Below are 55,779 nucleotides of genomic sequence, written 5' to 3' on the forward strand. Positions count from 1 at the left end.
CGGCGCTGCACCTTGGGGAATACCAGCTGTACGCCGGTGGTTTCGATGCCGTAGCTCTCACTCTCGCCGATCTCCGCATAGACCTCGGCACTGCGCAGAAGCGCTTTGCTGGGAATGCAGCCGCGGTGCAGGCATGTCCCGCCCAGTTTGTCCATTTCGATGACGACAACGGACTTCCCGAGCTGTGCGGCACGGATCGCAGTCACATACCCTCCGGTTCCTCCGCCAAGCACTGCCACGTCACATGTAATTGTCATGATATGTATCCTCCAGTCCTTACAGACGATTCTGATTATTAATTCACAATTCACCTAATCCATTGTACTCCCTTTTACGCGTTTAACAAAACTTACAAACGTCATATGCAAATAGACTTTTTGGCATTGAAGCGTTATCATAAAAGGAACACGAAAGTAACGCGAAGGGTAGGAAGCACGCATGAGACTGATGATTTCACGCTTTATCGCCATCCTGATTCTAGTGATCCCCGGCCTCATCGCCATGAAGGGCTTCCTGATGATGAAAGATGATATTTTTAATTATATCTCCATGCATGGCGATGATACCGTGACCCCGGTCTTTGCCTGGCTGCATTTTGGCGGCGGACTGCTGCTGTTTCTGGCCGGCATGACCTTCCTGGGCGGCTGGATTCTGGCCCGTGACCGCAAGAAGAACTACGTCGGCCCCCGGTTCAGGGAGAAGAAACCAGGCCACACGGCGCCTACGGAAGCCGGAACGAATCGTTGAGATTTCCGGCAGTGCCGTTAACCGCCCCTCCATACAAGCGAGAACGTTACTTGCCGTGCAGCAGCGCAGCCGGGAACGTTCTCGCTTTTTTTGCCTTTACCTGTTCTATACTCTGCCGGCTTCCTCCTGCTTCCGGCCCTGCACCAGCTCGCTGTACAGTCCGCCTTGCCCCAGCAGCTCTTCATGGGAGCCCTGCTGCATTAAACGCCCGGCCTGCAGCACGAGAATACGGTCTGCGGCGCGTATGGTATTCAGCCGGTGGGCAATGACAAAGCTGGTCCGGCCCTTCATCAGGGCCTGCAGGCCTTGCTGGATTTTGATCTCGGTCACGGTGTCGATACTGCTTGTTGCTTCATCCAGCACCAGCATCGACGGGTCCGCCAGAATCGCCCGCGCAATGGCCAGCAGCTGCTTCTGGCCTTGGCTGATGCCGCTGCCGTCTGCGGAGAGCATCCGGTCGTACCCGCCCGGGATCCGCATAATAAACGAATGGGCATTCGCCAGCCTGGCCGCCCGCTCCACCTCTTCATTGCTGGCGTCCAGCCGGCCGTAACGGATATTGTCACGGATGCTGCCCTTGAACAGGAACGACTCCTGAAGCACAAATGCCATCTGGCTGCGCAAACTCTCCCGCCGAATCGAAGTGATGTCCCTGCCATCGAGCGTGATGCTGCCCTGCGCGGGATCATAGAAGCGGGATAACAAGCCGATCAGTGTTGTTTTGCCTGCACCGGTAGGTCCAACCAGTGCTATCATCTCCCCCGGCTTCGCTTCAAACGTGATGTCCCGCAGCGTATCCGCACCCCCGTCATAGGAAAAAGAAACTCCATTGAACCGGACTGCCCCCTCCACGGAAGCGAGGGACTTGGCCGCTCCTTCATCCCTCGCTTCCGTCTCCTCATCCATCACCTCGAAGACGCGTTCGGCACCGGCAATCGCCGAGAGCAGCGTATTCCACTGGTTGGCCAGATCATTCAGCGGGCGGGTGAACTGGCGGGTATACTCCACAAAGACCAGAATAACGCCAACGGTGACCGTCCCCTGAATCGCCAGCAGGCCCCCGACTCCCGCCACAATGGCAAAACTCAGGTTGTTCAGCCCGTTCATGAGCTTGGGAATGAAGCCGGAAATAGCCTGGGCCCAGTACCCGGTGAGCATAATACGTGTGTTGCGCTCCCGGAACCCCGAGATCACCCGTTCCTCCTGCGAGAAAGCTTTGATGATCCGCTGGCCGGACAATGTTTCCTCAACATACCCGTTCAGATCCCCGAGGTTGCGCTGCCGCTCTTTGAATAGCGGTCCGGTCCGCCGGGTAATCCAGCGCATCCCCAGCGCCATCAGGGGAACAACAATGAAGGTGAGCAGGGTCAGCAGCGGGCTGAGCCACAGCATCACGCCCACAGTTCCCAGCAAGGTCAGCACACTGGAAAAAATCTGGATGGCCGAGCTGTTCAGCGTCGAGCTGACATTCTCAATATCGTTGGTCAGGCGGCTCATGATCTCCCCCTGCTGTCTGCGGTTAAAAAAGGAGATTGGCAGCCGGTGCAGATGAGCGAACAGATCGGTACGCATCCGGTAGATGGTCTCCTGGGCAATTTCGATCATCCAGATATTCTGCAGCCATGAGGTCAAGGAGAAGAACAGATACACCAGGGCCAGACTTAGCAAAAACAGCCCCCATGACCGCCCTCCCGCACCTTCCAGGTAATCATCCACTGCCATTCCGATCAAATACGGGCCCAGCAGCGCAAGTCCCGAACTGAAGACCACCATCAGCAAGACAAGGTACAGCTTCGCTTTGCGTTTGGCCAAATAACTCCAGATCCGCTTAAGCGTTCCGGCAAAATCCCGGGCCTTGGCTTTGGGCTTGCGGCCCGAGCCTGTGCCCAATATTTTGCCGGCGCCCAGCTCAATTACCGGACGCGGATGGCGAAAGGGCTCAAGTAATGCTTTGAACATACGGCGACGCCTCCCCTGTCTGCGATTCATAGATGGTCCGGTACAGCTTGGAGCCAGCCATCAGCTCTTCATGTGTACCCTGGCCGATTAACCTTCCTTCATCCAGCAGCAAGATCAAGTCCGCCGATGCCGTTGAGCTGATCTTCTGGGTAATCAGGAACGTAGTGCAGGACATTTTTTTCAGAGCTTCAAGCAGTTGCCCTTCGGTCACGGCATCCAGCGCGCTGGTGCTGTCGTCGAGAATTAGAATGGACGGTCTGCGCACCAGTGCCCGGGCGATGGTCAGCCGCTGCTTCTGTCCGCCGGACAGATTCACGCCACGCTGCCCGAGCTTCGTATCATAACCGTTCGGCAAGCCCAGTACGGTAGCATGAATCTGCGCCGCCTGTGCCGCCTGTTCAATCTGCTCTTGGGTGGCATGTTCGTTGCCCCAGGTTATGTTATCGCTTACCGAACCTGTAAAAAGAAGTACCTCCTGCGGCACATAACCTATGCCTCTGCGCAGCGCCGCCATATCCAGCTCCGTATTCCGGATGCCGTCCATGCGGATCACTCCGCCGGTCTCTTCATACAATCGCGGGATCAGGGCGACAAGCGAGGATTTCCCCGACCCCGTAGCTCCCATAATCGCCACCCGCTGCCCCGGCTGAACTGTGAAGGAAATATCCTCCAGGACGGGAATATCGCTTCCCGGATACCGGAAGCTGACCCGGTCAAATTCGACCTTCCCCTGTAGGGTCCGGTTTACTGCTGTATTCGTTGCACCGGTTGCCTTTAGGACAGCGGCCGCTTGATCCTCTGCTTGCTCTGCCATCACTTCACTGATCCGCTGGGAAGACGCCCGGGCGCGTGAGAAGGTGACTACGATCCAGGACAAGGCCGACAGGGCCCCGATCGTCCGCAGCGCATAGTTAATGACGGCAACCATCTGCCCGAGCGTAGCCTCCCCGGCTGCAATCTCAACCCGCCCAAACCACAGCACCAGCAGAATTCCCGCGTTGACAATCAGCATGATGAAAGGCATGGTCGTTTCGGTAAGGCGCAGCGCCGAGATCGTCGTTCTCATCAGATCGCCGCTGAACGCAGCAAAACGGCCAATCTCATGCCCCATACGTACAAAGACACGGATCAGCCTGATGCCCGTCAGATTCTCCTGAATGACGCTGTTGACTCCGTCCAGCCGGTTCTGGACCGTACGGAACATGGCCGAGGCTTTTTTCATGACCCAGCTCAGGAACACAATAAGAACAGGCAGCGTCAGCGCCAGAATCAGCCCCAGCTTCACATGCACGATCAGCGCCATCAGGACACTGCCCAGCACGACCAGCGGCACCCGCGTCATAAAACGAAGGCTCATAAAGATGGTATCCTGAAGCTGCGAAACATCTCCCGTGAGCCGCGTAATTAAAGAGGATGCAGCAAAACGGTTGAACACCTCATACGAAAAAGACTGTACCTTGTCATACAGCTTATCCCTGAGATCAAAAGCAAATCCCTGACTGGCATGGGAAGCAAAAAAAGAGCTGAGCACCCCGGCGATAAACGCGACCACTGCGCTTCCCACCAGAATACCACCCCACAGCCATACTACCGAAGCATTTTGTTCCCTGATGCCCTGATCGATGATTTTGGCGATCAACACAGGCTGGGACAACTCCACCGCCAGTTCAATCAGCATCATCAGCAGAGCAGCACCCGCAGCCACTCTGTATTTTTTGAGAAAAGTGAAGATTAAGGCCATAATCATTCCTCCGGACGGACCGCCGCTATGCAGTGAATGTGCATCTGTTCGTGCAGCCATTTTCTATTCATACAGCGCTTCCCTCAAACGTGTGGACATCGCAGACCCTTGTCCCGATTTCAAAATCACCCTCCGGAGTGCCTTGTTGCTGCGGTTCAATTCCGTCAACTCCGCCAGCATCTCCTCCATAAGGCCCAAAGCTTCCGCAGATAAGTCTCCGCTTGCCTTAAGAACGGCCAGCCGTTCCTTGTAGGTATCCATTTTGTCAGTCACGTGCAAAACTTCCTTTCCCGGATGTGTTCTCTGATCCTGAAACATTATTTTAGTATACCATATCTTCATGTTTTCACTGGCTACAGAAGCTTCGAATATGATACTCTAATAAAGTCGCTTTTTTCGGAAAATATAAATACGGCTTATAACGAAGGGACAGATGGACGTGGCACAATTGTTTTTCAAATACGGGGCAATGAACAGCGGCAAATCAATTGAGATCCTCAAGGTGGCACATAATTACGAGGAACAGGGCAAGTCGGTGCTGATCTTCACCCCCTCCATTGATGACCGGGACGAGGTGGGTTACATCTCTTCGCGGATCGGGCTGCGCAAACAGGCCATTCCCATTGATGAGAAAACCGATATCTATAGTATCGTTAGTACGAACCTGCCCAAACCCCACTGTGTGCTGATCGACGAATGCCAATTCATGAACAAAGACGGCATTTTGCAGCTGGTGCGGATTGTGGATGAGCTGAATATTCCCGTTATGGCCTTTGGGCTCAAAAACGATTTTCAGAACAACCTGTTCGAAGGCAGCAAATATATGCTGATCTATGCGGACAAAATCGAAGAAATGAAGACCATCTGCTGGTTCTGCGAGCGCAAAGCCACCATGGCCCTGCGTGTAGAGAACGGCAAGCCCGTATACAGCGGCAAGCAAATTCAGATTGGGGGCAATGAAGCCTACTACCCGGTCTGCCGCAAATGCCACAAGAATCCTCCACTGTCTGCACTATAAAAAAGAAAAAGCATTCCGCAGCCGGACGAAACCGGGCGGAGTGCTTTTTTAATCTATGACGGTAATGGAACGAGAACGAGCTGCGATAGGGAATTATACCCGTTAATTATCGAATATTGGCCAAGGGCTGAATGTTATAGGGAAATACACCCGTTAATCTTCCTTGAAACCTTTGATTGGAGTGTATTTGATGATATTAGCGGGCGCGATTCCCTCTAAAGTAGCGAAAATAGCTTAGTTAGCAGTTGTAGTGGGCAAATTTCCCTATAGTCGAGCTGTAGAGTCAGCTACAGAATGAAGTCGCGGTCAGAATGGGCCGGACCTATTGCAAATACCGCTCCCGAATAATGTTCAAATGATGCAGCTCATGTCCGATCAGAATGGCGGCTTGCGCTCTGGCGGAGATGGGATTCCCGTTAGCCGTTCCGGCTAGGGTGGACACTTCTTCGGGAAGGCTGGCTACAAGAGCAAGCGTCGATTCACGCACCGCTTTATATTGCCCCAGGAGCTCCTGAAGGGTGAAGCGCCCGAACCCGGCGGCAGCCACATAGTCACCCTCTTCAAACCCGGCAAGCGGCGTCTTGTCCCCTCTGGCAATACGGAGCAAACGGTAGGACATGATCCGCTCAGTATCTATTAAATGCCCCAGTACCTCTTTAATACTCCATTTCCCGGGAGCGTAGCGGTAATCCCCCTTCTCTTCGCTTAACCCGCCGAACATGGCCAGAACCTGCTGTGACTGTTGCTCCAAAAGCAAGTGGTATTCTCCTTCTGAAGGCACTAAGGCAATATAACCCGCGGAATATTCCGCATACTCCTGGCGTTCTGGACGACTATTCATGTAACACCACGCTCCATTCAATTTTTTTTGTAAAATTAATGCGGGAAGTGTCATTTCCCGTTGTTGTATTTTAGAATATTATGTATTATATTTGCAACACAAAGGTTTTTCACGCTGGACATCGGGAGTGTAGGGATGGTTGATTTTATGCTGTATATGGGACTTTCGATATTGGAAACAACTGCGATGTTATTCTTAACTTTCAAGATATTTAAGATTGACATCTATATGAAGGAAATTTTATTTGCCGGAATCATTATGGCATTTATCTCTTACGTGTTACGTCATGACTATGGCTTAGCCCAAGTTGATATTTTAACCCAATATATTTTGGCATTCTGCTTTATATGGCTTTTGTTTCGAACACATATTTTCTATGCGGCGATAATGAATGGTCTATCCTACTTATGTTATACCTTGATACAGTCTACATATTTATTAACAATGAACCTTACTGGCTTTTTTCATTTAAAGTTCCCCTCCGTTACTGGAAGCACTTATTTACTTCAAATCCTCCCGGCAGTTACGACAATAATAATCGGTTTGTATATTGGCAAGAAGCGGAAGGGCTTTGATTTTGTACCGGACAAACCATACGGAAGAATCATTATTAACAAGCGCGATATCATACTTTTTGCTGTTAGTGTTCCCTCAGTTATACTGGTTCTTGCAATGATATATTTAGCCGAACATTATTCTCAATTTTTCTTCCTCATCCCTTTGATGTATGGAATTATATTGAATGTATATCTAAGAATATCTTATAAGAAGGACCGGGGAGACTATGAATTTAATCGCTAATAGAATTGCAGCCACTATCAAAAAAGCTAATCCCGAAGAAACTCACTCTTTAGAAATTATGCAATATGCGTTAGTCATTATTCTAAATACATTATCTATCGTTCTTTTGACTTTTGGCATTGGACTGATCACTGGTAATCTTGTGGATTCTCTAAGTTTTTTGTTTTGTTTTTCAACGTTACGTTTCTTGTCTGGAGGTTTTCACCTTGCCAAATCCAGAGACTGCATTATTGTATCCGTGTTAATAAGTACTGTCATACCTCATTTTTTTATCCTAACCGAGCATTGGCTGTTAATTACCAATGCCTTGTCTGTACTTATTATGCTAATGTTTGCACCTAATCCGGACAGGAATGCACAAATCCCCAAAAAGTTTTTCCCTTATTTAAAGGTGATTTCGCTGGTTTTGGTATGCACCAACTTTTTTCTGGATTCCTCAGTGGTAGGTTTAGCATTCTTTGCACAATCAGTAACCATTATACCCTGGAAGAGGAGGTGAACTCATGAAAAAACAAATCGCTAAACATACTTCAGCGCTTCTTGCCTCTTCTGCTCGCTTTTTCGCTGCTGTGGTAAAACCAACGATTCATAGTCCAGAAATTCCAAAAGAACTGCGGAAGTAGTCTAACAAGGATGGGGAAAACATGCGTGTCTTACGAAATGACGGCACCTCCATGGATGTCCTGGAGGAAGAGATATTGTATTTCTCTAATTACAAGAATACAATATTCGTCCATACACAAGAAGGCGAGTTTGTTCTCCCCACCACGCTGTCTGATCTTCTCGCTGCTTATGGAAGCATAGGATTTGAACGGCTTGACCGCAGTAATGTCGTCAACATCAACAACATTGAGAGTTATGATTCCGAACGGAAGATCGTTTATTTTAAGGATGGGGAGAATTTCACTACCGTCTCGGAATCGAATGAACGCCGTCTCAACAAATACTTAGCGGCTCGCCCCAAGCAGCCTCCGGAATAACAGTATTGTTCATTTTTGTCCAATACTCTGTATTCCGCCGGTTTGACCACAGTACCAGCCTGATACCTTAGGGTACCAGGCTGGTTTTCTTTTTAAGATGACATAGGAATCGGGTATTATCCCATAAATCCCACCATATGTAAAGAACAATTCGCAGGGTGAATGTAAGGAGACGGGCACTCTTCCAAATGGTACCATTTAAAGAAGTGATCTTTTACATTCTTAACCACCTATGGAGGAATCCTATGAATTATCAATTTCATCCTTCTCCGCGCCCCTCGTCCCTTGAATTGTTATCCAATGAGCAGTTGCTGAACATCTATGAGATGGCGGTCGAGGCCAAGGCTTCACCCGATTTTATCGAAATCATCAAAAATGTGATGAGCGGCAGGAACCTTATAGAAACTGACAAGCCTGATTGATCCGGGCAGTTCCAGCTTCACTTATTTGTCCTATATAGACCACCCTATCTCCGATTTCCGAGATGGGGTGGTTTTAGTTTGGCTTTGCAATCAGTAGAATCACACCCACCAGAAGCATCCATACAGTCATCTTAATCAGCAAACCCCCTGTAGGCGGCTTATAATGCCCTCTCTCACCGTACAGGCTGACCACCAGCAGACCTGCCAGCAGCCAGTTATTGATCATTCCAACCTGCAACTGATCCAGGGTTATCGGCGGATCACGGAGCAGGCCCAGGAGCTGCATCAAGACATTAAGCACCAACCCGCCTCCGCTTACCCTAATGGCTATGGACCAATGTTTGCCGGTACGGGACCATTTCTTAGTCCCCAGTATCATCCAGCGAATAAGCAGCATAAGCGGGGAACACAGCAGCAGCGGAATAGTCAAAATAATCAGAATTAGTACAGGCCAGCCTGCCCTGACACAACGTTTTATCCGTAAAGAAAACCTGTTCAGCACTCGTCTTAATGGGGGACTCACCCTTATTTTGTGTGGAGTGTTCATTACGATTACTCCGTGATTAAAGCATACGCTGTAATCCGCTTGATTCGGCGTGACACGAATAGCGACACAAGGTAGGCTAATCCTGTCATGGCGAAACACAAGGTAAGGACAAGCGTAGCAGGTATAATAAAATGCACATGGGTAATACCGGCATCCGCGAACAGCAGCTCCAGTATGGAATTGGTGTAGAGACTGGCCAGCACTCCACCGGCAATTATACCGGCAATGACTATGGGCGCAAAACTCAGAGCCACTTGGGTCATCAGCTGAAATGAGGTGTAGCCTGTCGCTTTTAGAATCCCCAGTTCCTTTTTACGTTTAAGAATCGTGGTTCTAATCACCAGGTAAAGAATCAGGATGACCACCAGCACCGTGATGGCCAGGATCACAACCATCACCGAAGATACCGCTGAAGTATACGCTTCGGTGCCGCTCTTTACCGATTCATCCACATCCGTTAAAGACTGAATGACGTCTCCATACTCCGCTTTTGCAGTACGGATGAAGTTCGGGGTAGAGGCACCGTCCTTGAGATATACGTTGAGAGTCATAGCTTTGTGTCCTGGAATCAGGTGTCTTACACCTGCCAGGGTCAGAGACGCCCCATTTGTCCCCGCCTGGAACGATTGCTTCAGACCGGTGATCAGATAGGCATGGGCTGTGTTCCCGATTTCTACTTTGAGCATATCACCTATGCTTTTACCTAGCCTTACGGCCAGTCTTTCGGTGATGACGACTTCATTGTCATACTGCGGATAACGTCCTTCATAAACCGTATGGGTCTCCAGTTTGCCATAATCATCCGAGAACTCCGTAGTCACCCGCTGCCCTTCGGCTGTCGTTGTTAGATAATCCAGAAGGTTAACCTTCTCTACACCCTCCATCTGAGCGATCTGCTGCAGAAGTTGTTCGCTGTCTTTACCGGGCTCGACCTGTATACCGACATTGGGTTTCTCGGCACCGACCATTTGGTAGAAGGCCTTTTGCTCTACTGCAATATTGTAGTACAACACTACTGAAAAGACCGAAGCAAAGGTAATCGCGGTTATAATGCTGCCGAGCATCAGATTCTGCCGACTGTTGGCCAGCATTGTTTTGCAGGCAAGCACAAGTTGAAGGCTGCCCTTGGCCTTATCCAGCGGGAGATGATTCCGCCTGAAATTATGAGTCATCAGCCCTCCCCGCAATGCCTCTGCAGGGTGAAGCTTGCGGATGCGTCTGGAGGAGAGCAGTCCCACCGCAAGCACGAGCAAGACTACTATGCCCACACTCCCGAGATCCGTTCCAAAGTGGGCCCCATGGGTCCAGAGCAGTCCGGCCAGCGAAGAGATCACCCCGCTGAAGGCTGGCATGGCGGCATAAGAACAAGCCACACCTGCCGTACTTCCAGCGATGGCGATCAGCAAAAATTGCAGCACAATCGAAGCCAGAATTTGTGCGCTCGTGTAGCCCATGGCCTTGAGCACACCGATGTTGACCATCTCGTCATTAATGTGATCGGTAATACGGAACTTGATAACCGTGAGTGATACCAGCACGAGGATTGCGGCAAAAGCAACCATAATCATCGCTATAATAGTGATGATTAAAGCACTGCTGCTTTTCGCCGTCTCCAGGTCCGCTCCCCAAAAACCGGGATCAACCGACTCATTCGATAACGGGAACTGTTTGTTGTAATCTCTTAACAAGGTGCCGGAATCGGCACTATTCTCAAAAACGGCCGACAGCAGGATACCCTCAGCCTCAGGCCCCAGTGCTGTGGACAACTGACGGTAAGCATTGTCCGGCAAATAAAACTTCAGCATGGCCATTTTGGTTGTCCCCATCAAGGTGGACTCAAAAAATCCGGCTACCGGGTATGTATATGTTTTATTTCGATAAGTAAGGGTGAAGGGGTCTCCCTGCCGATATCCGCTTGCTTTCAGGTTATGGGGGATATAAATACCACCGCTTGTCCCCGAAGCAGTCTCTCCGCCGGATATAAGCGGAGCTATTCCTCTCACACTATCGGCATTCAGCACCGCGGTACGGATGCTGAAATCGCTTTGGTTGAGCCGGAGCATGGCTGTGGGCAGCAGTATCACCCGCTCCATTTCCGCTTCCTCCACGCCTGGATAGAAACGAATATAATCTCCGTAGGACTTCTTATAATTTGCGCTGTTCATTACAAGGCTGACATGGGCATCGTGCAGCTCCTCAGCTTTGTCTTCATAAAAACTGCTCATTCGGGTGGCAATCGCCGTCCCTATATTCAGCAGCAGAGAAGCGACACAGATCAGGACTAGCAGGGAGAAGGTGGCACTTTTCCCTTTTCTAAGGTTAGCGAGGGAGAGATGGAAAATTCTCATCTTACCACCCCATCTCAGCCAAAAATGCAGTAAGCCGTGTCTGCCGCATATCATAGTGCCGGAGATCAAACGCCTCCAGCGCCAGATCTCCGCGAATCATTCCGTCGCGCAGGTACAGGATACGGTTGCCCCTCAAGGCGGTCTTGATATCATGCGTGACCATGACAATGCTTTGACCGTTCCGGTTCATCCCGCTCATTACATCCAGCACACTGCTGCTTGATGCCGAATTCAGTGCGCCGGTGGGCTCGTCGGCAAACACAATCCTGGGACTGTTGATCAATGCCCGTACAATTCCGGCCCGCTGTGCTTCACCGCCTGACAGCTGGGAAGGGAACTTGCCCCATGACGCCTCATCCAGTCCTACCTGAATAAGCAGTTGCTTGGCTTTGGCGGCAACAGCCTGCTTATTCTTGTTCACCAGCAGACCGCTGGCCAGTAGATTATCCAGCACGCTCATATTGTCCAGCAAGTAAATTTGCTGGAACACAAAACCGCAGTTGTTTCTGCGGAACACGGCAAGCTGATCATTGCTCAGCCTGGAGAGATTTGTATCCTCAAAGTGGATGTCGCCGAGCGAAGGTTTGTCCATGCCGGAAAGTGCATAGAGCAAGGTTGATTTGCCTGATCCGGAGCTGCCCATGATAACGGTGAAATCGCCCTCCATCAGGCTGATGTCCAGGTTCTTCAGCACATGCTGCTGGATTCCGCCGGAAGAGAAGCTTTTGCATAATTTTTCTGTTCTAAGCAACGTCTTGCGCATGAAAAGATCATTCCTTTATGGATAGTTTGTAAGATGGATTACCGTCCTATCATACAAAATCAATCCTTACTGAATCTTTGTCCAATCCTTAACCGTTTCTTAAATCGTCAAACAAGCCGGATGCGGAGCGTGACTGAAAAGCCGTCATCCCGGTTGTGGCATTCAATTTCGCCCTGCATACTTTGCATGAGATATTTGGAAATAAACAGTCCGAGACCTGCCCCGCTGCGGCCTGCGATGTTATTGCCCCGGTAAAATTTATTGAACAACAGCGGCAGCTCGTCCGGGCTCACCCCATTTCCATAGTCCTTAATCTCGATCTGCAGATGGGAGGGTGTTATAGAAGGGGAAATATGGATAGCCGTTCCTGCATATTTGTAGGAGTTGCTCACTACATTATCGAAGACCTGCTGCAAGCGGACCACATCGGTTAAGATGAGACAGTCCGGAATGCGTTCACAGACAATTTGCCCGTCATAATTCACATTTGCGATGATTTCCTGCAGAACCCTGCTGTATTCCTCAGCAACATTTACCTTCAGCTCTTTTAATTCTTCCAGTGTCGCATGGAACATATCGGTAACCAGCAGATCAATTTGCTCTGCTTTGGAGTAGATCATGTTCAGTTGTCTGATCACTTTCTCATCGTCAGCCCGCAGCAGCAGCAATTCGCTAACGGCCTTAATGGAGGCGACCGGCGTCTTGACATCATGGCTCAGGCTGGCAACGAGTTCTTTCTTGCTGCGGTTGGCCTCATATTCACTTTGGCGCGCTGCCGCCAGCTCCTCCCGCATAATATCGAAGCTTTCGGTGAATGCGCCAAATGGATTATGGGTATCCATGCTTAACGGAATATCCAGGTTCCCCCGGGCTACGTTCAAGGCAAAGCGCTGCAGCTTTCTAAATGGCGTCAACACGACACGATTCAAAAAGACCCCATAAAGTACGCCGAGCACGATTAACACAGTAAAAGTAACCCATACTACTGCCATCAGCTGCTCCTTGCCCCTCTGCAATTGTGTGCTGAAATCATCGCGAAGGATCAGTTTGCCCGCAAGCTTCCCGTCCACCTGCACATCCAGAACCGGATCCCTGTGACGAATGGCCTCGTTAATGCTGACAGGCAAACCTGCTGCCGATTGATAACGAACACTCCCACTTTGATCCAGGACGACAAACTTCTGTGTGATTCCGCTGTAATCCGCTTGCTGGGGTTGTTCCCAATGGCTCTCAACTGTCTTGAGGAGCTGGTTGGCCATCACCATATCCACATCCGTATTCACCGGGGTTTGAATCGTCCGCACCGACAGCAAGATGCCTGTAATCAATACAACCAGCATCGTCAAAAGCATCGCTTTGGCTTTCATCGCCTGCCATCCTCCAGCACGTATCCGGTCCCCCACACCGTTTTGATAAGTTGTGGATTATTGGGATCGGCTTCGATTTTCTCGCGCAAATGACGGATATGGACGTTCAGGGTCCCATCTCCGGTAAACGAGTCGCCCCACACTTTGGAGAACAGCTCTTCTTTGGGAACTACCCTGTTTTTTTGCTGTGCCAAATACACAAGCAGCTTATATTCCAGTGTCTTGAACTTTGTTTCTACGCCATTCACCCGAACACGGGACAACCTGCAATCGATCTCTACCCCGCCGAACTCCAGCATGTCCTCTTGACTATGGTTGCCATATCTTTTGAGAACAGCTTTAACCTTGGCCAGCAATATGCGGAGTGTATATGGTTTCTGGATATAATCGTCACCGCCGATATTGAGGGCAATCAGCACATCGTCTTCGCTGGAACGGGCACTGATGAACAGGATCGGGATCTGCGTGGTTTTCCGCAATTTTTTACACAGTTCGAAACCCGAGGTCTGGCCCAGATTAATATCCAAGAGGATTAAGGACACTTCATGCTCCTGTAAAAAAAGCTCACAAGCCTCCGCACTCGTCACATATGCCGATTTGACTTCAAACAGATTAAAATACTCACAGGTGGATTCCGCCAGAACCACCTCATCATCCACAATCAAACATTCATAATTCATTAGCATGACTCTCCGTTATCCTCAGAATTGATGTACTGCCTTCCATTCCCTAAGATACCATGAAAAAGAAGCTCCGGGGTAAACAAAAAGACAGGCCGCAGGCGGCTCTGTCTCATGGTATGATCTCCTGATATGGAGGTTATTCAATAATTTCTGTTTTAAATACATTCTCCAGCTTGCCGCCGAGTCTTTTTTTGAGCGGGACTTTGATGTCTCGGCCCAATTCCTTAAAGAAAGTGTCCGCATCGCATTTTACGTTCTGAGCGGTAGCTGTGATGACCCCGTCTCCGACAATATTCTGGTTCACGTCCAGCGGAACATCCACTTCGATATCGTATTTTTTGGTCAAAGTCTTAATGTAACGGGCGAAAATCTCCAGCAGTTCCTCGTTGTTAAAGTTCTCAATCGCGGCTTTCCCTTTGCTGGTAAATTTCATGTTAATCTTCATCGTTAGGTTCCCCTTTTCTGTCTAACCATTTTATTGTTTTATGGATCAAGATGAATAGATGGCTGCAAGAAGGGCAACATTATTCATTTTGGAGATAACCGCTGTGATAAAGCATTATTTGTAGACCCCTTTTACTTGCTGCACTTTGAATTGGGCAAATTCCTTCAAACCCTGGATCACAAACTCCTGATCCTCTTCCTTCAGCTCATAAATGGATTCCCGAAGCCATTCGCCAAACATAAAAGCCTGCCGGCCCCGGCGGGGCTGTTTTCTTAACGAGTCCAGACTTCCCTCGAACTTATCGTTCAGACAATCGTTAAGATTATATTTCTCAATCTTCTCAATTACCATTCCTGCCCCATATTCCGTTTCATATACGATCACCTCGTTGGAATCAAAAGAAACATAGGAGGTTTCTTTGCCTTCCTTGGCCCGGAACTCCTTGAGCTTGTTAAAGGCTTTCTCATAAATGTAATCCTGGGACTGGTTATGCTGCGGCAGTTGATACCCTTGCTTTAAGGTCTTGATGTATTCAATATCCGGCATATAATCCGCCAGGTGATACATCCGGTTCTTGAGGTCTGTGCCTAAGGCATCAATAATTTTATCCAGATTATCTTTAAGCGGGATACTTTCTCCCCGTTCGATTTTGCTAAGCTGCGAATAACTGATGCCGCTTTTCTCTTCCAGGCCTCTCAAGGTTAATCCTCTGGCTTTTCTGATGTGCCGTATGAAGTTCCCCAGCTCATCCGGATCGTTCTCAAAATCATTCATAGGAGTCACCTCTCTACTATCATAACACAACACAACAATTTGTGTTTCATAATAACAATTAATACCTGCAATTTTTATCTTTGTACATTAAAGACCAGACTAAAAATGTGGGCAGTTCGAATCATCCCGCAACATTGAGCCTTTTTTCACTTGCTTCCGGCATATCTAAGTAATTACAATAAGAACAGATAATACCCCATAAAATGGAAGAAGGATTACGTATGATGAGCAACATCAAAAAGATATCCCGCATTCTGACACCCCTCATGGCTTTGTCCATGCTGGCGGGATGCGGAAATAGCGAACCCACCGGCACTGCAGAAGCCACACAGCAACCGGCCGCCGCAGTAAGCGCCCAGCATGCACATTGGTCCTATGAAGGGGAGACCTCTCCCGAGCACTGGGCGGAACTGGATCAGCTGTTCACTACCTGCAAAGTCGGTACGGCACAGTCTCCGATTAACATCACTCACGAGAAGGTAAAAGAAGATCCCGGCCTCTCCCCTATCCAAACGAAATATTTCCCTTCCCGGGTGTCCATGGTGAACAATGGCCATACGATTCAGGTCAATCTGAAGAATCCGGACAATCAAATCACCATTGAAGGAACAAGCTACACTCTGCAGCAGTTTCATTTCCACTTGCCCAGCGAACATCAGATCGATGGCAACAATGCCGAGATGGAGCTTCATTTTGTACATAAAAGTGAAGACGGAAAAATTGCCGTTCTGGGGGCTCTCATCACTGCAGGTGCGGAAAATACCGAGTTGAACAAGCTGTGGTCGGTGCTTCCGGCAGAGGAGAGTGAACAAGAGGTAGAACTGGATGGGATGTTTGATCTGAACCAGCTGCTTCCCGCCGATATGGATTCCTTCCGCTACCAGGGTTCACTGACAACCCCACCGTGTACAGAAGGCGTGCAGTGGGTCGTTCTGGAACATCCGGTTCAGTGGTCCGAGGCGCAGGTCGGCAAGTTTGAGGCCATTTTCCCGCATGACAACCGTCCTGTACAGTCGCTTGGAGCCCGGGAAGTCGAATCCGATCATTAGTCTATCATAAGCCTTCATAAATTAAAGCTAAAAAGGCAGGCCTCAGTAATTCCGAGGACCTGCCTTTTAAAGTGCGGACATCTGTATGCAGGGGCAGGGCCGAAAGCCGGCTTAACTATACAACTGCCCGGGCTGATGTTCGGGAACCGGCTGATAGATCTGTTGCATGGCTTGCAACGCTTCGGGAGAAGCGTAAGTAACCGGATACTCGCCTTTGCGCGCCATATAACTCCAGACCTCATAGGCTTGATGGGAACACATTTGAAACGCACTTTCCAAAAAAGAGCGCAGCTGGGGTGTACTGCATTCAAACGCAGACCAGGCATATTCACGGCCGGCTCTTTTCAGCGTCAATAAGTAGGAAGTGGCAATCGCCCGGTCATTCAGCTGCTGCAGCTTAACCTGAGGCTCAATCGGCGGATAATGGGCGGCTGGTGCAGCCACTGCCGTGTTCATCTGCATGGCGGGAACATTCAAAGTGTCGGGAGAGTAGGAGCGGTTCGCAAATTCCACCTTCATGTTATAATCCTGAACGTGCACAGCATAGTGGCGCTCAATCATATTTTTCAGCTCTACATCGCTTGCTTGATTCAGGAACAAAGCCATGCTTTGTATAGAGTTGGTACAGCTAAGCAGCAGCTCATTAAGCTCATGGGCTTCATGCGATCCAAGAGGCATCTTCATTCTCCTTTTAACGTTTAATGTGATCACTATTTAACTTGCCCCCGGCTCATTTTTATATGCAGAGTATCCCGGCAGGCTGATCCGCCGGCGAAACCTCCAGCTATAACCTAGACCTTCAGGGATTATTTAGGAGATCATCCTTAGGATTCACTTCCAAATGACCGATATAATCGGTATGCACGACAATTCCCATTGCACTTGAAAGGAGAGTTTAGATGTCATCCATATCCCCTGTAAGCAGAGGATTATCAAATGCCCAGGCAGCGGTGCCCTCAAGAGAAAAGGAGATCCAGTCCTTAATTCAGCAAAAATCCCGGATCAGTGAAGAAATCCAGTCGGTTCGTACCAACGACAAGCTGGATTCCAAGCTGAAGATGGAGCGGGTCCAGTCCTTAACGGCTTCCATGCAGGAAATTGATGCTCAAATTGCCCAGATCCGCGCTGAAGAAATGCAGGAAAAAGCAAATCGTATAGGCTCAGGAAAACCCGACAACAAAGCTCCCTCCCCAGACCGCGAATCTGCTCCTCTGCAAGCTGTACTTAAAAACAGCATTACTTATGATCATTTAGGTAAAATGGTTGGTCTCAAGGACCGTATGGAAGGCTCCATAAAGACAGTGGAAGGTGAAGCCCGCTTCGACCGCCTGCTTCTAACCAGCGGTTCGAGCAACGATCCGGGGAAATCAATGATGCTGGAAAACGCAGAGCATACCACTTTACAAAAAAAACGTGAGCTGGTTCAGGATATTAAATCCGATCTGCGCAACGTGGATAAACAAATTGGAGAATTAGTCGAGGATATTCAGGATACTCCAAAAGAAGAAGCCAAACCCCAAGCTGTTGAATCCAGCAGCGCTGCCGAAGAAACCGGCAAAAAAGACAATAACCACAAATCAGCGAAAACTGCCGGTTCAGCAGGTGATGAAAACCCATCGCTTTCACCATCCGCAGCAAATAAACCCGGAGCTTCCCTGGATATTCGAGTGTAAACCAGCGAGATATAATACATACTAAAAGGCCTGTGACCCACTGCCGCTAAGCGGAGGTAGGTGCACAGGCCTAGATTTTTGCGCAGCTCCGTAACTTGGACGTTGTTGGACCGCTGACTTGCGGCAGCCCTACTATAGGGAAATTCGCCCCTTAAATCTGCAGTCTTGCCCCTTTTAACCCTGTTAGAGGAAAACACCCGTTATTCTTTTCTAAAACACACCCATCTGGCAATTCCATAAAATTAACGGGTGTGATTCCCGCTATTCTTCCTGACAGAGCCAATATTCCTCGATTAGCGGGTAGAATTCCCTATCGCAGCTCTTTGTCAGTAAGCCTGTATAATACAAACAAAAAAGCCACTCTCTTGAGAGCGATCTAGTGAGTTCAACCTAAGGTTTAAACAGCCGAGCCACTTGTACTAGCATTATGTATCATTGGTACCGTGAAATCCGATTTCTTATCTCTGATCTGTTCGAGAACCGCAATAATTTTAGAAAGAGCTAAGAAAAATATTCCCACAACAATACCTGAGAACAAAGTTACCATTGAAATGGTTAGCTGAGAAACATAATTTTGCCTAGCATTATCTGCTTCGGCACCAATAAGATTATTATCTTAATTCTCACTTGCAGACTGCTCCCAAAACTCAGAGTCCTTTTTCAGATCTGAAACATCATGATAAGAAACAAAAAAACCAATAATACCAAGCAAGACAAATAAAGCAGCCACAACATTTAGAATCTTAACCACTAAACTTACTCCATTCAAACAAGATATTCTTATTTTACATGAATATGGATTTTAGGTATATATGATCATTTATAGGTCCTGTTCTAAAAACAAAACCCAATAAACCAAAAAGGTTTATCGGGTGAGATGGGAAATGTAATTAGAGCAAAACAAGTTTATCGAATCCTTACCACTCACTAATCCTTACCCTTTCAAGAAACCTTATGCTCAATCCGCAGCTTGTCGGCTACCATGGCAATAAATTCCGAGTTAGTTGGCTTGGATTTGGAGATATTAATGGTATAGCCCTTATGGGATAAGGGATTTCACTTCTTGGTTATGTAATTATTCAGACACTTTATTGGCATACGGCTTGAATATTGATACGCATAATTGATTTCCATCTCTATTATATCGTAAGCATTTATAGTTCACAATGTTTCAACAGTTCAGGCGCATTTCAAAAATAGAAAATGATAACCATACTGTGTGAGTAGATGTGCTATAGGATTTATTTTGAATACGACTACTTTTTTTGATGTAAATGTCCCCCCCCTAATAACTGATGAAGCTTTTATACTATTGGTCACTGGATTATATTAAGCGGTGATGCCCCTCAGGCTATTTCCTAGCATCTAAATAGGGCAATACACATGGCAATCACTAAGAGAACAACTAAACCATAAAATAGACATTAACAGTAGGAATCCCTTTCAGTTAGGGATTCTTTCTTTGTGTATAGAGTTATGTAGATAGGTATAGCTAAAGCCCATACATAAGTGTACAGGCTGTGTTAGTGGCTATGTGGTTATAGTCTATCCATCTTAGCTAACATCTTATCTCTGGTCGGATTGGTATATAGCAACGTGGTATGTATATTGCTATGCCCTGCTTGGTTAGCTACCTCATGGACACTCATGTCATTCTCTAGAGCATGGGAACAGAAGAAGTGGCGCAAATCGTGTGGTGTTAACTCTTTCCCAATAACAGCTGAATACTGCTTGAACAGCTTATTGATTACTGTTCTGTCTATTCTGCTTCCTCTATTGCTCACAAACAGGTATTCACTATCTATTCCCTTGTCACTTCTCTCCTTGATCCAGCTTTGCATTGCTGTCTTCACTTTGTTGCTTATGATTACGGTGCGTTGCTTCTTCCCTTTACCCTCAGACACAATTAATTCTCGCGATGTTAGATTGTAGTCATTCACACCAATATTTAAGCACTCGCTAATACGTAGGCCACAATAAGCCAGTAATGACACAATAGCATAGTTACGTTTAGAATCTGACTCTAATACTAATTGTCGGAACTTCTCAACATCTGCCAGTCCAACGGTAGCCAGTGAAGCATATTGCGTCTGAAGCTTGAGCATATCCTTCTTGCTGATTGCTTGTTCAGTCTGGACATTAGACTCAATGAGGAAATCATTAAACTTAATCAATGCTGAAATCTTAGCGTTAATGGATGAAGCACTGTTCTTCTTAATCGTCTTCAAATATGAAATGTAGTCTTTGACATTCTCTCTGTGCAACTTTTTAAAATCTGTCCCTTTACTTTCCTCAAACCATTTCATATATCCACTTACATTAAGTACGTAGCTTTTAACTGTGTTGATACTCATTTCATTGTTATGTAGATGCTGTTCAAATAATTGAATCATGGCTTCCACTCCTATCAATTATGTTGCATTATGTCTAGGTTGATTCCCGATAAATTATGTTGCATTTGATATACTTATTGTACCTATTATCAGCTGGTTTTGCAACATAATTGTTGTTATGTGGCATTATAATTTTAGAGTGATTTTGCTGTGAAATAGATATATAGAAGAGATTCATAAGCAAAGATACCTATTTCATATTACAAGTCATCTTGTAATTTAGATTTATTAGGTGCCATCATTTCAAATGAGACCATAACCAGTAATATCTATATTGACGGTACGTACCGTTACATTAACAAATAGTGGAATTTTAAGAGTACGTACTCTCGCTTAGTTGCAACACTCAATAACTATACACGGGGAATTCACGGTAAAAACGGACGACATCGTCCGATTTGCTTTATACATAAGGATATTCTATACATTGAGTGTTACAAACTACATCGAACACGGTAGAACGTAGATGGGATAAGGGATTATTGCTTGTTAGGAGCGGCTACAGGACTATTAGGCGTTGTCTAAAGGTGGATCAAGAGGGGAAAAAGGGTTGATGTATATAGGCTTTACCGTGTCGAGATACGTGTAGAGTATGCATAAGGAAATGAATTATAATCGAAATATTCACATCGTAAACATGGGGAAAGTCAATGTTTAAAAGGGTTTCAATGTGAAAATATGTCTAAAATAGTGTAATCGTAATTATCATCGTGAATAATGATGTATTATTATGTAATATACACAGTGTTTATGCATGTTTTATGTATAATTATGAGTGAGAAATGCATGAATTCACACAAAGGAAAAAGCCTTATGTGTAAAGGCTTTTACATTGACAGGACACGTTATCGCATTATAACGTTAATCGCGGAGTAGAAGAGATATATTTGCTATTTTTACTTTCATTCCAAGTTAATAGGATCTTGACCTATTCTTGACCTATTCTTGATCTTCCTGCTTTACTTCAATTTTTTCATACTGGATTGGAGGTAGTGATTTTACTTTCTCCATTTGATATTTTGCTAAAAATTTAAGTCCTTCTTTTGATGTTTGAATCTTTTCGTATTTCACCCCAGTTACTTTAATTTTTTCCAATAAACCATAAGAAATTAATTTTGGAGCTATAGTATGAAACAAATCAGATTCTTCATTGAGGGCAACATTACTATTAGTAATTCCGATATTAAATATATCTTCAAAAGTTACGAACCAGACTAACAAGCTGCTATTTTTTTCTTTATCCTCTCTTTTAAATCCGTTAGGAGTTTCAATAATGATTTTAGCAAGCGTGTCTTTTAATTCTTCATAGTCCCATCCATTAATCATTACCTTCTCTTTCTGTTGTTCCTTCTCCTTTGCTTTTTCTAATTCAGCTTTCAACTTTGCAATTTCCTTTAACAATGCCACATTCTCTTTTAGTGTCTCCACTGCACCACCAGCTTGATCAGCCTTAACCCAACCAATCAAGCTATCGTCAGATTCAAACTCCTTCAGAGATTCCATTGTTGCTAATCTTATATCCTTTAAGTCTTCATAGAATTTTGAAATATTTCCCAATACCTCAGTTTTAAAGGCTTGATACTCTTTGTAGTGTTCACGTTCCAAATAGTCCTTATTTTCTCTAGCTTTCTCGTCTAACTTCTTATCATCAATCACAATCGCAAATCTACGCTTACCCAATTCGCCAGCATAGTCATATTCCCAATGCGTATAACTCTTACCTGACTCAGCATCAATACTCCCATATCTTCCACCCAGGATCAGCATATAAACGTCTGATTCTTGTATCCAGCGCATTATAGTTGTTTTCTGTGATTGGTCACCAGACTTAAACAACTCCATACCAGCAGGAATATGTCCAGAGTTCAGAACGGCAGAGACAGCCGCTTGTCGTTCCTCTATCATATCTGTATAGGTAGATGAAATAAAAACCTGCAGCTTCTTCTTCATATGTATTCTCCTTATGAATTCTTCTTTATATAATTATACAATATGTTACAGGGTTCAACATACAATTATAATAAATGCATCCATAAAAAAAGACCATCACCATAATCAGTGACAGCCTTGTTCTTCTCTAATCAATTCAGCTATTCCCTTCAATGCTAACCAGTTCCCTCCCTGGGTTTTAACGTATAATTTCCCGTTCAACAACTTCCCTGTCCTATATCGCTTCACTCTATCTATCCCCTTCCCTCTCTTGTCGTTTATCTGCTACAACCGATTCAAAAGTCCAAACAAGTGCATTTCTGGATATTCAGTATGCAATTCATATATCTGTTCAGGTGTTGCTATGTATTCATTGATTCGTTTCACGTGAATAGGTTTAATTTTCTCAACCAGCAAATGACTAAGCGCTCCCACTGGATCAACTTCAAACCTTTTAACAAACTCAGTCAACGATAATTTATTTTCCTTCAACTTTTCGTTTCTCAACTTCATCAGAATGTCACCCAACTCTCTTCTGTCACTGGCTTCTTTGCAGTCATATCCAATTGTATTAACCAAAAAATCATTCATTTCACACCTGAGTGGATAATACTACTTCTAGCTGTTCAGTAAGCATGAAAGCCTTCGGGTCAACATTTATAGTAAAAGCAACTTGTTGAATAGTAATCTGTTCATTCATCGTTGTTATCTCCCTTTTCAGATTGATTTTAGGCGTAGGACTTCTTCAACTCCACATTTATAACTGTGTTCAATCATCATCATACATCCCTCAACAAATATGTCTTCAATCTGATTTATTATTTTATTAGGAATTGCTTCTTGATCGAGTAAATCAAACAGCTTATTATAACTATTCTGTCTGTCGTTACTGAAAAACTCATCGTATAATGACTCAATGCGTGCTTCAAATGACGGTTTCAACCAATTCATAATTTCAGTTATTGGTTGAGCATGTTCACAAATTGATAAAGTTGACATTGTTGATCGCTCCTTTTGGTTACTGTTCAAATTGTTGGTGCATTAGATTCTTGTACACCATCAACCTGTCAAAGCGATTAGAAGGTGCTTCCTTATCACTACGGCGTAACAGGTAATCGTACCGTTGTCTACTGTAGAGATTGAGCTTAGAGGTGAAGATGCTGATTCGATGTGTAATTGGTTTGGACATTTATGTTGCTCCTTTCAGTTGGTAAGTGGAATGTGGATGTGGGCATAGTTAAATAAAGGAAATGGTGTACATTCCTTTTTGGAAATGGTACTATAAAGTAGTTATCATCTTGTCGTGATATTAATTTATCACGATATCGTAATATTGTCAACTCACTAAAGGAGGATTTTTTTGTGCGACTTATAATAAAACTGAAAGAAGTTTTAAAACAAAAAGGGATTACACAAAAAGAGCTAGAAGCTATGTCTACTGTTCCTCAATCAAAAATTTCAAACCTATGCAACAACAAATTTTCAGAACTGAACATTGCAAACATTGAAAAGATTGCGGCTGCATTGGAAATCACCGACATTTCAATACTCATGCAGTTTGAAGAGGAATCATCTAACAAATAGTACATACTGTAATACCATTCACAGCTTACATAACTCGTTGTAATGAATGACCAATGGTCGGACGCTCTAATATGCAGACACAATAAAAATGCCCTAGAGAACGTGTCTCAGGGCTTGGGCATTAACATTAAAAATCTAGAACTATACCAAATTTATTTTCTATATCCAATAGAAGTAGAATTATATCTCCGAATTTCATATAACCTTTCTGATCTATGGTATCTATTAAGTGCGTTTTATTTAATGATGCTTCTAACCTCATGTTCTTCCATTCTGAAGGTTTATCTGGTTGGTTTTTGTTAAAATTAAACTTTCCTCCATGAGCTGCAGCATTTCTAACATGTCTATAAAATTGCCAAAGTGGATCATCTGAATAATGCTTATCAACAGTCAATGCATAGGAATTAATTATTAAAAAGTATAAAGCACCATGAAAAAGGTAATCAAATCCGTCTTTATTGTACTCCAACACCTGATTAGCCAGATCATCAATATCTATAACAACGTTAGGTTGTGTCCCTGAGAAAGTTAATATTTGATTCCCCATTAAGGGAGTAAGATTAAAGTTGTTTTTAAACTCTTCTTTCGTTTTATCGTTTATAACTAATCCACTAATCATATGATCAATTTTTTCTTTATCACTATCTTTAAAGAGATTTATTAAAAACCTTGATGAGAGTTCAAATATTCCATGCACTGAACACAAGTAATTCATTATTAGAGGATAAAAGGTACTTTGCTTAATATCTTGATATGCTATTTCAGGCATCATATCCCCCCCTAAATTCCTTCTTACATTTTGCTACTGAAGGAAACTCTTTACCATGTGTAAAAAGATAGTATTTTCTCAAAGCATTCTGAATTGCGCCATTTTTATCACCAAACTCGGTTTGTATTCCTAAAAGTGTTTGGTAGGTATTGTAGTCATCTTTAACTACTGTGTCCAGGTCAACCATAAGAACTTTTTCAATTCTATTAGCTCTACTGATTCTTGAACTAACAGCATCATATTTACTTTTAATACTATCCAGTGATTCTAAAAATACTCTGAATTGTGTCTCCTTCATAGTATCTCCTTTGCTCAAATATCATCCCGCAGATTCTTATTCCCCTCATACCTTGGCTTGTACAAGGCGTGTAGAATTGCTTCTATAAGGTTTAGAGCAAAAAGCCCTAATGAAGCATCAATAATCAAATCTACACGCTTAGTATTCATTCTGATCCAGTCTCCAACGGTATCATCATCAAGGTTATGGATACTCATTGTTGGATCAGCAAGTATAGATTTTGATAAATTACTTTGATTTCTACTTGGATGGTAATGGTGGCTGTAGAATCTTGATTTATTCTTCTCGCTCACCTTACCAATTTTCAAGAAACACCTTGATATTGAAATGTATAAATAGCTATATGGTTCTTTGGATATTTAGATTTATGTCGATTTCCACTATCTACAAAACGAATCTGTTCATCTTCAACATTTATACCTGTTTGCTTTAGAATGCTGATTATCGTTTTCTTATCGGCCTCTATTTCTTCTGGAGTATCCCACACTTATAGCTTCACTCCCTTTATCTCTTCCCAAACATCCTTTTCAACGTTTCTAATGACTCTTCTCTATAAAATGTAGATAATACAGCGCAATTCAATGCTGTAGATGCACCAAGTATTGTAGTAGCTATACTACTACCAAAGAATATCAGATTCAGGATTAACATAACGATAGAACCTACTGCAACTGAGAATGAGAGAATAAAAGCATTATTCATTGATGTCTGCTCCTTGTTTTGCCTAAGAAAATACACTATTCATCTTATCTCCCAGCGAATAATAAGCATCTACTGCCGTCTCATATCTCTTCACAAGCTCTGTATGTTCACTAAGCTTGTACGTGTTATCACCTTGGCTCTTTAAGAATAGGTTCCTTGTTATTCCTTGTAGAAGCTGTACTGCATATATGAGCTTATCAACATACTCAATAAAAATATTGCACTTATTTATGTCTTCGCTTCCTGACTGTCTTATATCATTAACTTGTGTTTTATATCTTGATAGATCATTATGAACAGTTTGAAGTTTCTGCTCTAATTCTTGAAAATTAATAGCTTTAAAAAGGAATGGAATGGGAACTGTCTTCCTTAGCGTCTTCTTAAATATCCCATCATGTATGGTCGTGTAATCGGTAAGTGAATCATTTAAATTCCTAGCTATGACAATTAGACTGCTCATTTACTATCACCTCTGCTTTATTTCTAGTATTTCAATAAAAGTAAAGATATAGGGGGATTACAAAAGCAAAATCAATACCTAATTCCAGCGTCATAATGAAGGTAGTTTTCCAATTCAGGGATCTTGACACTCTATTTTCTCCACCAAGAAAAAGTAACACAATACCAGATATCAGCGTAATTGCATATCTAATGGTTTGGAAACCAACTAACACTATGATAAGCCACAGCCCATATACTCCAACAAAGGTGTACCTAGATAATAGAAAAAGAAATAACATAAGTAGGGAATTCGGAATTAGGCCATTCTTATTCTTTTCATATGCCAGATTTGCCATTTGTAAATCTTGTCTTTGTTTCTCAGGGACATATTCAATTCCTGCAAGCGTATAAACCCTTTGATGGTATAAAGAATCCTCTTCATCCAGTTCACTTACATCTGAAATAAACTGTTCTATCTCTTCCATTAAGTTTACATCTACTATGTTACTCATAAAGTTACGATACTCTTCTGAAGTAACATATTCTTTATTCATTCCAGTCTTGTATTGTTTAATCGATCGATTAAAATTATCCGCATTCTCATCTTCAATAAATGAACCAATTCCACTTAGAGAAACTATAAATCCATCCTTTGTTTTCTCGTCAAAACTTCTGTACTCAATTAGGTGTGCAATAAACAATTTGTATGCTTTAATAATTGTTTCTTTATCACATGGAAGAATAGACATCTTTCTAGCCATTTCTCCATCTTTTCCAGATGCTAAAGCTGCTCCATATGCATTAACAATTTTCTCTGCTTGTTCTAAGTTCATATGCTTCTCCTAACTATATACAGTTAAAATTAAAAACAGATTTCTATGTCGATATATGTAATATAGGATTATTTTACCACAAGAAATAGTGCATGAGTATCAATATTATGGTTTTACACTACGTTAAACATTTCAAGAAGGAGTGACAAGTTACCATCACTTTGACGGCTACTCAATTCTCATCCTCCATACTTGGCGGTTGAGTTATTCTCTTAAGCATCAATTCTAACTCTGATTTGCTTATAGTATTCTTATGGATTTGTAGCTGTATGGTTGTTGGAGGGTAGTTGTTAGGGTATGAATAGCGTGAGGGAATTGTTAATTTGTTATTGTAAATGAAGGGATAAAAAAGGTACATGTATCTGTTGAGGGCAGATGTACATGTACCTTTAAAATGCTTCCAAGTCGCTCTCAGGTTCTTTCTAATATAATTTATTACTATTCCGTTTGTGTTACCCAACACCAAACAAATACCCTATGTAGATCAGCAAACAGTTAAATCATATGTAATAACAAATAACTTGATGCTGAAAATCGATACATTGACTCATAAGTAACAAGAGAGATACTAATAAAAATTAAGTATAATAATTAACCTTGTTTCAGCGATTTTGATCTTATTCTTTAGACCTTATCTTTAATCCTTTCACTTTTCCTTTGAAGCGTAGCGATTCCATTTCAAACAAGAGGCGTTAGCCAATTGTAAATACTGAATCTAAACATCTAAACATCTAAACATCTACTTACTACTAACTACGGTCAGGTTTGAGCATCCCAAATTTGACTAGGTAGTATCCCATTCTTTACTAGTTTACATCCCAAATTTGACTAGGATACGTCCCATTCTTTACCTCGATGATTTTTCATAATTTATCGATGTTTTCAAACTCAATGAAATAGTGATTATTGAACCGTTTATGTATCAATTTATCGTTATCATCGTATTCATAGTTTGTTCCCCATTTGTGTTGTGTCACAGAAATCAACTTCTTCTTTTTAAGTTCACTATGTAACTCAATAATTGTTGGCTTACTCATATGTAATTCATTTTTCATTCTGGTATCAATTCCAGCGTAGCAAAAGAGTTTTGATGTATTTTTTACGTTTATGTAGGACTTGAGATAATACAAGAACCTGACTTCTTTTGGGTTTAACTTTCCATCTTTCAACGCATACAATAATTTTATAGGCATAGATGAAAAGTACTCCCCCTCCCTTCTATTCTCACTATCAAAACTTTCCTTATTGATTGTCAATAGGATTGGCTTATTAGGTGTTCTTTTCCCAACTTCATTCAAGAGATAATTCTGTGCGAATAAATTAGAGAGAGACTTTTTTAACATTTTATCAGATAATCCAGTCCATCGTTTCATATCATCTGAGCTGACTTCGAGTATATATTTGTTGTTAAGCTTCCATATCATATATTTCAAATAGAGGATGAGTACAAAATCATTTGCTGTAATATTGGGATTTCTGACAGTTGTGTGGGTAAGAATATTTAGAGTTTGCTCGTTTTTCGTTACTGACATTTAACTCCTCCTTTTATTTGTAACTCGGTTAAGCCTAGTTTTATTATTTCAGGGACACAAATGCCCCTGCAGTTGTTTAAATATGTAAAGTGCGTTTTTCTAAAACAACTCGCCTATTTCATCTGCTGTTGATTTTTTACCATACTCAACTTTATGTACAAGATCATTAAGCATTTCCTTGAGTTGTTCAACTTTTGTTTGAAGTGACCCATAAGCTTTCACATGCTTATGAAGATCGTAGATCCTCCCATTCTCTAGATCACTAAGTAAATTTTTTATTTTTGAAATCTCCAAATTATAGACACCAGAAACATCAACAACCTTTTCTTCCACTAAATAACCCCTCCTATTTTTATTCATTCATTTGCATATCCATTCTTCTAGAAGATACGGAATTTAAAATTATATGATATCTAGCTTATAACCCTTGCATAAACCGTTACGACATGATAAGATACGTACGTAAGTAAAGTAGATACTTTACATGAAGCACCCAATAGTATCTAATCAGCATTTACAATCAATAGCACCACCTCCATAAAAGAATATAAGTGTGTCATATTCTAATGTAACCTGTCGACTATCATATGTCAATGGGTTTTTCGAATTTAATTCAAGGAGAATATATGATAAATATTTGTGTTAGTTGTAACAATACAAATTTAAAACCATTTATTGATACGGTTCATTGAACGAAATGGCATACAGTTTGTAATCGATAACGTCCAGGCAATTAAGTGTGAGCAATGTGGTGAGATTTATTACACTCCAGATGCCAGCAGATATATAGATGAACAAATAAAATTTCAAGGGTAACTCCGTTGACTCATCCAGCATTGACTATAAGCAATGACATAATGTAAACCGTAGGGGAAAAGAGGAACAGTGTTAGTTTCCGTTCCATTCAATATCATCGGGTTTAGTGACCTTGGATGCTTTAGCGCTTGTAACCTTTGCGAGAGGTTAAAGCGCTTTTCTTTTTACTCTTCTTCTGATAACTTAGAAATGATCTTATAAGCGACAGTACCTTACCTATAACTCTTTGCACAAAGGATTCCTTATAACACTGTCGAATTTACATTATAGACCAAATTAAAGGGGATTCGACAGATGAATGACAAGGTAAAAGGTTTAGTTGTAGGTTTAACTATTGGATCATTGCTTACTGGAGCTACGGCTTTTGCTGCAAGTGGAATGAATATTAATGTAGTCGTTAAAAAACTCAGTATTTTTGTTGATGAGACTAAAAAGACTTCAGCAGATGGTTTTATCTATAAAGGTACTACATACGTTCCTGTAAAAAGTGTAGGTGCAACTTTTGGTAAGCAAGTTGGATTATATGGTGACAGCTTATACATAGGTAAGCAGCCCGCAGTAAAAATAACAGAAGTTCAGGCCATCCAGTTAGTACGGAATAAGTATGGCATAAAAGCATCTTCTGATTATTTTGTTGAGGTCGATCACAGTGAAGGAAATAATTACGTAGTCCACGTATATGAAGTTATTATGGATGATGAAACTACGGGTCATACCGCAACTTATGGATGGTATTATGTCGATAAGTCTACAGGTAAAATTGAATCAATGTTTTAAGGTGGCAGATGCCATCTTTTTTTGTTCAGTTATTCATTACGTATGAACGCCGAAACCCTGTTTTATTTCAACCTCTTTTCTTTTTGGGTTCCATTAGGCATTTAGATACTATGCAAATTCAATAATCATCCACGCACCTAATCTAAGTTATGTCCTTACTCTTGTTCAAGGGTTTCTTTATTGTTCATAGACTATGAATCCTTATGTTAGTGATCGATTGAATGCTAAAAAAAGCTAATCCAAAATATCAGGATTAGCAATTCGATTTATTGTTTTATATATCCATTTGACTAAGAGGACTATGCAATTGATATTTCTTCCCGACTTCCTCATCAGAGAAATCAAGATAAGCCTTTTGAGTGACTTCGACAGACGAATGTCCCAAGATTCTAGAGAGAGTAAACCAGTCCCCACCATTCAATATATAATATTTTGCAAAGTTATTTCTGAGTTGGTGTGGATGGATATCAACATTAACTTTCTTACCAGCTTCCCGTAAAGCTTTTTCATAATTTCGAATGTCTAATTGAGTTCCTCTTGTGGTAGGAAACACATAATTACTTTCAGAGTATCGATCACGATACTTCAACCAATTCTTTAATTCTAAGCTAAGTTTTGGTGAGAAATACACATATCTCTGCTGCTTATTTTTAGGATTCGTAATTAGAATACTTTTATGCTTAAAGTCAATATTTTCAGGTTCAATCGATAAACACTCGCCTATGCGCATTCCAGTGTCTAATAAAGTTTTCGTTACAACTGAGTTACGATAATCGTGGAAACGTGAGATTTCGAATCGTCCTAAAACACGTTTTATATCGTCTGTTGATAATTTTTTTTTAGCTTTGCGGATTATCTTTGGATTTTCAATCTTCTCACATGGGTTCTTGACAATTTCATGTTCTATGCTGTGAAGCCAGTTAAAAAACACTTTAATATTACGTACATAGTTAGCTACTGTAACCGTAGAAACCTGCTTTTTGTAGTCTGTACGATTCTGAGGAAAATTACTCATAGTTGATTCCATATTACTAACCACCGAATATTTACCACGTTCTTGGATGTATTTAATGTAATTCCTAATGTGTCCGGATTGTACTTTTTGAACATCAGTAATTTGAAATTGTTTATCTAGATATACACCAAGCAATTTTAAAGTCTGTTCATAGCTCCTCATAGTCTTTTTAGCTAAGTTACGTGAAGTGCAATAGAGCATAAAATTATCAATTTGGAATTCAAAATCAGTCATAAAAAATCATTCCTCCACTGGATTATTTCCGCACCCAATAAAGGAATGAAGTTTATACGTTACCCAAGAAAGTATTTATTGGTCTAAAACAGCCCAAAAAGATATTTATAGGCAAAATTGTTTTAGAGAGATTATCCTCCAATCCCCTTTAAACCTTTCACGTATCCTAATCCTTACCCTTTCAAGAAACCTTATGCTCAATCCGCAGCTTGTCGGCTACCATGGCAATAAATTCCGAGTTAGTTGGCTTGGATTTGGAGATATTAATGGTATAGCCGAAAAGGTGGCTGATGCTGTCAATGTTGCCGCGGGTCCAGGCGACTTCAATCGCATGGCGGATGGCACGCTCTACGCGTGACGGTGTTGTTTTGAATTTCTCGGCGATAGCTGGATACAAGGTCTTGGTAATGGCACCGAGGATTTCGATGTTGTTGTATACCATGGTAATGGCCTCACGAAGGTACTGATAGCCCTTGATGTGTGCGGGAACGCCGATTTCGTGAATAATGGAGGTAATGTTCGCATCCAGGTTCTTGCCCTTGGAGAGCGGCACCACATTGTTGGACCGGCTGGACGAATAGTTCGACATACCGGAGGAAGAACTAAGACTTCCCTGGGTGCCCACCAGTTGACGCACCCGGTTCGCCAGAACCTCCATATCGAATGGCTTCAGAATATAATAGGATGCACCAAGCTGCACAGCTCGCTGAGTGATGTTCTCCTGGCCGAAAGCTGTCAGCATAATTATCTTGGGCTGAGGACTCAGATCCATCTCGCGAAGGCGTTCAAGGACGCCGAGTCCATCCAGATGGGGCATAATGATATCAAGGATAAGGACATCAGGAATTTTACGTGCTCCGCTAAGCATTTGAAGCACTTCTTCTCCATTGTAGGCGATGCCCGTTACGGTCATATCTTCCTGTTCGGTGATGTATTCGGCAAGCAAGTTCGTGAACTCTCTGTTATCATCGGCCAACAACACTTCAATATTCTGCACTGGCTGCTTCCTCCTTAATTATCTTGTCTCCCTTACAGTTTCGACATGCGGATTCATTTTCCTTCTGTCGAAAATTATTTTTCTTTATTTTTTTTCAGCATTGGATTATAATTAAATATTTTGTTTCATAATTCGATGATGTTCGCTGGACTTCGACAAAAAAATCTTAAGGCTAAACAGCCTTAAGATGTGGGGGATAAGCATAAGGTTGATGAACTACACCGGAGTCTCTAAGCATCCATTCGATGAAACAGCCATAACCGGATTTGGGGTCATTGACGAAAACATGGGTGACGGCACCGATCAGACGGCCGTTCTGGACAATGGGACTGCCGCTCATGCCCTGCACAATGCCGCCCGTCTTATTCAGCAGTCGCGGGTCTGTAATCCGCAGCACCATCCCTTTGGTTGCCGGAGTGTCCTGTTGAGCGACATGGATGATCTCCACATCGAACCGCTCGACCTGCTGCCCGTCTACAACGGTCAGGATCTGTGCCGGCCCTTCCTTAACCTCACTGCTCATGGCCACTGGAATGGGTTCTTGATACAGGCTGTGATCGGGATTGCTGTTCATTTTGCCGAAAATGCCAAAGTCCGTATTGCTTTCAACATTGCCGAGGACTTGGCTCTCCTTCAGAAAATGTGCGCGTTTCTCGCCAGGATCGCCATCCTGGCTTTTGGAGATGGAGGTTACACTGGACTGTACAATATGCCCGCTCCCGACAACAATCGGGGTACCGGTATTCATATCGGTGATCACATGGCCCAGGGCGCCGTAAACGCCTTGCTGTGGAGCATAGAACGTTAAGGTACCCACACCAGCGGCGGAATCCCGGATATACAGGCCCAGCCGCCATACCTTATCATTGCGGTCATATGCCGGCGTCAGCTTTGCCGTATGTTCCTTGCCGCCACGTTTGTAGACAATCGAAAGGGGTTTGCCCGCTTGTCCGGCATGTTCGACCAGCTTGGCTACTTTGGAGACCTCGTTCAGCTTGACTCCGTCGATGGAAACCATCAGATCACCGGGAACCAAACCGCTTTTCTCACCGGGCGAAAGCTTGGACTGCTGTGATACCTGAATCAGATGATGGCCTACGACCAGCACACCGGCGGACTTCACTTTCACGCCGATCGTCTGGCCTCCGGGAATTACCTTTAGCTCCGCATTTCCTTGGGGGCCCATGGCTTGTCTCTGCGGAGATGCCTGTGATGCGGCAACCCCTTGGGCCGGTCCCGTTATGCCTGTTAAGCTAAGAATGAAGGCAAGTAAAAGGCCGGGCATTAACTTCCTGAGGTTCGGCTTCAATGGCTGTCACGCTCCCTTTTGCTTCTTTCGCTTGACGAAAAAGGTGGTCGCCAATTGCGTACCTATAAGATAACCTTGCCCCCAGGCTTTTATTACTGTCAATCATTGTCCCGCTTACCCTTGAGCCGCCTTGCTGGCCTCGGCCAGACCGAGCATTTCCTGTGCGTGATGCAGTGTTTTTTCGGTAATTTCCACACCGCCCAGCATGCGGGCCATCTCCTTGACCCGGCCATCCTGCGACAGGGATTCGACCTCCGTCATGGTGCGCCCGTCCTCGACTTTTTTACGAATCAAATACTGGTGGTCGGCCATACAAGCCACCTGCGGCAGATGGGTAATGGAGAACACCTGGCAGATCCCGGACAGCTTATACAGCTTGTCCGCGATCGACTGGGCCGCCCGGCCGCTGACACCGGTATCCACTTCATCGAAGATCAGGACCGGAATCGCATCGTGGCGGGCAAAAATACTCTTCATCGCCAGCATGATCCGCGACAATTCTCCTCCGGAGGCGATTTTGCCCAGCGGTCTCAAGGGTTCACCCGGGTTCGGAGAGATCATAAATTCGGCACTGTCGATGCCTTGTCTGGTCAGACGGATACGTCTGCCCTCGAACTCAATCCCGCGCGGGTCTTCCAGGGTGTCCATTTTGACCTGTAGCGACGTTCTTTCCATCTGCAGGTCCTTCAGTTCCCCCTCCACCTGCCGGGCCAGATCAGCCGCACAATGCCGTCTGGCATCACTGAGCTCACGGGCTGCTTCCATAAGTACGGACAGCAAACCATCGCGTTTGACGGTCAGCTTCTCCAGATATTCGTCTTTATTCTCAAGCAGATCGGTTTCACGGTGAATTTGGTCATAATAAGCCAGGATCTGCTCCACACTGTCCCCATACTTGCGCCGCAAGCCGGTGATGAGGTCCAGGCGGTTCTCGATTTCTTCCAGGCGCTGCGGGTTGAATTCAATCTCTTCACGGTAATCCCGCAGCTGGAACGCCGCATCCTCCAGTTGATAATACGAGGACTGCAGCTGCTCAAGAACAGCCTTAAGGCCTTTTTCATCATACCGGACCGCATCCTCCAGCCTCGAAATCACATTCCCTATCGATTCCAGCCCTTGCCGGTCATACAGAAGCTCATAAGCCCCCGACACGGAATCCATCATCTTCTCGCTGTGGGATAGTTTTACCCTTTCTTCGGAAAGTAATTCATCCTCACCCGGTTTTAATGCAGCGGATGAAATTTCCTCCAGCTGAAAACGGTACAGGTCCAGCATCTGGTAAGCCTTCTGGCTGGAATCCTGTAGCTCGCGCAGCTCTTTCTCAACTTTGGCAAAAGCGGAATACCGCTCCTGATACACTGCCTTAAGCGGCCCAATCACGGCTTCGCCATAGGTATCCAGCAGTCCCAGGTGCCGCTCCGCTTTCAGCAGATTCTGGTGCTCATGCTGGCCATGAATATTAACGAGCTGTTCGCCGATTTCCCGCAGCATGCTGAGGTTGACCATTTGACCGTTGACGCGGGAAGTGCTTTTGCCCTGTGAAGTAATTTCCCGGCGGATAATCAAATGCTCCTCCTGGAGCGCCCGGATACCGAGACGTTCCAGTGTTTCCCATACCGGATGTCCGGCCTCAAGACTAAAGAGCGCTTCCATCTCTGCTTTTTCACAACCATAACGAATGGAGTCTGCAGAACCCCGGCCACCGGCAATAAGCCCCAGGGCATCGATGATGATCGATTTCCCAGCACCGGTCTCCCCCGTAAGCACATGAAATCCCGGATAAAAATGCACATCCACCGCCTCAACAACGGCAAGATTGCGGATAGACAATGTTTCTAACACGAATAGAGCACCTCCGAAAAGATGAAGACATGTGAATTACTCAATAAGACTAGGAAATATATCCCATAATTTGTGAAATGACCGTCTGACTGTCCTCCGGCTGGCGGCAAATGATGAGAATCGTGTCATCTCCCGAGATCGTTCCCATGATTTGCGGCCAGTCGATATTGTCAATTAGCGCGGCCACGGAATTTGCCGTACCTGGCAGGCATTTCATCACAACCAGATTACCCGAGAAATCGATTTGTACAAAATTGTCCACCAGCACACGCTTCAGCTTTTGAATCGGATTATAGCGCTGATCCGTGGGCAATGAGTATTTGTATCTTCCGTCGTCCATCGGAACTTTAATGAGCAGAAGTTCTTTGATATCGCGGGACACGGTGGCCTGGGTGACCTGAAAACCGGAGTTTCGCAGGTTCTCGACCAGCTCATCCTGTGTCTCAATTTCTTTTTGCGTAATAATCTCGCGAATCTTGATATGTCGTTGTCCTTTCATTGTTGCCTCCCGTATTTCTAAATTCAGCTTAGTTTGATTCCCCGTCATCCCGGCCAAACGTAATCCTGTGAATCGCTGAGGTTGCCGGGTTCACATACAATATTCCGCTGCACTGCGGATAGATAAGCAGATAAGGCAGCACCGCGTCGCGCAGTCCGCTTCCGGTGAATTCCAGCTGTTTGCGCGGCCTCGCCAGAATGACAAGATAATAGGGATCCTTGTCCTTATGCCTGTCCTTATACTTGTCCTGATCCTCTTCCTCATCCTCGTCCAGAACCGCGATATAATCGATGAACAGCTGGCTGTACAGACGCGACCCGTTCAGGGTAAAGGACAGCGGAATTTTGAGCTTGCCGCCAACGACCTCATACCCGGCTTCCTCCAGCAGATCGACAGCGGGATGGGGATGAATGACCTTATTGATCGGAATTTTGTCCTTGATAAATGAACGGGGTGAAGTCTGAAGCCATAGATACAGCCTGTAAATCAGGAATACCACAATCGCTGCTCCTATCAATAACATGACGATCTTGTCAGAGCTTCCAGCCACACTTATCACCTCGGTGATTTATTCGCGTATAGCTGCCTATAATCCTGCTTGTGAACTTTACCCTCCAAGCAAAAGAAACTCACCGCCGGGGAGAGTTTCCATGAGTTGTATTCACACTGAAGGTGGACGCCGCTTCCTTGATCACGGCATCCGCCAGCCCGGCAAAATGACCAGCATCTGCCACCGGTGAAACGGAAGCGTCCCCCCCGGCGGCAGAATCCTTGACCTCAGCCGTCCCGGGCAGCAGTATCCAGTGAGCCAGAAATTCAATATTGCCTTCCCCGCCGGTAATGGGCGAGAAAGTCAGGCCCTGGAGGCTGTAGCCCAGCTCCGCGGCCATCGTGAGCACATTAACCAACACTTCCCGATGGACCGCAGAATCACGGACTACGCCGGATTTGCCGACCTTGTCCCGCCCGGCTTCGAACTGGGGTTTGATCAGTGCCACAACATCCGCCGGACGCTGCACAAGCGCCATCAGCGGTGGAAGGATAATCTTCAATGAAATAAAGGATACGTCAATACTGGCGAAATCCGGTACCGGTCCCTCCAGATCAGGCGGCGTCATATAGCGGAAGTTGGTCCGCTCCATCACACTCACCCGCTCATCATTGCGCAGGGACCAGTCCAGCTGATTATAGCCAACATCAATGGCATAAACATGGCTTACACCATTCTGCAGGGCACAGTCGGTGAAACCGCCTGTAGAGGCGCCAATATCAAGCATATTGCGCCCTGTAAGGGTAATCTGGAATTGACGGAGCGCTTTTTCAAGCTTAAGCCCTCCCCGGCTCACATAAGGATGCACAGCGCCTTTGACCTTAAGGACGGCGCCCCGCGAGACCTTCATGCCGGCCTTTTCAATCCGTTCTTCGTCCGCAAGCACCAGACCGGCCATTATGGCGGCTTTGGCTTTTTCGCGGCTTTCGTAAAATCCCTGCTCGACGAGCAGGACATCTATCCGTTCTTTAGGGTGTTCCATGGTCATCTCCCGATCCTTCTGGGTTCCCGATTCCAGCTTCCCGCTTCAGGAAGACGAAGTCGTCTTGTATGAAAATGCACTCAAAGCCTTCATCGACTTGATACGCTCGCAAAGGGCCTGGGCGGTCAATCCGGTTTCCAGACGCTGCTCTTTAATAGAGCCATGCTCCACGAAAATATCCGGCACGCCCATTAGATGGACACGCGTATCATAAAGCTCATGTTCGGCGAAAAATTCCAGCACAGCGCTGCCGAGGCTTCCCGCTTGACTGGCTTCTTCAAGCACCACCATACCTGTTCCGGCACGGGCCAGATCCAGCAGCATGGAATGGTCCAGCGGCTTCAGGAAACGTGCATTCACTACACTGAGCTGAATTCCTTCGCGCTTCAAGCTGTCCGCTGCTTCTTCGGCGACCTGGAGCATAGGCCCGCAGGCCAGAACGGCAAATTCATCGCCGGGGCGCAGCCGCTCCCAGCTGCCGATAGGTAAAACGGACAGCTCGGTATCAAGCTTCACGCCGGTTCCGCTGATCCGCGGGTAACGGTATGCAATCGGTCCGTCATTATATTCAAGCGCCGTCTTCATCATATGGCGCAGTTCATTCTCGTCTTTGGGCATCATCATCACCATATTCGGAATATGGCGCATGAAAGCAATATCGTAGACCCCCTGATGAGTCTCCCCATCGGCACCTACAAAACCTGCACGGTCGATGGCGAACATCACATTGGCGTTATGGCGGCAAATATCATGTACGATCTGATCATAAGCACGCTGCATAAAGGTGGAATATACGGCGAACACCGGCTTCATGCCCTCCATCGCCAGTGCTGCGCACAGCGTAGCCGCATGCTGTTCGGCAATACCCACATCTATCATCCGGTCCGGGAATTCCTTGGCGAACGGAAACAGGCCCGATCCGCCCGGCATCGCCGGAGTAACGGCAATCAGCCGTTTGTCCTCATGCCCCAGCTCAATCAGTGTCTGGCCGAACACTTCAGTGTACATTGGATTGCCCACAGCCTTAAGCGCCTGACCGGACTCAATTTTGTAGGGGGAGATCGCATGTGATTTATAAAAATCGGTTTCAGCCGGTTTGTAGCCTTTGCCTTTGGTGGTCAAGACATGCACCAGCACCGGCCCAGCTACGTTGTCTGCCTGATGGAAGGTATCGATCATTTTCTCCAGATCATGTCCATCCACCGGTCCAAGGTAGGTAAAGCCCAATTCTTCAAACAGCACACCCGGAACCATCATATATTTAAGACTGTCCTTCATCCGCTCAGCGGTTTTCGCCAGACGGTCCCCGATAGCCGGGATTTTCTTGAGCAGTCCTTCCACTTCATCCTTGGCACGCAAATAATGGCGGTCCGAACGGATTTTACTCAAATAATTGTGCATCGCCCCTACGTTCGGAGCTATGGACATTTCATTGTCGTTCAGGATTACCATGAGCTTGCGCTTCTCATGGCCTATATGGTTCAATGCTTCAAACGCCATCCCGCCTGTCAGCGCGCCATCGCCGATCACGGCAATAACCTTGTTGTCCTCGCCTTTCAGATCACGGGCTAACGCCATCCCCATCGCTGCGGACAGCGAGGTGCTGCTGTGTCCGGCTTCCCAGACATCATGTTCGCTTTCAGAACGCTTGACGAAGCCGCAAAGCCCCTGGTACTTGCGCAGGGTGTCGAAGCGCTCCTGGCGTCCGGTCAATATTTTGTGCACATAAGCCTGATGGCCTACATCGTAGATCATTTTATCCTTTGGACTGTTATAGCAATAATGCAGGGCCAGCGTGAGCTCCACTACCCCCAGGTTGGAACCGAGATGCCCTCCGGTTACAGTAAGCTTCTCAATCAGAAACCGGCGGATTTCCTCCGCAAGGGTAGCCAGTTCCGGGACTGACAATGTTTTAAGTTGCTTGGGATCATTTATTTGTGGAAGCAGCACGTGTATTCCCCGCTTTCCTAGATGTTGTAAAATATAAAAACCATTATAACACAAACAAAGGCAGCTGCCCTAGTGCAGCCGCTTTTGCGCAAATCCTAATGATCGCGGGACATCAGATAGGCGGCGATCTCCAAGAGACGTGTGCTGTCTGGAAAACCGCCTTCCCGTATGGCTTTTTGAGCCGCCGCCGTTAGCCGCTCTACCTCTGTGCGCGAGGCTTCCAGGCCGATAAAATAAGGATAGGTCACTTTTTGCTGCTTGAGATCGCTGCCGGTTTTTTTGCCGAGTTTGCCTTCGTCACCGACCAGATCCAGAATATCGTCCTGAACCTGAAAAGCAAGTCCAATCTGCGAGCCAAATTCGCGCAAAGCTTCCAGCTGCTTCTCCGTCGCACCGGCAATCCGCCCGCCGGCCAGCAGCGAGAAAACAAACAGATCACTGGTCTTGTGCAGATGAATATAACGCAGCTGTTCCAGGTCGGTCAATCCCTGCTCGCCCTCCATATCGGCCACCTGTCCGCCGACCATGCCGCGGGGACCGGCCATTTCGGCCAGATCCTCCACGACCGAGAGCACGTTGTCGGCCGGAATGCCATAACGGCGTGCGGCCTGAACCACACTGTAAAAAGCATGGGTAAGCAGCGCATCCCCCGCCAGAATAGCCGTCGCTTCCCCGTACACCTTGTGATTCGTCAGCTTGCCGCGCCGATAATCGTCGTTGTCCATGGCAGGCAGATCGTCATGGATCAGTGAATAGGTATGCACCATTTCGATGGCTGCCGCAACGGGCAGTGCCGCTTCCCGGCGGCCTCCCAGCGCTTCGCAGGCCGCGACTACAAACAGCGGACGCAGCCGTTTCCCCCCAGCCATCAGCGAATAACTCATTGCTTCGCGCAGATTCTGCGGCACTTCCCATCCTGCCGGCAGCGTGGCCTTAAGTTCCCGGGAGACCAACTCGCCTACGGATGCAATGTATTCTTCCAACGGCTGGCGCAGGACTTCGCTTGAAGCGCCCTCAGCCGGGCTGTGCTCATAACGAGTCATCATTGTCTCCTTCCAGTTTGGCGCCGAACGGCTTTTTGCGCAGCTCACCGTCTTCTACAGTGATCATTTCAATCTTGCGCTCCACCTGCTCCAGCTTGCCGCCGCAGAGCTGCGACAGCTTCATGCCCTGCTGGAATAAATCAATTGCCTTCTCCAGGGGAACGTCGCCGTGCTCCAGCTCACGCACGATTGTCTCCAGCTGGTTCATCGCTTCTTCAAAGTCCAGTTCCGTTTCCTTCGCCATCGTCTTTGGCATCCTCCTTCATTCCCCATACCTGGCATTCAAGTTGTCCATCACTAAGCTTTATGCGTACAGAATCGCCGAGTTCTACATCCTTCAGCGATTTGATTAAATGCTGTTCTTGTTCGTCATAGACGAGGCTGTAGCCGCGCGACATCACTTTAAGCGGGCTCAGCGCATCCAGATGGCGCAGCTCCGAGATGTAGCGCGAGCGCTTGTCCGCAAGCTGTGCCTGCATGGCGCCCTGCAGCTCGCGGCGCATGCTGTCCATGCGCTGGCGGGCTGCGGTGACGCTGTCGCGCGGACTATAGCGCTGCAGCCGGTGCTGCAGCACAGCCTGGCGCTCACGCGCGCGGCTGTGCCGGGCATCCGCTGCGCGGCCCAGCCGTACGCGCAGCATGTCCAGCCGCTGCACGTGCTGCTGCAGCGTGCGCCGCGGGCCGGCCAGCGCCAGCGAGCGCTCCAGCTCGCGCAGCTGGTCGCGGCCGCGCTGTCCGCGGCGCAGCAGGCCCGTGCGGAGCCGCTGCTGCACTGCGCGCAGCTGCTGCGCGAGCTCGCCGGCATGCGGCACGGCCTGCTCGGCGGCCGCTGTGGGCGTCGCTGCGCGGAGGTCGGCGGCGAAGTCGGCAATCGTGAAATCGGTCTCGTGGCCTACGGCCGAGATGACCGGAATGTCCGATGCCGCAATCGCCCGGGCGACCGCCTCCTCATTGAACGCCCACAGCTCCTCCAGCGAGCCGCCGCCGCGGCCGACGATCAGCACGTCGGCTTCGCCCATGGCGTTCAGCGTCTCAATCGCTTTCACGATGGAAGGCGCCGCACCTTTGCCTTGAACCAGTACGGGATACAGCACAATCGCCACCTGCGGATACCGCCGCTGCAGTGTAATCATGATATCCCGTACGGCTGCTCCGGTCGGCGAAGTCACTACACCTATGCAGCGCGGATACCGCGGCAGCGGACGCTTGCGCTCCGCTGCAAACAGCCCCTCACCCGTAAGCTTCGCCTTCAGCTGCTCATAAGCCAGATACAGGCTGCCAATGCCGTCGGGCTGCATGTGGGTAGCATAGAACTGGTATTGCCCGTCCCGTTCGTATACGGTCACATTGCCCCGGGCGATGACCCTTGCGCCCTCTTTGGGGACAAAAGGCAGCCGCTGGTTATGCGAAGCGAACATAATCGCTTTGATCCGGCTGCTCTCATCTTTGAGCGTGAAATACATATGGCCGCTGCCATGATGTGTGAAATTGGAGATTTCCCCGCGGATCCACACGTCAGACAAGACATTATCCGAATCCAGCTTCATGCGGATATAACGGTTCAGTTCCTTGATCGCATAGACCTTCCGCTCTGCCGCCATGAATCCTTACCTATTCCAATCCGCGGCGGCGTTTGGCCGCAATCAGCGTGTTGCTCATCAGCATGGTGATGGTCATTGGGCCTACACCGCCCGGCACCGGTGTAATATATCCGGCAACTTCCCTGGCGCTGTCATAATCCACATCGCCCGCCAGCTTGCCATTGTCCAGACGGTTCATGCCGACATCGATAACCACTGCACCCGGCTTCACATACGAAGCATCAATGAAGTTAGCCCGTCCGATCGCGACCACCAGAATATCCGCCTGGCGGCTGATCTCCGCCATATTGGCTGTGCGGGAATGGCACATCGTCACTGTGGCATTCTCACGCTGCAACAGCAGGGAGACCGGCTTGCCGACAATATTGCTGCGGCCAATGACAACTGCATGTTTGCCGGCCATGCCTGTTCCGGTCCGTTTAATCAATTCAATCACTCCCGCAGGCGTGCAGGGAAGCAGACTGTCGGCACCTATGACCAGATTACCCACATTTACGGGATGGAACCCATCCACGTCCTTCTCCACCGCAATCGCATCGATCACGGCTTTTTCTTCAATATGTGCAGGCAAAGGAAGTTGTACGAGAATTCCGTCAATTTCATCCCGGCTGTTGAGCTGGTGCACCAGCGCCAGCAGCTCTTCCTGTGAAGTTGAGGCCTCCAGCTTGTGCACTTCCGAATGAAAACCCAGGCTGATGCAAGACTTCTCCTTGTTGCGGACATAGACCTGGGATCCCGGGTCCTCGCCTACGAGAACAACGGCCAGGCCAGGCTGCACGCCTTGCTTGGCCAGCCCAGCAACCTCCCGGGCAATGTCGATACGAATTTCGTCGGATACTTGTTTACCACTGATGATTGCTGCTGTCATGACAGTCTTCTCCCCTTTTGCGTACTGTTTGATTTACTTGGATGAATCGGCTTTCAGCGTGTCCAGTTCCAGGATCATCTTGCCGAGAACGCCATTGACGAATTTCCCGGAATCGTCTGTTCCAAAATGCTTGGCCAGATCAATCGCCTCATTGACGGCAACCTTGGCCGGCACATCGTTCCCAAAGATCATTTCAAAAGCGGCCAGCCGCAGGATCTGCCGGTCCACCCGTGACAATCGGCTCATCTGCCAGCCTTTCAGATAATGCTCCAGCATATCATCAATGGCAACCTTGTGTTCCCATACGCCATTGACATGCTCCACGACATAAGCTTTCAACTGATTTTCATCGGTAATCACACGATCCGTCTCATTTTCCTCGGAGGCCTCGGCCAGCAGCATTTCTACCGCTTCCGCACTTTCCACCTCATTCATTTCCATCTGATACAGGCTTTGGACAATAATTTCTCTTGCAATCCGTCTTTTCATTAGTTCCTCCTACAATCTGATCTTTCGTATTCCTATATTATCTTTCCATAACCTTATTTGTAGCCACTTCATGCACAAAAAAACCGCAAAGCCTTGTCTTCGGAGGGGCTAGCTATAGATACACGTACGGGTTCCATGCTCCGGAAGAAAGACTATCGCGGTTCATTTAAACGGACGCCAGCGGCCGGACAGACGCTCCACCAGCTCCTGCCACTGAAACAATGGAGGCTGTGCGTTGTCCTTTCTTTTGCCAAATGTATATCCGATGAACACTACCAGTGCAAAGAACAGCATATCCCAAAACCCGCTAAACAAATAGATCAATCCAAGAATGAAGCTGAAAGCTACTCCGGCGATTCTGCCCCCGTGACTTTCCCATACTTCTTTCCAAGGCATAAGGGAAACTCACCTCTCTATTCCACTCGACTTTTGAAGCTTGGAGACTGTGTGAGGTTAGCAATATATACAGATACGTCAGCAACCGGAATCCCTGTCGTCTCCTGCACAAAATCATGCACCTGACGCTGGACCTCCGTGGTAAGCAGCGGGAGAGAATGTTCTCCGTCGACCACTGCGCGGATCATAATCTCAAGACCTGCCTGGGATACGCGGATACGCGACTTCAGATCCCGAATCCCCTTCACTTTGCCGGCCGCTTTAAGACTCAGGTTCTCAATGGTTTCCATCGAAATCTGAATATCCCCAAATTCGGTACGCTGATCTACTGAGGGCAGCGAGCTGCGGTCCCTGCGCAGGGAAATGTAGAAGAAACGGATGCTGAGCAGGAACAGGATGACCGCCACTGCAATCGACGTAATGTAAGCCGTAGGCCCGTCCTGAATTTCCAGGGATCTTGGAATCGCTCCGCTTAAGAGGAGGATGGCAATTACAGATAATATTCCGATACTTAAGCTGTAGATGAACAGCAAAAGTCTGTCCAAAATTTTGGCCACGAGTCACATAACCTCCTAAAATTAGAGTAAACCCTCGACACTTTCAGTCGGGGGTTTATGGAAGAACGGTGGCTGTTATTTCACGCGGAGAACCGCGTCCGTATCCTCGTTCTTGTCTACAGTGTTGGTGTTTCTGAACTGCACATCATGAATATGCACATTCACTTCCACAACTGTCAGGCCGGTCATCGTCTCGATTGAACGTTTCACGTTGCGTTGAATTTCAGCCGCCACTTCGGGAAGGCGGTTCCCGTATTCAATAATAACGGAGACATCCACAGCTGCCTCGCGTTGCCCCACTTCCACTTTAACCCCTTTGGAGAGGTTCTTGCGGCCAAGAAGCTCCACGATTCCTCCGGCGAATCCGCCGCTCATGCCTGCCACACCTTTAACCTCAACAGTCGCCAGACCCGCGATTACTTCAATCACTTCCGGAGCGATCTGAATTTCACCGATTTCTGTCCGTTCGTATTCCGTCGGCAATGTACTCATCTTAGACTTCACACCTTTCTACAAAAGTTGTTTCCTGATTTCAAGCGCAAAGCACGTCTCTTATTAAACATACTATATCATTTGACGAACTTTATGACAAACAAAGTGAAGTCGTCCTAAATTTCATACTCTTCCAGGAATTTGATATCGAATTGTCCGTCCAAAAATACCGGGTGCTCCAGCAGCTTCTGATGGAACGGAATGGTCGTATGTATTCCCTCCACTGCAAACTCGGCTAATGCCCGTTTCATCTTCGCTATAGCTTCCTGGCGGGTTGGAGCCCAGACGATCAGCTTGGCAATCATGGAATCGTAGAAAGGGGAGATCGTGTAGCCTGGATACGCTGCACTGTCTACTCTTACACCCAAACCTCCCGGCGGCAGATAAAAGCCGATTTTGCCCGGAGAAGGCATGAAATTGCGTTCTGGGTCCTCGGCATTAATACGGCATTCGATGGACCAGCCATTAATTACGACTTCCTGCTGGGTGAAAGAAAGCGGATTCCCTTCTGCGACAGAGATCATTTCCTTGATCAGATCGATCCCGGTTACCATTTCGGTCACAGGATGCTCTACCTGGATACGCGTATTCATCTCCATGAAGTAGAATTGCCCGTCCGGCCCAAGCAGGAACTCCAGGGTACCGGCACCGGAATAATTCACGGCAAGCGCTGCACGGACTGCGGCGTTCCCCATCTCCTCGCGGATCTCCGAGGTCAGGACAGAACAAGGTGCTTCTTCTACAAGCTTTTGGCGGCGCCGCTGGACAGAGCAGTCCCGCTCACCCAGGTGAACCGCGTTGCCGTGTTTGTCTGCAATAATCTGAATCTCGACATGCTTCATGCCGGTCAGGAATTTCTCCAGATAGACGCCCGCGTTACCAAAAGCCTTCTGCGCTTCCTGCTGTGCAGCCGTAATCTGCTTCACCAGAGATTCCTCATCCTCGGCAATGCGGATTCCCTTGCCTCCGCCGCCTGCCGTTGCTTTGACAATAATCGGATAACCGATATCGCGGCCCAGCATTACAGCCTCTTCGATGTCCCCCACCAGCCCGTCGGAACCCGGAATGATCGGAACACCGGCCAGCTTCATGGTTTCTTTCGCCACGGCTTTGTCGCCCATACGTGTGATGGCGTCCGGGGACGGACCGATGAACGTAATATTACAGGACTCACAAATTTCTGCGAAATCCGCATTTTCAGCTAAAAATCCGTAGCCCGGATGAATGGCGTCACATTCCGTTAAAGTGGCTACACTCATAATATTGGTAAAGTTCAGATAGCTGTCCTTGGACGCTGTTGGACCGATGCAATAAGCTTCGTCAGCGAGCCTTACATGCAGGGAATCCCGGTCGGGCTCCGAATAGACCGCAACGGTGGAAATGCCCAGTTCACGGCAGGCCCTGATAATACGGACCGCGATTTCTCCGCGGTTGGCAATCAGCACTTTTTGAATGTTCATGCGTTTCCTCCCAAAGTTAGTGCGTTAGCTTCAGTGCCTGAAGTATTTGCTTAATTCTTATTCCGGCTTAACCAGGAACAGCGGCTGCCCATATTCAACCAGCTGGCCGTTCTCCACAAGCACAGATACGATTTCGCCTTTAATTTCAGCTTCGAGCTCGTTCATCAGCTTCATTGCTTCAATAATACAGACTGTCGATTTCTCACCTACACGGTCCCCCACATTGACAAAAGATGGAGATTCAGGAGATGCGGCAGTATAGAAGGTACCCACCATCGGGGATACAATCTTATGCAGTGTGCCTTCGGCCGGAGCGGCGGTGGCTGCCGGAGCCTGCCCTGCGGGAGAAACCTCACCTATAGCCGGCTGAAAAACTTGCGGCTGCGGGGCATGCGTAAAGGGGTAGACATAAGGAGCCGCCTGAACTGCTGTTCCGTCAGCTTCAGGGCGATCCGGTTTACGAATAGCCAGCTTCATTCCTTCGCTTTCGATCTCCAACTCGTGTACGGAGGAGGTCTGGTCCAGCAATTTGATTAATTCCTTAATTTCGCTTAATTTGAACATCGGTCAGTTCACTCCTTCAGCTTTCTCTCGAAGCCGCTCTTCTTCGCGGACAAGATAACTTTATGTATTATATCACAAACGCTAGAAATGGAAAGAGCCCGGGATAACCCGAGCTCTTTCTACAATTTCCGCCGATATTAGGGGACTCTTATTGCTCCGAGACATATTGCACGCTGACCTTGTCCTGAGAGACACTCAGTTCTTTCATCACAAGATCCACAATGCCTACAGCTTGCTTAACATCCAGTTTGTCACTGAGCACAACGATCTTATACGAGTCCCCGGCTTCTTCTTTGACAATGGCTTCGCCGTATTTTTGTTGAAGCTGCTCTTCAATACCGGTGATTTTGGATTCCTTTTCTTCGAGATGGCGCAGCTGCTCCTGAGCGACTGCGTTATCCGCCGGCGTTTTGTTCATATCATTGATGGAGGCCAGCAGATCATTGTGATCTTTCAGGTTTTTTTGCTCACGTTCGTAGAGATAGTTCGTAAACAGGCTGCTGGCCGACACGCTTTGAGAGGCGACTTCATCCAGGATGGCCTCGTCATCTTTGGCGGGAGACTGCTCGGTTGTAGCCGCTGCTGTGTCTTTTCCGGCTGTGTCTTTGCTGGCTGTGTCTTTGCTGGCTGTGTCTTTGCTGGCTGTGTCTTTGCTGGCTGTGTCCTTGCCGGCATCATCCTTGGCGGCCGTGTCTTGCGCCTCACCAGTCTTGGTTTCGGTGTCCTTTGCCCCGGAATCTGTAGCAGCTGTCTCCTTGGCCGGATCAGCGGAAGCAGGAGTCTTGGCGTCGGAGCCGGTGCTTGTATCCGTGGAAGCCGTATCTGCTGCCGCATTGCCTGCATTACTTTCCATACCGGAGCTTGTTTGCCCCTCATCGGTTAAAGCTGTGTTGCTGCCGCTTTCGGCTGTAGTATTATCTACTGCAGCTTGACCTTCTGTGACCACTTCGTTCACAACAATTCCTTTGTCGCCAACAACAGCCAGGGGATCATTATTAGCCTCTTTTACGGAGTCAACTTGAATGGTTCCGGCCGTTTCTTTCGGAGTTGACGCCCCCGAATCCTCTGTGAATAAATAATATGCCGAGAGCACAACCATCAAACTAAGCATAGAAACCAACCATATCGTTTGTCTTTTGCCGTTCATTTGTATTCCTCCTAAAGTTTTGTTGGCAATCGCGTGCCTGATCCTATTCCTGCTTACGAGGTACTACCGAAATGCGGTGGCTTGGTACGTTCAAGCCTTTCTCAACGGCCTGTTCAATCAGCCCCCGGACGACTTTGTTCTCTGCCCCCTTGGCTACAATCAATACTCCGCGGACCTGGGGCTTAATCCGCTTCGTAATGATGGGCGTCTCGTCACCGGACTGTGAGTATGTGACGATTTCGCCATCGCGTGTGTACTGGGTCGTATGGCGTTTGCCGCCTCCGGCATCCGTCTCTTCGCTTAGCTGCTGCGAGTCATTTACATTGCGCTGTACAACGATTTCTTCCGTGGAATCTACAGTCACCATAATGTCAACCGTTCCCACACCCACAATTTTCTCCAGAATCTCTTTGGTCCGGGTCTCCATCGCCAGCTCAATGCCGTCAAACGAATTGGAAGTGGCGGTATCGGCCTGTTGCAGCGTTGCCTGCGAGGAAGGATTGCCCGGCGGCTCCCGCCCCGTATTCTCACTGTCGAGCTTCTTCACATTGACGAATGAATTGAACAGCATGATGGCGGCCCCCAGCAGACCCAGAATAATCAGCCAGCGAAACGTGTGGCTCCGCTTCGGACTGCCGGTTCCGCCTCCGGCCCATTGTTCCAGCTTTTTCAGCCATTTTCCCATATCCCAGCCCCTCCTTCACGGGTTCAAGATCTTTCCATTCACAACCTTGATGTGTTACAGCTTGCCGGCTCTGTCGTCATTTCCCATAACCTGAACGCTCCCTGGCGTTAGATTCCACTTCTGCTCCAGCAGCTCTATAATGGATTCAGACTTCCCTGATTCACTTGGTAATGCGTCTTCCACCTGCTGTCCGGTTTCCGGTACGGTTTCTATGTGAATGTCCACAGGCTCCACGGGCTTAATCTCAAGGGGCTGGGACAATGCGGCACCTGAAGCTCCACTTGTTTCCTCTGGGGCAATGGTCTCTGCTCCGTCCGCTGCCTGAAGGACAACCTGCACTGCTGTGATCACCGGAACGTCTTCGCCACTGCTGTTAAGCACTGCACCTTCTGCCCCGGCTTTTGCCAGACCGAGCTTGACGGTAACCTTGACGCGCTCATCCGTCTCATTGACGATTTGTTCCTGCATTTGCTGGGCGACCTCCTCCGCCACCAGACTCAGGCTCTGATCCTGCCGGCCTTTAGCCAGCTTCTGCCCGTCCGCAAGAATCTGCTGCAGCGAATTGCCGCTCTGCCCTGGCATCAATCCGCCTCCCTGTTCCTGCTTGCCCAGAGCCAGACTCAGCTCGGCAGCCACATCCTTTTTCAGCAGCGAGACGACGGGGCTCAGCAGCGTGAGGAGAACCAGCAGGCTGAGCACCAGCCTGGCATAACGCTCCATCGATTTGCTCGGAAGCAGCATTTCCACAAAAGCCGCAAGCAGTACGACCAGAATGATTTCCCGCAGCCATCCGCCCAACCAGTCCATTTCTCTCCCCCTCTTTCCTTCAGATCACCTCATCATGACCGTGACATTGCCGGCCGTCAGCATGATCGTGACCGCCAGGAAGAACATCAGCGATACTGCGGCCAGTGCGGCGAAGACATAGATCATGCTTTTTCCTATCGTCTGGAGGCACACTACGATGGGCGTCTCGCCAAGCGGCTGCATTACGGCGGCCGCCACATTATAGATGAGGGCCAGCACCAGGATTTTGACTGCCGGAAAAGCACACAGGAACAAAATGATAATGACACCCGACAGCCCGATGGCATTTTTGACCAGCAGTGAGGCGGAGATCACTGTATCCGTGGCATCCGCGAACATTTTGCCGATTACCGGCACGAAATTGCCCGTGATATACTTGGCTGCCCGGATAGTTACTCCATCTGTTACGGAACTGGTAATCCCCCTGACGGATATAACGCCCAGGAACACGGTCAGCAGAACCCCGAGCAGCCCGGCACCGATGTTGCGCAGGAGATCCGCCAGCTGGGTCAGCTTATATTTCTCCGACAGCGCACTTACCAGATGGAGGACCGCCGAGAAGAAGAAGAGCGGGAACACCGCCGTATGAATCAGCGTGCCGACGGTATGAATCATGAACACAATCAGCGGATGGGTCACGGATACGGTCACGATGTTGCCCATGGAAGCCAGCAGTGCAAACAGCAGCGGAATCATGGCCATCATGAAATCAATCATCCGGTCAACGGCGTCCTTGGCGTAACCAATGGCTACATTGAAGCTGTTGACCGCAATAACAAGCACTACCATGTAACAGAGTGTATAGGCGACCTTGCTGACCGTTTTCTGCTCAAAGGCCGTCTGCAGCGTCTCCAGAATCATGCTAAGCACACTGATCATGACAATGGTCACCAGCAGCTTGCCGTTGTACAGCACCTCATGCCACATAAAAGACAACAGTCCCGAGAACACATTTTTCAGACTCAGGCCATTTTCTCCCGGAAGCAGCATGTCCATAAGCGAGGGTGTCTTACCCTCCGGGAAAAATCCTCCATAATCCTGCATTAGCTGGTTCCAGTATTTATCCACCCCGTCCTTGGGCAGGTCCTCCACCTGACCCTTCACCCACTGGTCCACCGGAGAGCCGGTACCTGCAGCCGCGGCGTCGGCCGTGCCGGCACACCCCAGAAACAAGAAGCTGGCCAGGAGCAGCAGGAGCATTATTATGGTTTGTGGACGAGTCATATGGTGCGCTTGCATGGCTTCCCCTTCCCTCTTCCTGCCGGACCCCTGGCCTTAAGCTGGCAGGAGCTTCATCACCGTTTCGATAATAATGCTGATAATCGGGACAGCCAGTACCATGATCAGCACCTTCCCCGCCAGCTCAATTTTTGAGGCAATCGACTCCTGGCCCGCGTCGCGTACAATCTGGGCACCGAATTCCGCAATGTAGGAGATTCCGATAATTTTGAATACCGTCTTCAGATAGATCATCTCCATGCCCGAGGATTCAGCCACCCGCTCAAGCGTTCCGAGCACCGTTCCAATTCTGCCGATCAGGAACAGGAAGATCAGAATGCCAGTCGCGGTGGCGAGCAAGAAGGCGAACATGGGCTTTTGTTCCTTCAGAACGAGTATCAATATGGTCGACAAAAGGCCGATCCCTACAACCTGGATGATATCCATGGCTGCCTACTGAAAGAGGAAGATCGTTTTGATTTCCTGGAGCAGCCCATCCAGCATGCGGATGACCATAAACAGGACGACGATAAATCCGACGATAGTCACCCAGTGGGCCATATCCTCTTTGCCCATTTGCTTCAGCACGGTGTGAATCATGGCAATAATAATGCCGATGCCGGCAATCTGAAAAATCGCATTTACTTCAATGTTCATTCCTGGCACCTCGCTAAAAGATCAAAATGACGATCAATGCTCCAAGCAGCAGACCCAGGCTTTTACTCATCTTTTCATATTTGCCCTGATCTTCCCTGGCCACCGTCTCCTCCTGTTTCAATTGCTGCAAAGCCAGTGCGATATGATTACTTTGGTTCGACCTGTCACTTGTGCCAAGCGTACAGCTGAGCTGCCTGAGTATTTCCTTCTCGGCTGCTTTCATTGCAGTCACCCTCCAGTGGGCATCCATCGCCAGCCTGAAGGCTTCCTCGGCACTCCGGTCATGCGGTGTACTCATCTCCTCAGCCACTGTGACGAAAAACCCCTTGAGCGGCTCCCTGGACTGTTGTCCTATCCGCCGCAGGGCTTCCGGCAGCGGCGTGTAGCTGTACATAATCTCCGTCTCCAGCCGCTGTAAGGCAGCGATCAGGCCACGGATATTCCGGGGTCTGTCGGCATACTGCCTGGCCAGCTGGAAGCCTGCGAGCGTACCTGCAAGAATCACTAGTACTGCACCCAAAAGCTTAAGCATGGCCGCCACCGCCCAGACGTTCCCCGGGCGGGGCGAGCAGCAGCCCGCGTCTTTGGCTGTCCAGAATACGAAAGGACAGTCCCGCCTCTGACCGGTGAAGAATAACGTACCGCTCGAACAGCTTGTGTTCCAGCAAGGAGCCAAGTCCGGGCCGGCTCACCAGCTCGGCTACCTCTTTGCCATGCGCGGAAGCTACTACCGAAATGCCCGCATGCAGCGCTTCGGTCACCGCATCGGCATCCTCCATACGCCCAATCTCGTCTGCGATCAGCACATCCGGCGAAAGTGAACGGATCATCATCATCATGCCTTCCGCCTTGGGACAGCCATCCAGAATGTCTGTACGGGGTCCGACATCAAAAGCGGGAATGCCGCGTCTGCTGCCGGCAATCTCTGAGCGCTCATCGACAATTCCCACCTTCATGCCCTGCCGGAAACCTTCCCGCTGGCTGTGCCCTCCGGCAGAAATCTGCCTGGCCAGATCACGCAGAAGAGTGGTCTTGCCATGCTGCGGAGGGGAGAGAATCAGCGTATGCATAATCCGCTGCCGCCCCTTGTCCAGCAAATAAGGCAGCACCCCGTCTGCAACCCCCGGCACTTCACGGGCAATGCGGACGTTAAAGCCGGTGATATCACGGAGATGCTCTACCCCTCCGGCGCTCAGGACGGTCCTCCCGGCTAGTCCAATCCGATGCCCGCCGGGGATGGTAATGAAGCCTTTGCGCAGCTCTTCCTCCATCGTATACAGTGAATGGTTGCTGATCAGATCCAGCAGCCGGTGGCTCTCGTCCCGGTCCGGCTTGTAGGCTTCTCCGGGATGTTGAGTCAAAGTGCCATTCCCGCTCAGGAAGTGGTATTTGCCGGAGTAGTTGATCTCCAGCGGCCGGCCCTCGCGGATACGAATCTCTTCCACCAACCCGAGCAGCGGGAGGGGAAGCCTCTTTAACAGTGCTCTTACTTTCTCGGGAAACAGTTGAAGCCAGTCATTAGCCATACAGAGTACCCCCAAGTTGTCCTCTACTTTAATAGCTTTATTCCATATTTATGCTTGTACGCGCCTTTTATGCCTATCATCTATCATTTTTTTAGAATCCCGATTAAGAGAAAAGCCACACCGCAGCCAATCCAGCCAAGCTTGCCCCAGGACAGGTCCTGGGCCATTCCCGTAAGTCCGATAGCTGTGGTAAGGACCAGAATTGTCGGCCCGACGAGAGCCAGTCCCGAATTAATCGCCAGGGCCTTGTCCACCAGATTGATCCGCAGCATGATAATGGCGGCCGTAATCTCCACGCTGCCCGAGAGCAGCCGTAATATCGCCATCCAGCTTACATACTTGTCCAATTCACCCAACTCCTCTATAACATGATCTAAGCCTGCGAAATGGGTCCGCTGCTTGTAATTCCTGCTGTTATCCATGGATATGCGGGACGGGCCTACTTTAGACAAGAAGAAACACAGCAAGTTTCCGCTCAATGTGAAAGAAATCATAGTGATTGCCATCATAAAAAAATATCATCGGTATGATAAAAATAATTTTATTTACCTTGAGCTGTTAAGACATATTAGAAGAAGGGGAATTATCATGCACGTTCGCAATTACGGAGTACCGCTCACCACAGGAGTGGCGAAGCAGGTCCGTGAAGTCTCCATCATTATTTTCTCGGCCTTTTTGGTCGCAAGCGGGCTGCGTTTGTTTCTCATTCCGCACCAGCTGCTGAGCGGGGGGGTGGCCGGAGCCGCCTCTATCGCCGGATATTTAACGAATCCGAAGTATATCTCCCTGATTTATTTTTCACTGAATCTTCCTATACTGATCTGGGGATTTATCGTAGTGGGGAAAAAGTATATTTGTCTGAGCATGCTGTCGGTAGTGGCAACAACCTGGTTTCTGACGATGATACCTGTGGTGAAGCTGACCAAGGACCCGATTCTGGCCAGTATCTTCGGCGGGGTGATTATTGCCGGAGGCGTGGGCTTTTCATTGCGTGCAGGAGGTTCTTCCGGCGGATTTGATATTCTAGGCTCCATCATTACCCGCAAACGTGATATCCCTATGGGAACGGTGCTTTTTGTACTGGATGGGCTGGTAATCCTGAGCCTCGGTTTCTTCAAAAGCTGGGACTCCGCTTTGTACGCCATGTTGTGTATTTTTGTCAAAAGCAAGGTTGTCGACATGATTCACATCCGCCACGTTAAATTGACCTGTTTCATTGTGACCAAGGAACGCGACAAAATGCTCAGCCGCCTTACCCTGCTGCCCCATGGCGTAACGATTGTGAATGCGGAGGGCGGTTACAGCCATGAAGGCAACTCCATGCTGATGACGGTGACAACACGCTACGAGCTTGCCGAGCTGAGAAAAGCAATCCTGGAGACGGACCCGAAATCCTTCGTCAATGTTCTGGAGACGGTGGAGATTGTCGGACGCTTCCGGCGGTTCTCCTAGAGGCAGCGGGCAGCAAAAGGCAGGCCAAGAGAATTCTTGGCCTGCCTTTTTATTGGCGCGGGTATCTTGCGCCGCAACGCGGAGGGTATGCTGTATAGCAGCTATGCTTGCAGAGCTGCAGACATGCAGATATGCAGACACGCAGATATGCAGACACGCAGATATACAGACACGCAGACATGCTAAAACACAGACATGTAGACCCGCTAACTTGCTGCTATGTTGCACGTTGCACATTGCACCGTTGACTTGCTCTGTGTGCCCCGCTGACTAACTGCTATAGCTATGCGGCTTTTTACCATTGAGCTATACTGCTCACTTTCCTTATAACTATCACCTTGCACCATATCGCACAGTACAGGCATTTCGCTGTATTTTATGCAGCAGAATCCCTCGATGAGAGCCAAAAATAGCAAACTGATGTATTTTGTACAGCAGCCATCGCCAAAAATGCCTAATCGAGCGTTCTTCTGCTAATTACGATGCACTAAATACATTGAAACCGTAAAATCGATAACTTTTCGCTTGTTCCAATGCACGAAATACAGCAGAATGCGAAACCAAGGGACGGATGAGCAAAATGGATGAACAAACTTGCCCCCGCAGTCCCGGCTCACGCACCCTCCGAACGCAGACAACGGCCCTCACAATAACACTCTACCCGTCCGCTATCGTCTCGTAATTACCAATCCCCGGTTACTCTCATTCATTAGCAATCTGCACCCAACCCCCTATTTAACGCAGCAGTACCAGCCCGCGCACATCCCACAACTTAAAGCCCCGCAGCACCTGCCCACGCACAACCACACAACAAAAAGCCCCGCAGCCCAAGGCTGCGGGACCTCTCCTATTCATGCTAAATTCGGGTTCTACCGGCGGTCCTTCGGGCCACCAACAAACGCCTGCTCAGCGGAATCCAGATTATAGGCGGTGTGCAGCGCCTGGATGATGGTCTGCAGGTTGCCGGATTCAATGACACAAGATACCTTGATCTCGGACGTGCTGACCATTTTGATGCTGACGCCTTCTTTGGAGATCACATCGAACATTTGCGCCGCTACGCCGGGATGGCTGACCATTCCCGCCCCTACGATGGAGACCTTGACCAGATTGTCTTCGGAGGTCACTTCACGGTAAGGCAGTGAAGCATGCAGCTGTTCAATCACTTCCTTCGCCCGCGCCAGGTCGCTGAGCGCTACGGTGAAGG

68 protein-coding genes and 1 pseudogene (2 of these 69 only partly in view) are annotated in these 55,779 nt (G+C 47.5%); 13 read left to right on the forward strand and 56 right to left on the reverse strand.

Going from position 1 to position 55,779, the window contains the following annotated elements; translation table 11 throughout:
• Window positions 1-257 carry the start of a dihydrolipoyl dehydrogenase gene (gene lpdA / locus IEY53_RS10715; protein ID WP_189024706.1) on the reverse strand. The gene continues 1,165 nt to the left of window position 1, outside the view, so 257 of the gene's 1,422 nt are visible here — the first part of the coding sequence; it begins with the start codon at window positions 255-257; its stop codon lies beyond the left edge, outside the window.
• A 181-nt stretch (window positions 258-438) separates the two neighbouring features.
• Here lpdA and IEY53_RS10720 point away from each other — a divergent pair, with 181 nt between their 5' ends.
• Window positions 439-747, forward strand: coding sequence for a DUF2627 domain-containing protein (locus IEY53_RS10720; protein ID WP_189024707.1), 309 nt, complete (start codon window positions 439-441; stop codon window positions 745-747).
• Window positions 748-852: 105 nt separating this feature from the next.
• Here the strand turns inward: IEY53_RS10720 and IEY53_RS10725 are convergent, their stop codons facing one another.
• The 3 genes from IEY53_RS10725 to IEY53_RS10735 form a co-directional block, all read right to left on the reverse strand.
• A complete protein-coding gene (locus IEY53_RS10725) occupies window positions 853-2,706 on the reverse strand; it encodes an ABC transporter ATP-binding protein (RefSeq protein WP_189024708.1) in 1,854 nt (617 codons plus the stop codon).
• Window positions 2,687-4,447 carry an ABC transporter ATP-binding protein gene (locus IEY53_RS10730; protein WP_189024876.1) on the reverse strand — a complete coding sequence of 587 codons (1,761 nt, stop codon included), beginning with the start codon at window positions 4,445-4,447 and terminating at the stop codon, window positions 2,687-2,689. Before IEY53_RS10730 ends, IEY53_RS10725 begins: the two co-directional genes overlap by 20 nt.
• Before the next feature lie 63 nt (window positions 4,448-4,510).
• Window positions 4,511-4,720 carry a hypothetical protein gene (locus tag IEY53_RS10735; RefSeq protein ID WP_189024709.1) on the reverse strand — a complete coding sequence of 70 codons (210 nt, stop codon included), beginning with the start codon at window positions 4,718-4,720 and terminating at the stop codon, window positions 4,511-4,513.
• A gap of 166 nt (window positions 4,721-4,886) precedes the next feature.
• On the opposite strand from IEY53_RS10735, the gene IEY53_RS10740 reads away from it, so the two are divergent.
• Window positions 4,887-5,465 carry a thymidine kinase gene (locus tag IEY53_RS10740; protein ID WP_189024710.1) on the forward strand — a complete coding sequence of 193 codons (579 nt, stop codon included), beginning with the start codon at window positions 4,887-4,889 and terminating at the stop codon, window positions 5,463-5,465.
• 322 nt (window positions 5,466-5,787) lie between these two features.
• Here the strand turns inward: IEY53_RS10740 and IEY53_RS10745 are convergent, their stop codons facing one another.
• Window positions 5,788-6,306: a DinB family protein gene (locus IEY53_RS10745; RefSeq protein ID WP_189024711.1), complete on the reverse strand. Its 519-nt coding sequence runs from the start codon at window positions 6,304-6,306 to the stop codon at window positions 5,788-5,790.
• Window positions 6,307-6,441: 135 nt separating this feature from the next.
• Between IEY53_RS10745 and IEY53_RS10750 the strand changes: the two genes are divergently transcribed.
• From IEY53_RS10750 to IEY53_RS10770, 5 genes are all read left to right on the forward strand, one after another.
• Window positions 6,442-7,107: a hypothetical protein gene (locus IEY53_RS10750; protein WP_189024712.1), complete on the forward strand. Its 666-nt coding sequence runs from the start codon at window positions 6,442-6,444 to the stop codon at window positions 7,105-7,107.
• Window positions 7,091-7,606, forward strand: a complete 516-nt coding sequence (locus tag IEY53_RS10755) for an accessory gene regulator ArgB-like protein (RefSeq protein WP_189024714.1) — start codon at window positions 7,091-7,093, stop codon at window positions 7,604-7,606. Before IEY53_RS10750 ends, IEY53_RS10755 begins: the two co-directional genes overlap by 17 nt.
• 4 nt (window positions 7,607-7,610) lie before the next feature.
• A complete protein-coding gene (locus IEY53_RS10760) occupies window positions 7,611-7,730 on the forward strand; it encodes a cyclic lactone autoinducer peptide (RefSeq protein ID WP_189024715.1) in 120 nt (39 codons plus the stop codon).
• A gap of 21 nt (window positions 7,731-7,751) precedes the next feature.
• Window positions 7,752-8,087: a LytTR family DNA-binding domain-containing protein gene (locus IEY53_RS10765; RefSeq protein ID WP_189024717.1), complete on the forward strand. Its 336-nt coding sequence runs from the start codon at window positions 7,752-7,754 to the stop codon at window positions 8,085-8,087.
• Window positions 8,088-8,332: 245 nt separating this feature from the next.
• The gene (locus IEY53_RS10770) at window positions 8,333-8,509 is read left to right on the forward strand and encodes a sporulation histidine kinase inhibitor Sda (RefSeq protein WP_189024719.1); all 177 of its coding nucleotides are present in this window, start codon (window positions 8,333-8,335) and stop codon (window positions 8,507-8,509) included.
• 73 nt (window positions 8,510-8,582) lie between these two features.
• On the opposite strand, the gene IEY53_RS10775 is transcribed toward IEY53_RS10770, so the two are convergent.
• The 7 genes from IEY53_RS10775 to IEY53_RS10805 form a co-directional block, all read right to left on the reverse strand.
• Complete coding sequence (locus IEY53_RS10775) at window positions 8,583-8,939, reverse strand: hypothetical protein (RefSeq protein ID WP_189024721.1); 357 nt, start codon at window positions 8,937-8,939, stop codon at window positions 8,583-8,585.
• Between the two features lie 122 nt (window positions 8,940-9,061).
• Entirely contained in the window at window positions 9,062-11,404 is a 2,343-nt protein-coding gene (locus IEY53_RS10780; RefSeq protein WP_189024723.1) for an ABC transporter permease, read from the reverse strand.
• A gap of 1 nt (window position 11,405) precedes the next feature.
• Window positions 11,406-12,167 (reverse strand): ABC transporter ATP-binding protein, encoded by a 762-nt coding sequence (locus IEY53_RS10785; RefSeq protein ID WP_189024725.1) that lies wholly within the window; start codon window positions 12,165-12,167, stop codon window positions 11,406-11,408.
• 107 nt (window positions 12,168-12,274) lie between these two features.
• Complete coding sequence (locus IEY53_RS10790; protein WP_189024727.1) at window positions 12,275-13,534, reverse strand: HAMP domain-containing sensor histidine kinase; 1,260 nt, start codon at window positions 13,532-13,534, stop codon at window positions 12,275-12,277.
• Window positions 13,531-14,214 carry a response regulator transcription factor gene (locus IEY53_RS10795; RefSeq protein WP_189024729.1) on the reverse strand — a complete coding sequence of 228 codons (684 nt, stop codon included), beginning with the start codon at window positions 14,212-14,214 and terminating at the stop codon, window positions 13,531-13,533. Before IEY53_RS10795 ends, IEY53_RS10790 begins: the two co-directional genes overlap by 4 nt.
• Before the next feature lie 139 nt (window positions 14,215-14,353).
• Window positions 14,354-14,662, reverse strand: a complete 309-nt coding sequence (locus IEY53_RS10800; protein ID WP_189024731.1) for a hypothetical protein — start codon at window positions 14,660-14,662, stop codon at window positions 14,354-14,356.
• A gap of 114 nt (window positions 14,663-14,776) precedes the next feature.
• The gene (locus tag IEY53_RS10805) at window positions 14,777-15,436 is read right to left on the reverse strand and encodes a helix-turn-helix domain-containing protein (RefSeq protein WP_189024733.1); all 660 of its coding nucleotides are present in this window, start codon (window positions 15,434-15,436) and stop codon (window positions 14,777-14,779) included.
• Window positions 15,437-15,660: 224 nt separating this feature from the next.
• Here IEY53_RS10805 and IEY53_RS10810 point away from each other — a divergent pair, with 224 nt between their 5' ends.
• Entirely contained in the window at window positions 15,661-16,485 is an 825-nt protein-coding gene (locus tag IEY53_RS10810) for a carbonic anhydrase (protein ID WP_229696081.1), read from the forward strand.
• Window positions 16,486-16,596: 111 nt separating this feature from the next.
• On the opposite strand, the gene IEY53_RS10815 is transcribed toward IEY53_RS10810, so the two are convergent.
• Window positions 16,597-17,163, reverse strand: a complete 567-nt coding sequence (locus tag IEY53_RS10815) for a spore coat protein (protein ID WP_189024737.1) — start codon at window positions 17,161-17,163, stop codon at window positions 16,597-16,599.
• A gap of 221 nt (window positions 17,164-17,384) precedes the next feature.
• On the opposite strand from IEY53_RS10815, the gene IEY53_RS10820 reads away from it, so the two are divergent.
• Entirely contained in the window at window positions 17,385-18,158 is a 774-nt protein-coding gene (locus tag IEY53_RS10820; RefSeq protein ID WP_189024739.1) for a FlxA-like family protein, read from the forward strand.
• Between the two features lie 616 nt (window positions 18,159-18,774).
• Here the strand turns inward: IEY53_RS10820 and IEY53_RS35720 are convergent.
• From IEY53_RS35720 to IEY53_RS10845, 6 genes and pseudogenes are all read right to left on the reverse strand, one after another.
• Complete coding sequence (locus IEY53_RS35720) at window positions 18,775-18,909, reverse strand: hypothetical protein (protein WP_268240765.1); 135 nt, start codon at window positions 18,907-18,909, stop codon at window positions 18,775-18,777.
• A gap of 191 nt (window positions 18,910-19,100) precedes the next feature.
• Window positions 19,101-19,196 (reverse strand): annotated as a pseudogene (locus IEY53_RS10825) (sporulation transcription factor Spo0A); the annotation flags it as partial.
• A gap of 500 nt (window positions 19,197-19,696) precedes the next feature.
• On the reverse strand, window positions 19,697-20,551 hold the full coding sequence (locus tag IEY53_RS10830; protein WP_189024741.1) for a tyrosine-type recombinase/integrase: 855 nt from the start codon (window positions 20,549-20,551) through the stop codon (window positions 19,697-19,699).
• A gap of 939 nt (window positions 20,552-21,490) precedes the next feature.
• Window positions 21,491-22,501 carry a DUF4062 domain-containing protein gene (locus tag IEY53_RS10835; protein WP_189024743.1) on the reverse strand — a complete coding sequence of 337 codons (1,011 nt, stop codon included), beginning with the start codon at window positions 22,499-22,501 and terminating at the stop codon, window positions 21,491-21,493.
• Between the two features lie 264 nt (window positions 22,502-22,765).
• Complete coding sequence (locus IEY53_RS10840; protein ID WP_189024745.1) at window positions 22,766-23,071, reverse strand: hypothetical protein; 306 nt, start codon at window positions 23,069-23,071, stop codon at window positions 22,766-22,768.
• Between the two features lie 126 nt (window positions 23,072-23,197).
• Window positions 23,198-23,479 carry a hypothetical protein gene (locus tag IEY53_RS10845; protein WP_189024747.1) on the reverse strand — a complete coding sequence of 94 codons (282 nt, stop codon included), beginning with the start codon at window positions 23,477-23,479 and terminating at the stop codon, window positions 23,198-23,200.
• A 363-nt stretch (window positions 23,480-23,842) separates the two neighbouring features.
• Here IEY53_RS10845 and IEY53_RS10850 point away from each other — a divergent pair, with 363 nt between their 5' ends.
• Window positions 23,843-24,064 (forward strand): helix-turn-helix domain-containing protein, encoded by a 222-nt coding sequence (locus tag IEY53_RS10850; protein WP_189024749.1) that lies wholly within the window; start codon window positions 23,843-23,845, stop codon window positions 24,062-24,064.
• 127 nt (window positions 24,065-24,191) lie between these two features.
• On the opposite strand, the gene IEY53_RS10855 is transcribed toward IEY53_RS10850, so the two are convergent.
• From IEY53_RS10855 to IEY53_RS10895, 9 genes are all read right to left on the reverse strand, one after another.
• Entirely contained in the window at window positions 24,192-24,833 is a 642-nt protein-coding gene (locus IEY53_RS10855) for a hypothetical protein (protein ID WP_189024751.1), read from the reverse strand.
• Window positions 24,826-25,131 (reverse strand): hypothetical protein, encoded by a 306-nt coding sequence (locus IEY53_RS10860; RefSeq protein ID WP_189024753.1) that lies wholly within the window; start codon window positions 25,129-25,131, stop codon window positions 24,826-24,828. Before IEY53_RS10860 ends, IEY53_RS10855 begins: the two co-directional genes overlap by 8 nt.
• Before the next feature lie 14 nt (window positions 25,132-25,145).
• Entirely contained in the window at window positions 25,146-25,439 is a 294-nt protein-coding gene (locus IEY53_RS10865; RefSeq protein ID WP_189024755.1) for a hypothetical protein, read from the reverse strand.
• Window positions 25,436-25,618: a hypothetical protein gene (locus tag IEY53_RS10870; protein WP_189024757.1), complete on the reverse strand. Its 183-nt coding sequence runs from the start codon at window positions 25,616-25,618 to the stop codon at window positions 25,436-25,438. Before IEY53_RS10870 ends, IEY53_RS10865 begins: the two co-directional genes overlap by 4 nt.
• 17 nt (window positions 25,619-25,635) lie before the next feature.
• Window positions 25,636-25,833, reverse strand: a complete 198-nt coding sequence (locus IEY53_RS10875) for a hypothetical protein (RefSeq protein WP_189024758.1) — start codon at window positions 25,831-25,833, stop codon at window positions 25,636-25,638.
• A gap of 22 nt (window positions 25,834-25,855) precedes the next feature.
• Window positions 25,856-26,293 (reverse strand): hypothetical protein, encoded by a 438-nt coding sequence (locus IEY53_RS10880; protein ID WP_189024760.1) that lies wholly within the window; start codon window positions 26,291-26,293, stop codon window positions 25,856-25,858.
• A 31-nt stretch (window positions 26,294-26,324) separates the two neighbouring features.
• Window positions 26,325-27,107, reverse strand: coding sequence for a hypothetical protein (locus IEY53_RS10885; protein ID WP_189024762.1), 783 nt, complete (start codon window positions 27,105-27,107; stop codon window positions 26,325-26,327).
• A gap of 863 nt (window positions 27,108-27,970) precedes the next feature.
• Window positions 27,971-28,639 carry a hypothetical protein gene (locus IEY53_RS10890; protein ID WP_189024764.1) on the reverse strand — a complete coding sequence of 223 codons (669 nt, stop codon included), beginning with the start codon at window positions 28,637-28,639 and terminating at the stop codon, window positions 27,971-27,973.
• Window positions 28,640-28,738: 99 nt separating this feature from the next.
• Complete coding sequence (locus tag IEY53_RS10895; protein ID WP_189024766.1) at window positions 28,739-28,972, reverse strand: hypothetical protein; 234 nt, start codon at window positions 28,970-28,972, stop codon at window positions 28,739-28,741.
• A 342-nt stretch (window positions 28,973-29,314) separates the two neighbouring features.
• Between IEY53_RS10895 and IEY53_RS36055 the strand changes: the two genes are divergently transcribed.
• Window positions 29,315-29,455, forward strand: coding sequence for a YgiT-type zinc finger protein (locus IEY53_RS36055; protein ID WP_189024768.1), 141 nt, complete (start codon window positions 29,315-29,317; stop codon window positions 29,453-29,455).
• A 294-nt stretch (window positions 29,456-29,749) separates the two neighbouring features.
• Complete coding sequence (locus tag IEY53_RS10905; RefSeq protein WP_189024770.1) at window positions 29,750-30,232, forward strand: hypothetical protein; 483 nt, start codon at window positions 29,750-29,752, stop codon at window positions 30,230-30,232.
• A 274-nt stretch (window positions 30,233-30,506) separates the two neighbouring features.
• On the opposite strand, the gene IEY53_RS10910 is transcribed toward IEY53_RS10905, so the two are convergent.
• The 27 genes from IEY53_RS10910 to IEY53_RS11040 all read right to left on the reverse strand — a co-directional run bounded on the left by IEY53_RS10910 (window position 30,507) and on the right by IEY53_RS11040 (window position 53,467).
• Entirely contained in the window at window positions 30,507-31,481 is a 975-nt protein-coding gene (locus tag IEY53_RS10910) for a tyrosine-type recombinase/integrase (protein ID WP_189024772.1), read from the reverse strand.
• 181 nt (window positions 31,482-31,662) lie between these two features.
• Entirely contained in the window at window positions 31,663-32,478 is an 816-nt protein-coding gene (gene spo0A, locus IEY53_RS10915; RefSeq protein ID WP_189024774.1) for a sporulation transcription factor Spo0A, read from the reverse strand.
• A gap of 172 nt (window positions 32,479-32,650) precedes the next feature.
• Complete coding sequence (spoIVB, locus tag IEY53_RS10920; protein ID WP_189024877.1) at window positions 32,651-33,763, reverse strand: SpoIVB peptidase; 1,113 nt, start codon at window positions 33,761-33,763, stop codon at window positions 32,651-32,653.
• Window positions 33,764-33,901: 138 nt separating this feature from the next.
• Window positions 33,902-35,629 carry a DNA repair protein RecN gene (recN, locus tag IEY53_RS10925; RefSeq protein WP_189024776.1) on the reverse strand — a complete coding sequence of 576 codons (1,728 nt, stop codon included), beginning with the start codon at window positions 35,627-35,629 and terminating at the stop codon, window positions 33,902-33,904.
• Between the two features lie 49 nt (window positions 35,630-35,678).
• Window positions 35,679-36,128, reverse strand: a complete 450-nt coding sequence (gene ahrC, locus IEY53_RS10930; RefSeq protein ID WP_189024778.1) for a transcriptional regulator AhrC/ArgR — start codon at window positions 36,126-36,128, stop codon at window positions 35,679-35,681.
• Between the two features lie 28 nt (window positions 36,129-36,156).
• Complete coding sequence (locus tag IEY53_RS10935) at window positions 36,157-36,678, reverse strand: hypothetical protein (RefSeq protein WP_189024780.1); 522 nt, start codon at window positions 36,676-36,678, stop codon at window positions 36,157-36,159.
• Between the two features lie 79 nt (window positions 36,679-36,757).
• Window positions 36,758-37,660 carry a TlyA family RNA methyltransferase gene (locus IEY53_RS10940; RefSeq protein WP_189024878.1) on the reverse strand — a complete coding sequence of 301 codons (903 nt, stop codon included), beginning with the start codon at window positions 37,658-37,660 and terminating at the stop codon, window positions 36,758-36,760.
• A 45-nt stretch (window positions 37,661-37,705) separates the two neighbouring features.
• Window positions 37,706-39,610: a 1-deoxy-D-xylulose-5-phosphate synthase gene (dxs, locus tag IEY53_RS10945; RefSeq protein WP_189024782.1), complete on the reverse strand. Its 1,905-nt coding sequence runs from the start codon at window positions 39,608-39,610 to the stop codon at window positions 37,706-37,708.
• Between the two features lie 95 nt (window positions 39,611-39,705).
• Window positions 39,706-40,653, reverse strand: coding sequence for a polyprenyl synthetase family protein (locus IEY53_RS10950; RefSeq protein WP_189024784.1), 948 nt, complete (start codon window positions 40,651-40,653; stop codon window positions 39,706-39,708).
• The gene (gene xseB / locus IEY53_RS10955; RefSeq protein WP_189024786.1) at window positions 40,640-40,897 is read right to left on the reverse strand and encodes an exodeoxyribonuclease VII small subunit; all 258 of its coding nucleotides are present in this window, start codon (window positions 40,895-40,897) and stop codon (window positions 40,640-40,642) included. The genes IEY53_RS10950 and xseB overlap by 14 nt, the downstream gene beginning before the upstream one ends.
• Window positions 40,869-42,254 (reverse strand): exodeoxyribonuclease VII large subunit, encoded by a 1,386-nt coding sequence (gene xseA, locus IEY53_RS10960; RefSeq protein ID WP_189024788.1) that lies wholly within the window; start codon window positions 42,252-42,254, stop codon window positions 40,869-40,871. The genes xseB and xseA overlap by 29 nt, the downstream gene beginning before the upstream one ends.
• Before the next feature lie 10 nt (window positions 42,255-42,264).
• Entirely contained in the window at window positions 42,265-43,122 is an 858-nt protein-coding gene (folD, locus tag IEY53_RS10965; RefSeq protein WP_189024790.1) for a bifunctional methylenetetrahydrofolate dehydrogenase/methenyltetrahydrofolate cyclohydrolase FolD, read from the reverse strand.
• Between the two features lie 33 nt (window positions 43,123-43,155).
• On the reverse strand, window positions 43,156-43,611 hold the full coding sequence (gene nusB, locus IEY53_RS10970) for a transcription antitermination factor NusB (protein ID WP_189024792.1): 456 nt from the start codon (window positions 43,609-43,611) through the stop codon (window positions 43,156-43,158).
• 162 nt (window positions 43,612-43,773) lie between these two features.
• A complete protein-coding gene (locus tag IEY53_RS10975; protein WP_189024794.1) occupies window positions 43,774-44,007 on the reverse strand; it encodes a DUF2273 domain-containing protein in 234 nt (77 codons plus the stop codon).
• 17 nt (window positions 44,008-44,024) lie between these two features.
• The gene (gene amaP, locus IEY53_RS10980) at window positions 44,025-44,564 is read right to left on the reverse strand and encodes an alkaline shock response membrane anchor protein AmaP (RefSeq protein ID WP_189024796.1); all 540 of its coding nucleotides are present in this window, start codon (window positions 44,562-44,564) and stop codon (window positions 44,025-44,027) included.
• 75 nt (window positions 44,565-44,639) lie between these two features.
• Window positions 44,640-45,056: an Asp23/Gls24 family envelope stress response protein gene (locus IEY53_RS10985; RefSeq protein WP_189024798.1), complete on the reverse strand. Its 417-nt coding sequence runs from the start codon at window positions 45,054-45,056 to the stop codon at window positions 44,640-44,642.
• A 116-nt stretch (window positions 45,057-45,172) separates the two neighbouring features.
• Complete coding sequence (accC, locus tag IEY53_RS10990) at window positions 45,173-46,516, reverse strand: acetyl-CoA carboxylase biotin carboxylase subunit (protein WP_189024800.1); 1,344 nt, start codon at window positions 46,514-46,516, stop codon at window positions 45,173-45,175.
• 57 nt (window positions 46,517-46,573) lie between these two features.
• Window positions 46,574-47,080, reverse strand: coding sequence for an acetyl-CoA carboxylase biotin carboxyl carrier protein (gene accB / locus IEY53_RS10995; protein ID WP_189024802.1), 507 nt, complete (start codon window positions 47,078-47,080; stop codon window positions 46,574-46,576).
• 148 nt (window positions 47,081-47,228) lie between these two features.
• Window positions 47,229-48,227 (reverse strand): SpoIIIAH-like family protein, encoded by a 999-nt coding sequence (locus IEY53_RS11000; RefSeq protein ID WP_189024803.1) that lies wholly within the window; start codon window positions 48,225-48,227, stop codon window positions 47,229-47,231.
• Window positions 48,228-48,270: 43 nt separating this feature from the next.
• Window positions 48,271-48,912 carry a stage III sporulation protein AG gene (spoIIIAG, locus tag IEY53_RS11005; protein ID WP_189024804.1) on the reverse strand — a complete coding sequence of 214 codons (642 nt, stop codon included), beginning with the start codon at window positions 48,910-48,912 and terminating at the stop codon, window positions 48,271-48,273.
• Window positions 48,913-48,966: 54 nt separating this feature from the next.
• The gene (spoIIIAF, locus tag IEY53_RS11010; protein ID WP_189024805.1) at window positions 48,967-49,719 is read right to left on the reverse strand and encodes a stage III sporulation protein AF; all 753 of its coding nucleotides are present in this window, start codon (window positions 49,717-49,719) and stop codon (window positions 48,967-48,969) included.
• Window positions 49,720-49,743: 24 nt separating this feature from the next.
• A complete protein-coding gene (spoIIIAE, locus tag IEY53_RS11015; RefSeq protein ID WP_229696083.1) occupies window positions 49,744-50,943 on the reverse strand; it encodes a stage III sporulation protein AE in 1,200 nt (399 codons plus the stop codon).
• A 51-nt stretch (window positions 50,944-50,994) separates the two neighbouring features.
• Window positions 50,995-51,384, reverse strand: a complete 390-nt coding sequence (gene spoIIIAD / locus IEY53_RS11020; RefSeq protein WP_189024807.1) for a stage III sporulation protein AD — start codon at window positions 51,382-51,384, stop codon at window positions 50,995-50,997.
• Between the two features lie 6 nt (window positions 51,385-51,390).
• Window positions 51,391-51,594, reverse strand: coding sequence for a stage III sporulation protein AC (spoIIIAC, locus tag IEY53_RS11025; RefSeq protein WP_154118574.1), 204 nt, complete (start codon window positions 51,592-51,594; stop codon window positions 51,391-51,393).
• Window positions 51,595-51,607: 13 nt separating this feature from the next.
• On the reverse strand, window positions 51,608-52,126 hold the full coding sequence (gene spoIIIAB, locus IEY53_RS11030; RefSeq protein WP_189024808.1) for a stage III sporulation protein SpoIIIAB: 519 nt from the start codon (window positions 52,124-52,126) through the stop codon (window positions 51,608-51,610).
• The gene (gene spoIIIAA, locus IEY53_RS11035; protein ID WP_189024811.1) at window positions 52,119-53,120 is read right to left on the reverse strand and encodes a stage III sporulation protein AA; all 1,002 of its coding nucleotides are present in this window, start codon (window positions 53,118-53,120) and stop codon (window positions 52,119-52,121) included. Before spoIIIAA ends, spoIIIAB begins: the two co-directional genes overlap by 8 nt.
• 83 nt (window positions 53,121-53,203) lie before the next feature.
• Entirely contained in the window at window positions 53,204-53,467 is a 264-nt protein-coding gene (locus IEY53_RS11040) for a YqhV family protein (RefSeq protein ID WP_373293842.1), read from the reverse strand.
• A gap of 241 nt (window positions 53,468-53,708) precedes the next feature.
• On the opposite strand from IEY53_RS11040, the gene IEY53_RS11045 reads away from it, so the two are divergent.
• Window positions 53,709-54,572 carry a YitT family protein gene (locus IEY53_RS11045; protein ID WP_189024814.1) on the forward strand — a complete coding sequence of 288 codons (864 nt, stop codon included), beginning with the start codon at window positions 53,709-53,711 and terminating at the stop codon, window positions 54,570-54,572.
• Window positions 54,573-55,441: 869 nt separating this feature from the next.
• Here IEY53_RS11045 and IEY53_RS11050 read toward each other — a convergent pair.
• Window positions 55,442-55,779: the end of an aspartate kinase gene (locus tag IEY53_RS11050; RefSeq protein WP_189024816.1), read on the reverse strand. It continues 916 nt past the right edge of the window; 338 of the gene's 1,254 nt are visible here — the last part of the coding sequence; the start codon falls outside the window, past its right edge; its stop codon occupies window positions 55,442-55,444.

Origin of the sequence: Paenibacillus albidus (assembly GCF_014644435.1) — a bacterium.
GTDB classification, from domain to species: domain Bacteria; phylum Bacillota; class Bacilli; order Paenibacillales; family Paenibacillaceae; genus Paenibacillus_AQ; species Paenibacillus_AQ albidus.

Bases quoted from the DNA above. Each gene is read 5' to 3' on its own strand.
- IEY53_RS10750 (WP_189024712.1), top strand. From the start codon at position 6,442: ATGGTTGATTTTATGCTGTATATGGGACTTTCGATATTGGAAACAACT.
- IEY53_RS10815 (WP_189024737.1), bottom strand. From the start codon at position 17,163: ATGCCTCTTGGATCGCATGAAGCCCATGAGCTTAATGAGCTGCTGCTT.
- folD (WP_189024790.1), bottom strand. From the start codon at position 43,122: ATGACAGCAGCAATCATCAGTGGTAAACAAGTATCCGACGAAATTCGT.
- IEY53_RS10795 (WP_189024729.1), bottom strand. From the start codon at position 14,214: ATGAATTATGAATGTTTGATTGTGGATGATGAGGTGGTTCTGGCGGAA.
- IEY53_RS10940 (WP_189024878.1), bottom strand. From the start codon at position 37,660: ATGGAACACCCTAAAGAACGGATAGATGTCCTGCTCGTCGAGCAGGGA.
- IEY53_RS10755 (WP_189024714.1), top strand. From the start codon at position 7,091: ATGAATTTAATCGCTAATAGAATTGCAGCCACTATCAAAAAAGCTAAT.
- IEY53_RS10745 (WP_189024711.1), bottom strand. From the start codon at position 6,306: ATGAATAGTCGTCCAGAACGCCAGGAGTATGCGGAATATTCCGCGGGT.
- IEY53_RS10910 (WP_189024772.1), bottom strand. From the start codon at position 31,481: ATGACTGATTTTGAATTCCAAATTGATAATTTTATGCTCTATTGCACT.
- ahrC (WP_189024778.1), bottom strand. From the start codon at position 36,128: ATGAAAGGACAACGACATATCAAGATTCGCGAGATTATTACGCAAAAA.
- IEY53_RS11045 (WP_189024814.1), top strand. From the start codon at position 53,709: ATGCACGTTCGCAATTACGGAGTACCGCTCACCACAGGAGTGGCGAAG.
- IEY53_RS10725 (WP_189024708.1), bottom strand. From the start codon at position 2,706: ATGTTCAAAGCATTACTTGAGCCCTTTCGCCATCCGCGTCCGGTAATT.
- spoIVB (WP_189024877.1), bottom strand. From the start codon at position 33,763: ATGCCCGGCCTTTTACTTGCCTTCATTCTTAGCTTAACAGGCATAACG.
- IEY53_RS10805 (WP_189024733.1), bottom strand. From the start codon at position 15,436: ATGAATGATTTTGAGAACGATCCGGATGAGCTGGGGAACTTCATACGG.
- IEY53_RS10780 (WP_189024723.1), bottom strand. From the start codon at position 11,404: ATGAGAATTTTCCATCTCTCCCTCGCTAACCTTAGAAAAGGGAAAAGT.
- IEY53_RS10845 (WP_189024747.1), bottom strand. From the start codon at position 23,479: ATGTCAACTTTATCAATTTGTGAACATGCTCAACCAATAACTGAAATT.
- IEY53_RS10720 (WP_189024707.1), top strand. From the start codon at position 439: ATGAGACTGATGATTTCACGCTTTATCGCCATCCTGATTCTAGTGATC.
- IEY53_RS10765 (WP_189024717.1), top strand. From the start codon at position 7,752: ATGCGTGTCTTACGAAATGACGGCACCTCCATGGATGTCCTGGAGGAA.
- accB (WP_189024802.1), bottom strand. From the start codon at position 47,080: ATGTTCAAATTAAGCGAAATTAAGGAATTAATCAAATTGCTGGACCAG.
- IEY53_RS10830 (WP_189024741.1), bottom strand. From the start codon at position 20,551: ATGATTCAATTATTTGAACAGCATCTACATAACAATGAAATGAGTATC.
- spoIIIAC (WP_154118574.1), bottom strand. From the start codon at position 51,594: ATGAACATTGAAGTAAATGCGATTTTTCAGATTGCCGGCATCGGCATT.
- IEY53_RS10855 (WP_189024751.1), bottom strand. From the start codon at position 24,833: ATGCCTGAAATAGCATATCAAGATATTAAGCAAAGTACCTTTTATCCT.
- xseB (WP_189024786.1), bottom strand. From the start codon at position 40,897: ATGGCGAAGGAAACGGAACTGGACTTTGAAGAAGCGATGAACCAGCTG.
- IEY53_RS10985 (WP_189024798.1), bottom strand. From the start codon at position 45,056: ATGAGTACATTGCCGACGGAATACGAACGGACAGAAATCGGTGAAATT.
- IEY53_RS10885 (WP_189024762.1), bottom strand. From the start codon at position 27,107: ATGAACTTAGAACAAGCAGAGAAAATTGTTAATGCATATGGAGCAGCT.
- IEY53_RS10810 (WP_229696081.1), top strand. From the start codon at position 15,661: ATGAGCAACATCAAAAAGATATCCCGCATTCTGACACCCCTCATGGCT.
- spoIIIAA (WP_189024811.1), bottom strand. From the start codon at position 53,120: ATGGCTAATGACTGGCTTCAACTGTTTCCCGAGAAAGTAAGAGCACTG.
- spoIIIAD (WP_189024807.1), bottom strand. From the start codon at position 51,384: ATGGATATCATCCAGGTTGTAGGGATCGGCCTTTTGTCGACCATATTG.
- spoIIIAE (WP_229696083.1), bottom strand. From the start codon at position 50,943: ATGACTCGTCCACAAACCATAATAATGCTCCTGCTGCTCCTGGCCAGC.
- IEY53_RS10840 (WP_189024745.1), bottom strand. From the start codon at position 23,071: ATGAATGATTTTTTGGTTAATACAATTGGATATGACTGCAAAGAAGCC.
- IEY53_RS10875 (WP_189024758.1), bottom strand. From the start codon at position 25,833: ATGAATAATGCTTTTATTCTCTCATTCTCAGTTGCAGTAGGTTCTATC.
- spoIIIAG (WP_189024804.1), bottom strand. From the start codon at position 48,912: ATGGGAAAATGGCTGAAAAAGCTGGAACAATGGGCCGGAGGCGGAACC.
- IEY53_RS11000 (WP_189024803.1), bottom strand. From the start codon at position 48,227: ATGAACGGCAAAAGACAAACGATATGGTTGGTTTCTATGCTTAGTTTG.
- IEY53_RS10860 (WP_189024753.1), bottom strand. From the start codon at position 25,131: ATGAAGGAGACACAATTCAGAGTATTTTTAGAATCACTGGATAGTATT.
- IEY53_RS10800 (WP_189024731.1), bottom strand. From the start codon at position 14,662: ATGAAGATTAACATGAAATTTACCAGCAAAGGGAAAGCCGCGATTGAG.
- IEY53_RS10880 (WP_189024760.1), bottom strand. From the start codon at position 26,293: ATGAGCAGTCTAATTGTCATAGCTAGGAATTTAAATGATTCACTTACC.
- IEY53_RS10770 (WP_189024719.1), top strand. From the start codon at position 8,333: ATGAATTATCAATTTCATCCTTCTCCGCGCCCCTCGTCCCTTGAATTG.
- IEY53_RS10790 (WP_189024727.1), bottom strand. From the start codon at position 13,534: ATGAAAGCCAAAGCGATGCTTTTGACGATGCTGGTTGTATTGATTACA.
- IEY53_RS10835 (WP_189024743.1), bottom strand. From the start codon at position 22,501: ATGAAGAAGAAGCTGCAGGTTTTTATTTCATCTACCTATACAGATATG.
- accC (WP_189024800.1), bottom strand. From the start codon at position 46,516: ATGAACATTCAAAAAGTGCTGATTGCCAACCGCGGAGAAATCGCGGTC.
- IEY53_RS10975 (WP_189024794.1), bottom strand. From the start codon at position 44,007: ATGCCTTGGAAAGAAGTATGGGAAAGTCACGGGGGCAGAATCGCCGGA.
- nusB (WP_189024792.1), bottom strand. From the start codon at position 43,611: ATGAAAAGACGGATTGCAAGAGAAATTATTGTCCAAAGCCTGTATCAG.
- IEY53_RS10890 (WP_189024764.1), bottom strand. From the start codon at position 28,639: ATGTCAGTAACGAAAAACGAGCAAACTCTAAATATTCTTACCCACACA.
- IEY53_RS10950 (WP_189024784.1), bottom strand. From the start codon at position 40,653: ATGACTCGTTATGAGCACAGCCCGGCTGAGGGCGCTTCAAGCGAAGTC.
- IEY53_RS10785 (WP_189024725.1), bottom strand. From the start codon at position 12,167: ATGCGCAAGACGTTGCTTAGAACAGAAAAATTATGCAAAAGCTTCTCT.
- xseA (WP_189024788.1), bottom strand. From the start codon at position 42,254: ATGGCGGCAGAGCGGAAGGTCTATGCGATCAAGGAACTGAACCGTTAT.
- IEY53_RS10905 (WP_189024770.1), top strand. From the start codon at position 29,750: ATGAATGACAAGGTAAAAGGTTTAGTTGTAGGTTTAACTATTGGATCA.
- spoIIIAF (WP_189024805.1), bottom strand. From the start codon at position 49,719: ATGGACTGGTTGGGCGGATGGCTGCGGGAAATCATTCTGGTCGTACTG.
- spoIIIAB (WP_189024808.1), bottom strand. From the start codon at position 52,126: ATGCTTAAGCTTTTGGGTGCAGTACTAGTGATTCTTGCAGGTACGCTC.
- IEY53_RS10730 (WP_189024876.1), bottom strand. From the start codon at position 4,447: ATGGCCTTAATCTTCACTTTTCTCAAAAAATACAGAGTGGCTGCGGGT.
- IEY53_RS10760 (WP_189024715.1), top strand. From the start codon at position 7,611: ATGAAAAAACAAATCGCTAAACATACTTCAGCGCTTCTTGCCTCTTCT.
- IEY53_RS10820 (WP_189024739.1), top strand. From the start codon at position 17,385: ATGTCATCCATATCCCCTGTAAGCAGAGGATTATCAAATGCCCAGGCA.